The 55,427-nt window shown below is 58.9% G+C and carries 55 protein-coding genes (2 of these 55 cut by a window edge); 25 read left to right on the forward strand and 30 right to left on the reverse strand.

The annotated features are described in order from the left end of the window. The 4 genes from ACYQ6M_RS27215 to ACYQ6M_RS27230 all read right to left on the reverse strand — a co-directional run. Nucleotides 1–239: the start of a cytochrome D1 domain-containing protein gene (locus ACYQ6M_RS27215; RefSeq protein ID WP_460076745.1), read on the reverse strand. Its footprint begins 910 nt before the window's first position; the window shows 239 of its 1,149 coding nt (coding positions 1–239); the start codon lies at nucleotides 237–239; its stop codon lies off the left edge, out of view. Next, on the reverse strand, nucleotides 236–553 hold the full coding sequence (locus ACYQ6M_RS27220) for a c-type cytochrome (RefSeq protein WP_023001474.1): 318 nt from the start codon (nucleotides 551–553) through the stop codon (nucleotides 236–238). The genes ACYQ6M_RS27215 and ACYQ6M_RS27220 overlap by 4 nt, the downstream gene beginning before the upstream one ends. Beyond that, complete coding sequence (gene cobA / locus ACYQ6M_RS27225) at nucleotides 546–1,349, reverse strand: uroporphyrinogen-III C-methyltransferase (protein ID WP_460076747.1); 804 nt, start codon at nucleotides 1,347–1,349, stop codon at nucleotides 546–548. Before cobA ends, ACYQ6M_RS27220 begins: the two co-directional genes overlap by 8 nt. 70 nt (nucleotides 1,350–1,419) lie before the next feature. Continuing rightward, complete coding sequence (locus ACYQ6M_RS27230; RefSeq protein WP_055660798.1) at nucleotides 1,420–3,174, reverse strand: nitrite reductase; 1,755 nt, start codon at nucleotides 3,172–3,174, stop codon at nucleotides 1,420–1,422. Nucleotides 3,175–3,544: 370 nt separating this feature from the next. On the opposite strand from ACYQ6M_RS27230, the gene ACYQ6M_RS27235 reads away from it, so the two are divergent. The 6 genes from ACYQ6M_RS27235 to ACYQ6M_RS27260 are packed head-to-tail and all read left to right on the forward strand — an operon-like array spanning nucleotide 3,545 to nucleotide 9,021. Then, nucleotides 3,545–3,997 carry a c-type cytochrome gene (locus ACYQ6M_RS27235; RefSeq protein ID WP_023001477.1) on the forward strand — a complete coding sequence of 151 codons (453 nt, stop codon included), beginning with the start codon at nucleotides 3,545–3,547 and terminating at the stop codon, nucleotides 3,995–3,997. 24 nt (nucleotides 3,998–4,021) lie between these two features. Further along, nucleotides 4,022–5,392 carry a cbb3-type cytochrome c oxidase subunit I gene (locus ACYQ6M_RS27240; RefSeq protein WP_023001478.1) on the forward strand — a complete coding sequence of 457 codons (1,371 nt, stop codon included), beginning with the start codon at nucleotides 4,022–4,024 and terminating at the stop codon, nucleotides 5,390–5,392. A gap of 5 nt (nucleotides 5,393–5,397) precedes the next feature. Next, entirely contained in the window at nucleotides 5,398–6,207 is an 810-nt protein-coding gene (locus tag ACYQ6M_RS27245) for an AAA family ATPase (protein ID WP_460076749.1), read from the forward strand. A 10-nt stretch (nucleotides 6,208–6,217) separates the two neighbouring features. After that, complete coding sequence (locus ACYQ6M_RS27250) at nucleotides 6,218–8,155, forward strand: VWA domain-containing protein (RefSeq protein WP_460076752.1); 1,938 nt, start codon at nucleotides 6,218–6,220, stop codon at nucleotides 8,153–8,155. A gap of 8 nt (nucleotides 8,156–8,163) precedes the next feature. Further along, nucleotides 8,164–8,742, forward strand: coding sequence for a cytochrome c oxidase subunit 3 family protein (locus ACYQ6M_RS27255; protein WP_228866720.1), 579 nt, complete (start codon nucleotides 8,164–8,166; stop codon nucleotides 8,740–8,742). Nucleotides 8,743–8,748: 6 nt separating this feature from the next. Next, nucleotides 8,749–9,021, forward strand: coding sequence for a cytochrome C oxidase subunit IV family protein (locus ACYQ6M_RS27260; RefSeq protein WP_460076754.1), 273 nt, complete (start codon nucleotides 8,749–8,751; stop codon nucleotides 9,019–9,021). On the opposite strand, the gene ACYQ6M_RS27265 is transcribed toward ACYQ6M_RS27260, so the two are convergent. Then, nucleotides 9,011–9,571, reverse strand: coding sequence for a DUF4202 domain-containing protein (locus ACYQ6M_RS27265; RefSeq protein ID WP_460076756.1), 561 nt, complete (start codon nucleotides 9,569–9,571; stop codon nucleotides 9,011–9,013). The genes ACYQ6M_RS27260 and ACYQ6M_RS27265 overlap by 11 nt on opposite strands. A 2-nt stretch (nucleotides 9,572–9,573) precedes the next feature. After that, complete coding sequence (locus tag ACYQ6M_RS27270; RefSeq protein ID WP_023001484.1) at nucleotides 9,574–10,278, reverse strand: Crp/Fnr family transcriptional regulator; 705 nt, start codon at nucleotides 10,276–10,278, stop codon at nucleotides 9,574–9,576. A gap of 171 nt (nucleotides 10,279–10,449) precedes the next feature. On the opposite strand from ACYQ6M_RS27270, the gene hemA reads away from it, so the two are divergent. Continuing rightward, nucleotides 10,450–11,673: a 5-aminolevulinate synthase gene (hemA, locus tag ACYQ6M_RS27275; RefSeq protein ID WP_460076758.1), complete on the forward strand. Its 1,224-nt coding sequence runs from the start codon at nucleotides 10,450–10,452 to the stop codon at nucleotides 11,671–11,673. 216 nt (nucleotides 11,674–11,889) lie between these two features. After that, nucleotides 11,890–12,273, forward strand: coding sequence for a c-type cytochrome (locus ACYQ6M_RS27280; RefSeq protein ID WP_023001486.1), 384 nt, complete (start codon nucleotides 11,890–11,892; stop codon nucleotides 12,271–12,273). Nucleotides 12,274–12,356: 83 nt separating this feature from the next. Here the strand turns inward: ACYQ6M_RS27280 and ACYQ6M_RS27285 are convergent, their stop codons facing one another. Continuing rightward, nucleotides 12,357–12,977: a gamma carbonic anhydrase family protein gene (locus ACYQ6M_RS27285; protein ID WP_460076760.1), complete on the reverse strand. Its 621-nt coding sequence runs from the start codon at nucleotides 12,975–12,977 to the stop codon at nucleotides 12,357–12,359. Next, nucleotides 12,974–13,492, reverse strand: coding sequence for a MarR family winged helix-turn-helix transcriptional regulator (locus tag ACYQ6M_RS27290; RefSeq protein ID WP_460076762.1), 519 nt, complete (start codon nucleotides 13,490–13,492; stop codon nucleotides 12,974–12,976). Before ACYQ6M_RS27290 ends, ACYQ6M_RS27285 begins: the two co-directional genes overlap by 4 nt. Before the next feature lie 1,609 nt (nucleotides 13,493–15,101). Between ACYQ6M_RS27290 and ACYQ6M_RS27295 the strand changes: the two genes are divergently transcribed. Then, the gene (locus tag ACYQ6M_RS27295; RefSeq protein ID WP_460076765.1) at nucleotides 15,102–16,208 is read left to right on the forward strand and encodes a glycosyltransferase family 4 protein; all 1,107 of its coding nucleotides are present in this window, start codon (nucleotides 15,102–15,104) and stop codon (nucleotides 16,206–16,208) included. Nucleotides 16,209–16,343: 135 nt separating this feature from the next. On the opposite strand, the gene ACYQ6M_RS27300 is transcribed toward ACYQ6M_RS27295, so the two are convergent. Continuing rightward, nucleotides 16,344–16,916: a TetR/AcrR family transcriptional regulator gene (locus ACYQ6M_RS27300; RefSeq protein WP_460076767.1), complete on the reverse strand. Its 573-nt coding sequence runs from the start codon at nucleotides 16,914–16,916 to the stop codon at nucleotides 16,344–16,346. Between the two features lie 111 nt (nucleotides 16,917–17,027). Between ACYQ6M_RS27300 and ACYQ6M_RS27305 the strand changes: the two genes are divergently transcribed. After that, entirely contained in the window at nucleotides 17,028–18,218 is a 1,191-nt protein-coding gene (locus tag ACYQ6M_RS27305) for an acetyl-CoA C-acyltransferase (protein ID WP_460076769.1), read from the forward strand. Nucleotides 18,219–18,287: 69 nt separating this feature from the next. After that, on the forward strand, nucleotides 18,288–18,860 hold the full coding sequence (locus ACYQ6M_RS27310) for a carboxymuconolactone decarboxylase family protein (protein WP_460076771.1): 573 nt from the start codon (nucleotides 18,288–18,290) through the stop codon (nucleotides 18,858–18,860). A gap of 73 nt (nucleotides 18,861–18,933) precedes the next feature. On the opposite strand, the gene ACYQ6M_RS27315 is transcribed toward ACYQ6M_RS27310, so the two are convergent. The 7 genes from ACYQ6M_RS27315 to ACYQ6M_RS27345 form a co-directional block, all read right to left on the reverse strand. Further along, nucleotides 18,934–19,452 (reverse strand): nucleoside-diphosphate kinase, encoded by a 519-nt coding sequence (locus ACYQ6M_RS27315; RefSeq protein ID WP_460076773.1) that lies wholly within the window; start codon nucleotides 19,450–19,452, stop codon nucleotides 18,934–18,936. A 183-nt stretch (nucleotides 19,453–19,635) separates the two neighbouring features. Next, on the reverse strand, nucleotides 19,636–20,082 hold the full coding sequence (gene rnk / locus ACYQ6M_RS27320) for a nucleoside diphosphate kinase regulator (RefSeq protein ID WP_460076775.1): 447 nt from the start codon (nucleotides 20,080–20,082) through the stop codon (nucleotides 19,636–19,638). Nucleotides 20,083–20,434: 352 nt separating this feature from the next. Continuing rightward, nucleotides 20,435–21,115, reverse strand: a complete 681-nt coding sequence (locus tag ACYQ6M_RS27325; protein WP_055660766.1) for an SGNH/GDSL hydrolase family protein — start codon at nucleotides 21,113–21,115, stop codon at nucleotides 20,435–20,437. Between the two features lie 29 nt (nucleotides 21,116–21,144). After that, complete coding sequence (locus tag ACYQ6M_RS27330) at nucleotides 21,145–22,101, reverse strand: ABC transporter permease (RefSeq protein ID WP_023001496.1); 957 nt, start codon at nucleotides 22,099–22,101, stop codon at nucleotides 21,145–21,147. A gap of 2 nt (nucleotides 22,102–22,103) precedes the next feature. After that, entirely contained in the window at nucleotides 22,104–23,066 is a 963-nt protein-coding gene (locus tag ACYQ6M_RS27335) for an ABC transporter permease (protein WP_152512205.1), read from the reverse strand. A gap of 25 nt (nucleotides 23,067–23,091) precedes the next feature. Next, a complete protein-coding gene (locus ACYQ6M_RS27340) occupies nucleotides 23,092–24,585 on the reverse strand; it encodes a sugar ABC transporter ATP-binding protein (RefSeq protein ID WP_168687722.1) in 1,494 nt (497 codons plus the stop codon). Between the two features lie 98 nt (nucleotides 24,586–24,683). Beyond that, nucleotides 24,684–25,757: a substrate-binding domain-containing protein gene (locus tag ACYQ6M_RS27345; RefSeq protein ID WP_075281816.1), complete on the reverse strand. Its 1,074-nt coding sequence runs from the start codon at nucleotides 25,755–25,757 to the stop codon at nucleotides 24,684–24,686. Nucleotides 25,758–26,134: 377 nt separating this feature from the next. Between ACYQ6M_RS27345 and ACYQ6M_RS27350 the strand changes: the two genes are divergently transcribed. The 4 genes from ACYQ6M_RS27350 (at nucleotide 26,135) to ACYQ6M_RS27365 (ending at nucleotide 30,167) form a co-directional block, all read left to right on the forward strand. Continuing rightward, nucleotides 26,135–26,776: an SGNH/GDSL hydrolase family protein gene (locus ACYQ6M_RS27350; RefSeq protein ID WP_023001501.1), complete on the forward strand. Its 642-nt coding sequence runs from the start codon at nucleotides 26,135–26,137 to the stop codon at nucleotides 26,774–26,776. A gap of 69 nt (nucleotides 26,777–26,845) precedes the next feature. Continuing rightward, nucleotides 26,846–27,934, forward strand: a complete 1,089-nt coding sequence (locus ACYQ6M_RS27355) for an ROK family transcriptional regulator (RefSeq protein ID WP_055661089.1) — start codon at nucleotides 26,846–26,848, stop codon at nucleotides 27,932–27,934. Nucleotides 27,935–28,047: 113 nt separating this feature from the next. Continuing rightward, nucleotides 28,048–29,169: a mannitol dehydrogenase family protein gene (locus tag ACYQ6M_RS27360; RefSeq protein ID WP_460076779.1), complete on the forward strand. Its 1,122-nt coding sequence runs from the start codon at nucleotides 28,048–28,050 to the stop codon at nucleotides 29,167–29,169. After that, complete coding sequence (locus ACYQ6M_RS27365; RefSeq protein ID WP_460076782.1) at nucleotides 29,166–30,167, forward strand: aldo/keto reductase; 1,002 nt, start codon at nucleotides 29,166–29,168, stop codon at nucleotides 30,165–30,167. Before ACYQ6M_RS27360 ends, ACYQ6M_RS27365 begins: the two co-directional genes overlap by 4 nt. On the opposite strand, the gene ACYQ6M_RS27370 is transcribed toward ACYQ6M_RS27365, so the two are convergent. After that, on the reverse strand, nucleotides 30,152–31,054 hold the full coding sequence (locus tag ACYQ6M_RS27370; RefSeq protein WP_023001505.1) for a GntR family transcriptional regulator: 903 nt from the start codon (nucleotides 31,052–31,054) through the stop codon (nucleotides 30,152–30,154). The genes ACYQ6M_RS27365 and ACYQ6M_RS27370 overlap by 16 nt on opposite strands. Nucleotides 31,055–31,192: 138 nt before the next feature. On the opposite strand from ACYQ6M_RS27370, the gene ACYQ6M_RS27375 reads away from it, so the two are divergent. The 4 genes from ACYQ6M_RS27375 to ACYQ6M_RS27390 all read left to right on the forward strand — a co-directional run bounded on the left by ACYQ6M_RS27375 (nucleotide 31,193) and on the right by ACYQ6M_RS27390 (nucleotide 35,104). Continuing rightward, nucleotides 31,193–32,215 (forward strand): ABC transporter permease, encoded by a 1,023-nt coding sequence (locus tag ACYQ6M_RS27375; RefSeq protein WP_152507791.1) that lies wholly within the window; start codon nucleotides 31,193–31,195, stop codon nucleotides 32,213–32,215. 46 nt (nucleotides 32,216–32,261) lie between these two features. Then, nucleotides 32,262–33,203, forward strand: a complete 942-nt coding sequence (locus tag ACYQ6M_RS27380; protein ID WP_460076786.1) for a substrate-binding domain-containing protein — start codon at nucleotides 32,262–32,264, stop codon at nucleotides 33,201–33,203. Nucleotides 33,204–33,278: 75 nt separating this feature from the next. Further along, the gene (locus ACYQ6M_RS27385) at nucleotides 33,279–34,070 is read left to right on the forward strand and encodes an ATP-binding cassette domain-containing protein (RefSeq protein ID WP_023001508.1); all 792 of its coding nucleotides are present in this window, start codon (nucleotides 33,279–33,281) and stop codon (nucleotides 34,068–34,070) included. Nucleotides 34,071–34,108: 38 nt separating this feature from the next. After that, nucleotides 34,109–35,104 (forward strand): zinc-binding alcohol dehydrogenase family protein, encoded by a 996-nt coding sequence (locus tag ACYQ6M_RS27390; protein ID WP_286202474.1) that lies wholly within the window; start codon nucleotides 34,109–34,111, stop codon nucleotides 35,102–35,104. 73 nt (nucleotides 35,105–35,177) lie between these two features. Here the strand turns inward: ACYQ6M_RS27390 and ACYQ6M_RS27395 are convergent, their stop codons facing one another. From ACYQ6M_RS27395 to ACYQ6M_RS27415, 5 genes are all read right to left on the reverse strand, one after another. After that, nucleotides 35,178–36,188 (reverse strand): ABC transporter permease, encoded by a 1,011-nt coding sequence (locus ACYQ6M_RS27395; protein WP_075281821.1) that lies wholly within the window; start codon nucleotides 36,186–36,188, stop codon nucleotides 35,178–35,180. A gap of 18 nt (nucleotides 36,189–36,206) precedes the next feature. Then, nucleotides 36,207–37,709 carry a sugar ABC transporter ATP-binding protein gene (locus tag ACYQ6M_RS27400; RefSeq protein WP_077294584.1) on the reverse strand — a complete coding sequence of 501 codons (1,503 nt, stop codon included), beginning with the start codon at nucleotides 37,707–37,709 and terminating at the stop codon, nucleotides 36,207–36,209. A 93-nt stretch (nucleotides 37,710–37,802) separates the two neighbouring features. Next, nucleotides 37,803–38,750, reverse strand: a complete 948-nt coding sequence (locus tag ACYQ6M_RS27405; protein ID WP_077294132.1) for a sugar-binding protein — start codon at nucleotides 38,748–38,750, stop codon at nucleotides 37,803–37,805. Nucleotides 38,751–39,019: 269 nt separating this feature from the next. Further along, nucleotides 39,020–40,012 carry a substrate-binding domain-containing protein gene (locus tag ACYQ6M_RS27410; RefSeq protein WP_077294129.1) on the reverse strand — a complete coding sequence of 331 codons (993 nt, stop codon included), beginning with the start codon at nucleotides 40,010–40,012 and terminating at the stop codon, nucleotides 39,020–39,022. Nucleotides 40,013–40,051: 39 nt separating this feature from the next. Then, a complete protein-coding gene (locus ACYQ6M_RS27415) occupies nucleotides 40,052–41,032 on the reverse strand; it encodes an NAD-dependent epimerase/dehydratase family protein (RefSeq protein ID WP_460076791.1) in 981 nt (326 codons plus the stop codon). 180 nt (nucleotides 41,033–41,212) lie between these two features. Here ACYQ6M_RS27415 and ACYQ6M_RS27420 point away from each other — a divergent pair, with 180 nt between their 5' ends. From ACYQ6M_RS27420 to ACYQ6M_RS27430, 3 genes are all read left to right on the forward strand, one after another. Further along, nucleotides 41,213–41,953 carry an ATP-binding cassette domain-containing protein gene (locus ACYQ6M_RS27420; RefSeq protein ID WP_168687729.1) on the forward strand — a complete coding sequence of 247 codons (741 nt, stop codon included), beginning with the start codon at nucleotides 41,213–41,215 and terminating at the stop codon, nucleotides 41,951–41,953. 13 nt (nucleotides 41,954–41,966) lie between these two features. After that, the gene (locus ACYQ6M_RS27425) at nucleotides 41,967–42,962 is read left to right on the forward strand and encodes an ABC transporter permease (RefSeq protein WP_055660744.1); all 996 of its coding nucleotides are present in this window, start codon (nucleotides 41,967–41,969) and stop codon (nucleotides 42,960–42,962) included. Nucleotides 42,963–43,133: 171 nt separating this feature from the next. Continuing rightward, on the forward strand, nucleotides 43,134–44,162 hold the full coding sequence (locus tag ACYQ6M_RS27430) for a LacI family DNA-binding transcriptional regulator (RefSeq protein WP_460076795.1): 1,029 nt from the start codon (nucleotides 43,134–43,136) through the stop codon (nucleotides 44,160–44,162). 101 nt (nucleotides 44,163–44,263) lie between these two features. On the opposite strand, the gene ACYQ6M_RS27435 is transcribed toward ACYQ6M_RS27430, so the two are convergent. The 5 genes from ACYQ6M_RS27435 to ACYQ6M_RS27455 are packed head-to-tail and all read right to left on the reverse strand — an operon-like array spanning nucleotide 44,264 to nucleotide 49,576. Continuing rightward, nucleotides 44,264–45,175, reverse strand: a complete 912-nt coding sequence (locus ACYQ6M_RS27435) for an SMP-30/gluconolactonase/LRE family protein (protein ID WP_460076798.1) — start codon at nucleotides 45,173–45,175, stop codon at nucleotides 44,264–44,266. After that, nucleotides 45,172–46,134: an ABC transporter permease gene (locus ACYQ6M_RS27440; protein ID WP_055660740.1), complete on the reverse strand. Its 963-nt coding sequence runs from the start codon at nucleotides 46,132–46,134 to the stop codon at nucleotides 45,172–45,174. The genes ACYQ6M_RS27435 and ACYQ6M_RS27440 overlap by 4 nt, the downstream gene beginning before the upstream one ends. Beyond that, complete coding sequence (locus ACYQ6M_RS27445) at nucleotides 46,127–47,068, reverse strand: ABC transporter permease (RefSeq protein ID WP_460076801.1); 942 nt, start codon at nucleotides 47,066–47,068, stop codon at nucleotides 46,127–46,129. The genes ACYQ6M_RS27440 and ACYQ6M_RS27445 overlap by 8 nt, the downstream gene beginning before the upstream one ends. Next, complete coding sequence (locus tag ACYQ6M_RS27450) at nucleotides 47,065–48,546, reverse strand: sugar ABC transporter ATP-binding protein (protein ID WP_460076804.1); 1,482 nt, start codon at nucleotides 48,544–48,546, stop codon at nucleotides 47,065–47,067. Before ACYQ6M_RS27450 ends, ACYQ6M_RS27445 begins: the two co-directional genes overlap by 4 nt. A gap of 13 nt (nucleotides 48,547–48,559) precedes the next feature. Continuing rightward, nucleotides 48,560–49,576 (reverse strand): ABC transporter substrate-binding protein, encoded by a 1,017-nt coding sequence (locus tag ACYQ6M_RS27455; RefSeq protein WP_228866735.1) that lies wholly within the window; start codon nucleotides 49,574–49,576, stop codon nucleotides 48,560–48,562. A 227-nt stretch (nucleotides 49,577–49,803) separates the two neighbouring features. Here ACYQ6M_RS27455 and ACYQ6M_RS27460 point away from each other — a divergent pair, with 227 nt between their 5' ends. Both ACYQ6M_RS27460 and ACYQ6M_RS27465 read left to right on the forward strand, forming a co-directional pair. Continuing rightward, on the forward strand, nucleotides 49,804–51,072 hold the full coding sequence (locus ACYQ6M_RS27460; RefSeq protein WP_297836068.1) for a sensor histidine kinase: 1,269 nt from the start codon (nucleotides 49,804–49,806) through the stop codon (nucleotides 51,070–51,072). Continuing rightward, complete coding sequence (locus tag ACYQ6M_RS27465) at nucleotides 51,069–51,812, forward strand: response regulator transcription factor (protein ID WP_055660733.1); 744 nt, start codon at nucleotides 51,069–51,071, stop codon at nucleotides 51,810–51,812. The genes ACYQ6M_RS27460 and ACYQ6M_RS27465 overlap by 4 nt, the downstream gene beginning before the upstream one ends. Nucleotides 51,813–51,855: 43 nt before the next feature. On the opposite strand, the gene ACYQ6M_RS27470 is transcribed toward ACYQ6M_RS27465, so the two are convergent. Further along, nucleotides 51,856–52,338, reverse strand: coding sequence for an N-acetyltransferase family protein (locus tag ACYQ6M_RS27470; protein ID WP_460076807.1), 483 nt, complete (start codon nucleotides 52,336–52,338; stop codon nucleotides 51,856–51,858). A gap of 290 nt (nucleotides 52,339–52,628) precedes the next feature. Then, nucleotides 52,629–53,558: a LysR family transcriptional regulator gene (locus ACYQ6M_RS27475; RefSeq protein ID WP_460076809.1), complete on the reverse strand. Its 930-nt coding sequence runs from the start codon at nucleotides 53,556–53,558 to the stop codon at nucleotides 52,629–52,631. An 85-nt stretch (nucleotides 53,559–53,643) separates the two neighbouring features. Here ACYQ6M_RS27475 and ACYQ6M_RS27480 point away from each other — a divergent pair, with 85 nt between their 5' ends. Then, complete coding sequence (locus ACYQ6M_RS27480; RefSeq protein ID WP_460076811.1) at nucleotides 53,644–54,558, forward strand: PhzF family phenazine biosynthesis protein; 915 nt, start codon at nucleotides 53,644–53,646, stop codon at nucleotides 54,556–54,558. A 68-nt stretch (nucleotides 54,559–54,626) separates the two neighbouring features. On the opposite strand, the gene ACYQ6M_RS27485 is transcribed toward ACYQ6M_RS27480, so the two are convergent. After that, nucleotides 54,627–55,427, reverse strand: the 3' portion of a protein-coding gene (locus ACYQ6M_RS27485; RefSeq protein WP_081713180.1) for a PAS domain-containing protein. Its footprint extends 378 nt past the window's final position; only the last 801 of its 1,179 coding nucleotides appear in the window; the start codon falls outside the window, past its right edge; the stop codon is at nucleotides 54,627–54,629.

The raw sequence follows: 55,427 nt of genomic DNA on the forward strand, positions 1-55,427 counted from the left end.
CCATCGCGGCCGAAGACATAGGCGAAACGTTCGTCCGGTGAATAGACCAGGCTTGCATGGGAAAGGTCGCCAAGCCCTTCTATCCGTGCCAGGGAGGCACGGTCGGACTGATCGACCAGCAACAGAGACCCGCTCGCCCGTTCAACCACAAGACCGAGATCGCCGGTGGCAACGACCGACTGCGCCTGGACAGTGCCGGTCAACATGGCTGCCAGAACGGCTCCACATAGCCACTTCATTTCGTGTCTCCCTTCAAAAGATATTCGGCAATTTTTCTCGCGTCGGCCTCGCTCAGGATCGGACGCCAGGGAGGCATTGCCGTTTTCGGGATGCCGTCCAGAACCACCGTGGACAGGGTGTCGATGTCGTAATGGCCAAGTGCATCCGGCCGGATGTCCGGTCCAAGGCCACCTTTCAGTGTCATGCCGTGACACGAGCCGCAGTCCTGTCGCACCAGGTTGACCAATGCCGCAGGCGTTTCCTGTTCCTCGGCAAGCGCGAGGCTTGTGATGGCCAGAAGACAGAAGGCAATGGTGAGCAGCGTCTTAAGCATGGACCAGCCTTCCGGCTGCGCCGCTGTCCACGGTACTGAGCATGGCGTCAAAGGTTGTTGCCGGCCATTCGGCACTCAGGGTCACGACCTTGCCGACAACAAACAGCACCGGCGCCTTGAACCTGGCGTCGCGGATATCGATCGCGATCCTGTCGAGTTCGGAATAGAGCCTGGTTTCACGCGGTGTCGTCGCGTTTGCGATGGCAAGTACAGGGGTTGTCCCGCTCAGTCCTTCGGCAATCAGGCGCAGGGCAATCTGCCCGATGTTGGCAACCCCCATGTAGACGACCAGCGTGGTGTCCTCGCAGGCGAGACTTTTCCAATCGAGGTCGAGAACGCCGTTTGCCTGCCGGTGTCCGGTCACATAGCGGACGCCAGTTGCCAGACCACGATGGGTGAGCGGCACACCTGTTACGCAGGCAGCCCCCTGGGCAGCGGTAATGCCGGGCGCATATTCGACCGAGATGCCGCGTGACAAAAGATGTTCGGCTTCTTCCGAACCGCGACCGAAGATCAGCGGATCGCCGCCTTTCAGGCGGGCGACGGTCAAGCCTTCCAGCGCCAGTTCTTCAAGGATCTCGTTGATCCTCTCCTGAGGAACGGGATGATTGTCGGGCGATTTTCCAACAGGCACCTGCAGGGCACCGGACGGAGCCAACGACAGGATTTCAGGTGAAACCAGACGATCGAAAACGACCGCATCCGCTTCCTGGAGCATTCGCAGGGCCTTGAGCGTCAGAAGCTCCGGGTCTCCGGGTCCCGCACCGATCAGATAGACCTTCCCTGGCTGTTTCATCGTTTGCTCCTGCAGGCGGCATGGAAGAAAGAAACGGGAGAGGCGGAATTCCGCCTCTCCCGGCGGGACGTCAGTAGACGTCGGCGCGCGTGTTGAAGACGTTGAACTTGCCGGTCGGAGTGATCAGCCGTTCGTCCTTGATGACGTGCTTCAGCTCGAGCGTCTTGTCGTCAACGACGACGATCGCGCTTTCCTTGTCCTTGGCGTTCCAGACGGAGAACCAGATTTCCTCGCCCGCCTGGTCGAATTCGCCCTGAACGACACGCGGCTGGCCCTCGCCGACATCCGCCCATTCGACAATCGGCAGAACCTTGTATTCAGGTTCTTCCTGGGTCAGGTCGTCGACGTTGAACACAGCGATCGCGCCCGAGACTTCCGCGTCCGGGTTCAAGGGTGCATCCACGTAGAGATGGTTCGACTTCGGATGGGACTTGACGAAGAGCGAGCCCCCACCGAGACCATAGAGAGTCTGCACGACCTTCCAGGCACTGTCCGGATGGCCTTCCGGATCCGTCCCGATCAGGGCGACGGTTTCATCACCGAGGTGCGAAGTGACCCAGACAGGACCGTAGGTCGGGTGGATCAGGTTGGCACCACGCCCCGGATGAGGTGTCTGACCGCCCGTTTCAAGTAGGGCCGTCAGCTTGCCTTCCTTGGTGTCGACGACCGCGACCTTGCCGCGGGCATTGGCAGCCACGAGGAAGTAACGCTTGGTGCTGTCGAACCCGCCGTCGTGGAGGAAGCGTTCGGCTTCGATCTCGGTCGTCTTCAGGTTCTTGATGTCCGAGTAGTCGACCAGCAGGATCTTGCCGGTTTCCTTCACGTTGACGATGAATTCCGGGTTGTAGTGCGATGCCACGATGGAGGCGACGCGCGGCTCGGGATGATAGGTCTGGTCGTCGTAGACCATGCCACGGGTCGACTTGATCTTGAGCGGCTCCAGCGTGTCGCCGTCCATGATCACATATTGCGGCGGCCAGTAGGAGCCGGCGATCGCATACTTGTCTTCCCAACCCTTCATCTTCGATGTTTCGATGGAGCGGGCTTCGGTGCCGACCTTGATCTGCGCCACTGTTGCCGGTTCTTCCATCCAAAGGTCGATCATGTTCACAAGCGCATCGCGCCCGATCACGTAAAGATAGCGGCCTGAGGCGGAAATACGCGAAATGTGAACCGCGTAACCGGTGTTGATCACCGCATGGATGGCATAGGTTTCACCGTCGATAAGGGCGACCTGGCCGCTGTCGCGCAGGGTGACCGAGAAGAGGTTGTCGATGTCGATATCGTTCAACTTTTCTTTCGGACGGTCTTCCGGTGCAACCAGCACCTTCCAGCTCTTGCGCATTTCGTCCATGCCGAACTCTGGCGGTGACGCCGGTTCCAGCAGGATGTAGCGCGCCATCATGTCGACCTGTTCCTCGGTCAATTCACCCGAGGTCCCCCAGTTCGGCATGCCGGCGGGCGATCCGTAGGTGATGAAGTCGCGCAGATATTCGTAGCCGTTTTCCCGGGTGATATCCGTGGTCAGCGGCTTGCCGGTCGCGCCCTTGCGCAGCACGCCGTGGCAACCGGCGCAGCGTTCGAAATAGATCTGGTTTGCATTTTGATATTCTTCAGGCGTCATCACGGGATCGCCTTCCTTGCGCCCCGGAATCTCGACCTTCAGCTGGCCGAGAGTTGACATGCTAGGCTCATAGGCAGCTGAAGGACCACTGCCGTGGTCCGCCGGCTTGTCTTGGGCAGAAACGCCAACTGCCGACAATCCGAGTGTGAAAGCCACACTCATCAGCAGCGCATTTCTCCGAATGGCTCGTGTCGAGATCATGATTAGTCTCCGTTCGACTGGTGAGGCAATCGGACGGTGCGCGCAGGCAGGGTCTGCTTCCTTGACTTTCGTTAACTTGAAATTTTCAGGCAGGTTTGTTCAGCCATGTCCGTCGGGAAAACCGGCAAGACACGAGTTTCCTAGGCGTTTGTTTTTATTGATACAATTACGAGTTCACCGCCTGCAAAACGACACAATTGTCGCAGGGGAGCATGCACTTCACGGCACCATCGGCGAACGCGTCGATCCCATTGCAACGAATTTCACTGTCTTCGGCACCGCTTTCCGGTCCACTTGACTTTGGTTAAGGAAATGCGGCTGCGCGCTGGCACCCTCCCGGCAGGATCAACTCCGGGGAAAGGAGCGCGCTATGCGCGAAGTCATGACCAAAAGCATGGCCCGAAACATATTCTATGGCGGGTCGCTTTTTTTCATCATCATCTTTGTGGGGCTGTCGGCGCACAGCCACCTTTACATCACCAGCACATCGACGAATGCGGAAACGCTGACCGAAAGCGTTGCCGCAGGCAAACGGGTCTGGGAGGACAAGGCCTGCATCAACTGTCACACGATCCTCGGCGAGGGTGCGTATTTCGCCCCCGAAGTCGGCAACGTGATGACCCGTTGGGGCGTGCTGGACGATCCTGACCTGGCATTCGAGACCCTCAAGGGCTGGATGGAATCCCAGCCTTCCGGCATCGAAGGCCGCCGACAGATGCCGCAGTTCCACCTGACGGACGAAGAGATCCGCGATCTCTCGAACTTCCTGATCTGGACAGACAAGATCGACGCCCAGGACTGGCCGCCGAACGACGCCGGCTGATTTTGAACGCTGAGGAAACCCAAGATGAAATACCAATCTCAAAAGGTTGCGCTGGCGTATTTCGCCGTGGCGCTCGGCCTGTTCGCCGTCCAGGTTCTGGGCGGGTTGCTCGCGGGCTACATCTATGTGGCGCCGAACTTTCTGTCGGAGCTGCTTCCCTTCAACATCGTGCGGATGCTGCACACAAACAGCCTGATCGTCTGGCTGCTGCTCGGCTTCATGGGCTCCGCCTACTTCCTGATCCCGGAAGAAGCGGAACGGGAAATCCATTCCACCAAGCTCGCCTATCTGCAGCTCATCATTCTGGTGGTCGGCACATTAGGTGTGGTTCTCACCTATGTCTTCAACCTGTTTGAAGGCAACTGGCTGCTGGGCAAGGAAGGCCGCGAGTTCATCGAACAGCCCAAATGGGTCAAGGTGGGCATCGTTGTTGCCGCCCTCATCTTCCTGTTCAACATCACCATGACAGTGCTGAAGGGCAAGAAAACCGCGATCACCAACATCCTGCTTCTGGGCCTGTGGGGCTTGGCGCTCCTGTTCCTGTTCAGCTTCTACAATCCAAGCAACCTCTCGCTCGACAAGCAGTACTGGTGGAACGTCGTACACCTGTGGGTCGAAGGTGTCTGGGAACTGATCATGGCCTCGGTCCTCGCCTACCTGATGCTGAAGCTGACCGGCGTCGACCGCGAAGTCATCGAAAAATGGCTCTACGTCATCGTTGCCGCCGCACTGTTCTCCGGCATCCTGGGCACCGGCCACCATTACTACTGGATCGGGACACCCGGATACTGGCAGTGGATCGGCTCGATCTTCTCCTCGCTGGAGGTGATCCCCTTCTTTGCCATGATGGCCTTTGCCTTCGTGATGGTGTGGAAAGGCCGGCGGGACCACCCCAACAAGGCCGCGCTGCTGTGGTCGCTCGGTTGCGCAACGCTCGCCTTCTTCGGTGCCGGTGTCTGGGGCTTCCTGCATACCCTGCATGGCGTGAACTACTACACCCACGGCACGCAGATCACCGCTGCCCACGGACACCTGGCCTTCTTCGGTGCCTATGTTTCCCTGAACCTGGCGATCATCACCTACGCCATGCCGCTTCTGCGCGGCCGGGATCCCTACAACCAGGTGCTCAACATGGCATCCTTCTGGCTGATGGCCGGTGGCATGTCCTTCATGACCTTCGTGCTGACGTTCGCCGGAACGGTGCAAACTCACCTGCAGCGTGTCATGGGCGAATACTACATGGACGTTCAGGACCAGCTGGCCGTGTTCTACTGGATGCGCTTCGGGGCCGGTGCTGCCTTCGTCCTCGGCGCCATCCTGTTCATCTACGCAGTTGCTGTGCCACGCCGCGAAGTCATCCAGCCGGGTGAAGCAGCCGGCGCCCCGGCGGAGTGACGGATATGGACGCAACAGTCTCCATGGAAAGGGGGGCGGCACCTGCCCCCTTCTACCTCTCGCAAGGCGACGAATGCGATGTCTTCGAAGCCGCGCACCGGAACGGCCTGCCGGTTCTGCTGAAAGGACCGACCGGCTGCGGCAAGACCCGGTTCGTCGCCCATATGGCGGCAAGGCTCGGCCGCAAGCTTTATACGGTCGCCTGTCATGACGACCTTGCCGCCGCCGATCTGATCGGCCGGTATCTTCTCAAGGGTGGCGAGACCGTCTGGGTGGACGGACCGCTGACACGGGCCGTCAGGGAAGGCGCTATCTGCTATCTCGACGAGGTTGTGGAGGCGCGCAAGGATGTGACGGTCGTGCTGCATCCCCTCACGGATGATCGCAGGACCCTGCCGATCGACAGAACCGGCGAAGAGCTGATGGCCTCACCCGGCTTCATGCTCGTCGCCTCCTACAACCCCGGTTACCAGAACATCCTGAAAACCCTGAAACCATCCACCCGCCAGCGTTTCCTGTCGCTTGAATTCGATTTCCCGCCGGCGGATCTGGAAACCGAAGTGGTTTGCGAGGAAAGCGGCCTCGATCGCGACCAGACCGCCTCGCTGGTGCGCCTGGCCGGGAAACTCAGGGCGCTGAAAGGCCAGGATCTCGAAGAAGGCGTGTCGACCCGTCTGGTCGTCTATGCGGCAACGCTGATTGCCCAGGGCATGCCTGTCGGACGGGCGATCGAAGCTGCAATGATCGAACCGCTGACCGACGATGAAGACGTGAAACGCGGGCTCCTTGATCTTGTCACGGCCGTGTTTGGGTGAGGCCAGACCGATGGGCAAGATCGACATCGAGCCATGGGAACCCGAGGAAACTGTCGGGAAACTGTGGCACGCGTTTGCAAGCCGCCTGGATGCACCCGAGGTGCATCATGGAGCCGCGGTCGGCCTCGATGAGGTCGGCGGGCGGCTTGCTGTCCTTTTCCGGGGATTGGGCGGAGCTCACAGTGTCGAGCTCCGCCCGGTCGCCCAGGAAGTTTCCCGCCATCGCCTCGGATTTCTGAGGCGGCTCGGCACGGAAGCCGAAACCGTGACACGGACCAGCTTCGACGGCGAAATCCTGAGATTGCCGGCCAGCCTTGCGGTGTTCCCGCTGCGGGAGGCAAATGCAGCACTCTATGTCTGGCTGACGGCCCTTGCGGCCCATGCACCAACCCATATCGCCGAAACGGATCCGCTCCGCGCCGATCTTCAAGCGCTCAGGGCGATTTCCGCGATGGTGCGGGACACGCTCGAACACGCTCCCGGCTTGCGGGATCTTTACAGCGCACTCTGCCAGCAGGTGCTGGCAGCAAGACCTCAGGCCCCGCTGCCGGACATGGAAGCAAGGGTCGACAGGCTTGTGCGTCAAATGCTGGGAGACCCCGCACTTCCTCCCCGCGATGTCCTGGTACTTCAGGAGCGGGTTGACCGGAATTCGTTCGAGGAAATAACTGCCCCGCGCGGGTACCGCCCTTTCCGGCCTGTGCCGCTTTGGCCGGATCTCAGAGAGGTCGTGTTTTCAGCGGGAGACGAAGTCGACAGCCGCGAGACAGACGGCCCACCCGAGGAAGCGACCGGCAAGACCGTGCGCGCCCGCAGACGCAAGGCAGATCAGGCGGAACGCAAGGACAGCCTGATCCTCCACAAGTTTGAAGCCATTCTGAGTTGGGCGGAGTTTCTCAATCTCAATCGGCGTGTCGATGACGACGACCACGACAGCGCCAAGAAAGCGGCAGACGATCAGGACGAGATCGGCCTTGGGCAAATCTCCAAGGCACCGGCAACACGTCTGAAGCTGCATCTTGATCTCGCCCCGGAGGATGTCGACCGCGAAAGACTGTCCGGACGGCATCTCTACCCGGAATGGGACACGCGCAGCGGCCGCTATCTGGCAGACCACGTCTGCGTTCTGACCAGCACCGCGGAAGCGGATCCTGAAAAGGGATCTGCCGGTATGGATGAGAAGGCCAAACGGCGCATCCGCTCGGTGAAGAAGCAGTTCGAGGCCCTCCGCCCGGGCCGGGTGACAACACGTGGACACCTGGAAGGCGACGGACTGGATCTTGATGCAGCCGTGCGCTCTGAAGCCGAACGGATTGCAGGCGGCACCGGCTCGGAACGAATCTGGCTGCAGACCCGTCCGGAAGCGCGTGATCTCGCGGTTTCCATCCTGCTCGACGTTTCCCGCTCGACCGAGAGCGCCGTCACCGGACGCGCCGTGATCGATATCGAACGGGAAGCCCTGACAGCTTTGGCCTTGGGTCTGAACGCCTGCGGCGATGATTTCGCCATCACTGCGTTTTCATCCCTGAAACGGCAGCGGGTGTACCTGCAGTCCTGCAAGGGGTTCCATGAACCGATGAGTGCCCTTGTCGAACAGAGGATCGGAACGCTGCGTCCCGGCTTCTACACCCGTCTCGGGGCAGCCATTCGTCATGTATCCGCCGATCTGGCAGCGCAGTCGCGCAAGCGCAAGCTTCTTCTGGTGATCACGGACGGCAAGCCGAACGATCTCGATCACTACGAGGGGCGGCACGGCATCGAAGACACCAGGATGGCAGTTCGGGAAGCCCGGCGGGCAGGCCAATCCGTCTTTGGCGTCACCATCGACAAGTCGGCCAAGTCCTGGTTTCCGCGGTTGTTTGGTCAAGGCGGCTTTGCCGTTATCCCGCATCCCGATCGGCTGACACAGGCCTTGCCGCAGATCTACCGCCAGATTGTCGGAGGCTAGAGCCGCTGATGCACGCTCCGTCACCGAAGCCGGATCAAGACGGCGACGCCGGCATCCTCGACGAGTTGCCCGGGGAACTGATGATGTGGGTGCTCATCGTCAGTGAACTGCTGGTGTTCGGTGCCGGTCTTGCCGCCTTCATGAGCGTGCGAATATCCGATCCGGCAGGATTTGCTGCCGCAAGAGCTCATCTCGACCCGGCGCTTGCGGGCATCAATACGATCGTTCTGATCACCAGTGGTTTTCTGGCGGCCAGAAGCCTGGAGCTTCGGCTTGCGATGAAACGCACCGCGGCGCGTTTGCACCTGATTGGTGCCATGGCCCTCGGCGGCTTGTTCCTCGCCATCAAGATACAGGAATATGCGGTCAAGATAGAACAAGGGATCTCCACAGAGACCCACCCCTTCTTCACCTTCTACTACCTGCTCACCGGATTTCACGCGGCTCATGTGCTTGCCGGTATCGTTGTGCTGGGTCTGGTTGCCTGGAAAGACGAACCACGTACCATCGAAACAGGCACCGCCTTCTGGCATATGGTCGATCTCATCTGGGTTCTGCTGTTTCCGGTGATCTATGTCCTGGGATAGCGAACGATGACCCTTCCCTCCGTCACGCTGGCGTGGATTGCGCTATTGGGCCTGTCGGCCGCTACCGTTCTGGTGACTACAGGCGGAACCGGTCGTTTCAGTCCGGCTCTTTTCGGCGGACTGCTGTTGCTGCTGGCCTTCATCAAGGCACGGATCATCCTGTCCCGATATCTCGGGTTGTGGCAGGCGCCTGCCTGGCTGTCAGGCTTCAGCTGGGTGATCGGGTTCTTTTGCCTGCTGTTGCTGGTGCTTTACGTGGCACCGGGGCTCAGTCCCTGAACGCTTCGGCAAGCTGCTTTGGAAGATCGAATTCGGCAAGCACCCGGGCCCGTCCGTCCTCCGACATCTTCCGTGCCGTTTTCTGCACGATATCGAGCACCTTGCCGTCCTCGTGCTTGGCGGCAAATGGCGCGAAATACCATTTCAGGAACACAAAACAGATCACGTTTTCCAGCGCCTGCACGTCCGCGTCCCGCTTGAGACCTTCCTTGCGCAGCATCTTCGCCGCCGCCTCGATCTCCTCCGGTGAATAGCCCGCGCCTGCCATGATTTCACCGACCCGGTCCGCGTGATGACGGGCCTGATCCCGGCGCCAGGCGTGGTAACCGGCCTTGCCTTCGGGGTAGGACTGGCGCGGAGTGATCCAGCGTTCGATATGCTGCCCCCTGGCCGCGACCTTCAACGGATCGGCCGCATCCGGGTAGAGCCGGTCCAGCTCTTCGCTCATCCGTTGCCCATATAGAAGAGCCGCGGGCTTGCCGTCTTCCTGGTTGGGGTCGGCAGCGTTCGCGGTGTCGATGGCCGTCAGGGCAATGTCCAGTTTCATCATGGTCACCCCTTGGTCCAGGCATCCACCGGATCTTCTTCGGAGAAGGCCCGAAGCCGTTCGATATCCTTGATTTCCGCATGATTTCGATTGATGCGGACCCCCGCAGATTTCAACCGCGCAAAAGACCGCGACAGGCTTTCCGGCTTCATGCCGAGACGGCCGGCGATCAGGAACTTGTCGTAAGGCAGGGTTACCTCGCAGCTGCCGCTTTCCTGCTCGCACAATTCCAGCAAGAACTCGGCAACCCGTTGCGGTCCGGTTTGCGCCTTCAACTGCTCCAGCTGCGAAACGAGGGAATGCAGGTGAATGAAGGTCGACGCCACAACGGACACGGCAATGTCCGGGTCCTTGCGCATGGCTTCCAGGATGGCCGTGCTGGGTATGCGCATCACTTCGCAGGCCGTTACCGCTTCCGCCGAAACCGGATAGGCAAGCCCGCGGAAAGCAACCGCTTCACCGAAGCTTTCGCCCTTGGCAAAGACATTCACCACCGCTTCGCCCCCATTGGGTGCGATCCGGTAAAGCTTGACCCAGCCGTCCATGACGATGTGGATTGCCTGGGCTGTCTCGCCATGCAGGAACAACGTCTCACCGCGGTCATATGTCCGCCAGCTCGACATGCCGAGCACCATGTCTCGGATCTCCTGCGGGAAGCTTTTCAGAAGCAGGGAGTTCTGGGCAATTTTCCGCTGGCGGTCGGTTGGCATCGATGAAGGTCCTGGGCAAGTGATATGCAAGAACGTCTAGCCCGACCTGGTGACTTTGCACAATAGCAAGCGCGGACCATCGAGGGATTCTTGCCTTTCTTGACTATTGTCATTCAGCCTGCCCCGCCCCGCAACTAGCGTCTACCGGACACTTGAGAAAGCGGGGACGTCATGGACTATCAAGCCTTTTTCAAAAGCCGTCTTGCAGATCTGAAGCATGACGGAAACTACCGCGTCTTCATCGACCTTCAGCGTAAACGCGGCAATTTTCCGGAAGCGAAGTGGACCAGCGGAGAGAGCACCAAAGATGTCGCCATCTGGTGCTCGAACGATTACCTCGGCATGGGGCAGCACCCGAAGGTTCTGGCAGCCCTGCACGAGGCAGTCGACCGCTGCGGAGCCGGGGCAGGCGGAACCAGAAACATTTCCGGCACGACACACGATCACGTGCTGCTGGAAGCCGAACTCGCCGATCTGCATGGCAAGGAAGCCGCCCTGGTGTTTACATCCGGTTACGTCTCCAACTGGGCGGCGCTCGGTACGCTCGCCTCGCAGATCCCCGACTGCATCGTTTTTTCCGACAGTCTGAACCACGCCTCGATGATCGAGGGAATACGCCACTCGCGCGCCGAAAAGGTGATCTGGAAACACAACGACCTGGAAGACCTGGAAGCCAAATTGCGGGCTGCCGACCCGGCAAAGCCGAAGCTGATCGCCTTTGAGAGCGTCTACTCCATGGATGGGGATATCGCGCCGATTTCACAGATCTGCGATCTTGCAGACCGATTTGGCGCCATGACCTACCTGGACGAGGTCCATGCCGTCGGCCTTTATGGGCCGCGCGGTGGCGGTATCGCAGAGCAGGAAGGCGTGATGGACCGCCTGACCGTCATCGAAGGCACCCTTGGCAAGGCCTTCGGCGTTGTCGGAGGATATATCGCAGCTTCTGCCGAACTTTGCGATTTCGTGCGCAGTTTTGCCAGCGGCTTCATCTTCACCACAGCCCTTCCCCCCGCGATCGCGGCAGCGGCAGCGGCGTCCATCAGGCATTTGAAGGAAAGTTCGGTGGAACGGGAGGCCCACAAGGCCATCGTCGCGAAGGTTCGGCGGCGTCTCGATACGCTCGGCATTCCACATGTCGACAATCCCAGCCACATCATACCGGTAATCGTCGGCAATCCGGCCAAGTGCAAATTCCTGTCGGACACGCTCCTGGAGGATTTCGGCATCTACATCCAGCCGATCAACTACCCGACCGTTCCAAAGGGAACCGAGAGGCTTCGGATTACCCCGTCGCCGGTTCATACATCCGGGGATGTCGACCGGCTGGTCTGCGCACTTCACTCGCTTTGGTCGCAATGCCAGCTGGCAAGACAGCCCGTTGCCGCCGAATAGCCGGGGGCTCGCTTGACGGATGTCAAGGATGTGAAAGGCAATCACCGGCTTTCTGGCGTCGCACCCTCACCATGACCTCGTCCGTCCGACAATGAGGCCTGGGGACGGACCGGTCAGGCCGGGCAAACATGGTTTGCCCGGCCACCACGAAAACCCACCGCGGCCGTCCGCCGGCCGTATCGTCGGCAATGTGCCGGCAACAGGAAAGGAAACATCATGAGAAAGACACTCACCTGCCTTGTCACGCTAGCGGGTCTCTTCGCGGCGGCTCCTGCCTGGGCTGACGGCGACGCTGCTGCCGGCGAAAAGATCTTCAAGAAATGCCAGGCCTGCCATGCTGTCGGCGACGGTGCCAAGAACAAGGTTGGCCCGGCGCTGAACGGGATTGTCGGCGCGCCTGCAGGCCAGGTCGAAGGCTATAAATATTCCGCCAGCATGACCGAAAAGGCTGACGGCGGACTGGTCTGGGACGAAGAAACCCTGACGGCCTATCTGCACAAGCCAAAGGAAGTCGTCCCCAAGACAAAGATGTCCTTCGCCGGGCTGCGCAAGGACGAGGAAATTGAGAACGTCATCGCCTACCTGAAGACGTTTCAATAAGCGGATTGCAACGGGCACACCGGGCTCGCGCCGTTAACTCAGGCGCGGTCCGGTCGTGGCCTACCCATCAGTAATTCCTGGGCTCAAAAGCCCGGCACACTTGGTGCACCGGCCGCGGTTACCTGACGTTCCCCCAGGCTTTCCGAAAGCCGTTGGGTGATGGTTTTCATCACGTCGGGAGCGTTTCTGTCGACGCCATAGACAAACCCCGGAAAGTCGAGCGGCTTCTGGATCGTCCAGATGGCTTCATGCTGGTCTGCCGACAGGATCCGGGCCGGTTCACCGACAGCGACCCATCCAATCGGAACGGTCGATCCGGGTTCCAGCCGCGTGCGAAGGTGAACCGTGCCGTTGACGCGAACCTCCGACCCGTGCCCCACCTGCGCGCCATGGAAAACGGCAGCTCCGGTTGCGATGAAGACTTCATCCTCGATTTCCGCGCCGACAACATGAGTGTTCGGGCCGATCAGACAATGATCTCCGATTTTGCAATCGTGACGGGACGTTGCGCGGATCACGGCGTTTTCGAGCACGATACAGTTTCGGCCGATACGGATTGTGCCGCCGCCTTCCGCCACCAGCCGGGCACCATTCATGATCCTGCTGCCCGCACAGATTCTGACATCGCCCGCAACCGTTGCGTCGGGCGCAACCCATGCATCCGGATCGATGAAAGGTGAGACGTTTCCTTCAGACGTGCTCATAGCCGCTCCTGCGCTTTCTCGATTTCGCTTGCCTTGCAGCCAATCGGGCAAACATCGGCGCTGCACAGGTTATGCTCGCACAGCCGGCAAGTTGTTCTGGCAAAGGATCGCGATGTCGTCGCCTCTTCAAGAACCTTGTCCAGCAGCAAAACGAACCGGTTCCGGTCTGTCTCGGGCAAGGCGCCAAGCAAACCGTCCAAAGCGGCCAGCCGGCGCAACTGCAACGCTTCGGCCTCATCGTGCCCCGCCTTTGTCAGGCTGAGCGGGGTGACGCGCCCTACCTGCTCGCCGCGCTTGATCAACGCCTGTCGTTCCAGCCCGTCTATCAACCTGACGGCAGTCGGTTGACTGACGCCGACGACCGTTGCGATTTCACTCGTCGTCAACCCGGGCTTGAAGTGAAGCATCGACAGAACGGCCGCGGCGCTTGGCGACAATGGTCCCAGCGCCGCATCTGTCCGGTCGCGGATCAAAGTGCCGAGGGCACCCAGTTTGTTGGCGTCCAATAATTGCATAGCCTATGCATATATTAATTTCTCTCCTTGTCAACGTCCATGTCCGCCTCCGCCAATACAAACTCTTCGCGCTCATAACGCCACGCAAGATCCGATGCGCTGGAACAAGAAACGCCTGAAGGGTGCCCCCAAGAGGTCTTCTCATTTCGAAGAATTCAAAAAGGCAATACCTCGGAGGCTTCTTCTTGTGTCCACTCTGAAGGCATGTCCGACAGCTTGAAACGCAAACCTTGGATGCAATTTCGTGCCGAACGGAGTGTCAGCTGGCTGCTGTGACGTTTCGATAAAAACAGGGCCTTCCCACTTTGTCTGTATTCGACGAACGAGTTGCGAATACATTTTCCGGAACACTCTGAAACCTGACTATTCAGTACGTGTCTTGTTTCACAAACCTGACAAAGTCTAGCGTCTCGATAAATTGACCTAGGTATTGCGATATCTAATGTAAATTATTTTCTTCACCCAATTCACATCAAGAATTATTCTTGAATTACTGCAAGCTTCGCATTGTCAAACTAAAGATTATTGCCTTCTTGAAGATTAATCGCGTTGACGAACTTTGCGATTAAAAGGTCTCAGGCCTCTCGGAAAAACTTTCGACATTCAAAGCTTTCCCTGCGTAGCGTTAATGGTGTATTATTTGTTAATATAGGGCGGATGGTTAATTATCATTTTTTTCTTCGCTCCAGTGCGGCAAGTTCAGGTAGTGGGTTGGGCAACCTGACAGCACGGTGAGGGAAGTGGCATCGTCCGATCTGCGAGCATGGAGAGTGCTCGTAGAAAAATGCGCAAGACCACGTTTGGAATGGCAGCTATTGCAATTTGATTTTGGAAAGTTTCCTAAAGGAAAACGACATTAACACGGAAGGTTCTATTTCAATTTAGAAAACAACAAAGCTTAGGCAACACAAGAAGATCCCAAAAGTAGTTGCTTCCTGATTGATAAGGAATGCCAACCATACGGTTGGTGGCAACGCTATATTTTTTACAGTGTATTTCTCGGTGGATATTCTTTTTACAGCTCATCACGGGCAAGCGAAATCCACCTTCAGCGTAATACGTCCTGTAAATCCATAGCTATAGATAATTCATACAAGAATAAAATTCGCTTCCAATTGAATATGGTGGGGTGACATGGGCAAGGTACATAGTAAATCTATCGGTCAATTATCCGCTGAAGCGTTCCCTTTAAGACGTCAAGCCAGAATTACGCGGACGAATGGAAGGGGACACAACAAAACTGCAGCGGAAGTAACGCTTGATACGGCCCGGCTTGATGGCTCTGCGTCGGCACTGACCCTCGGCAACGGCATTCACTGGGGTTTCGCCGCCCCGCATGAGTGCGCGCGGAGACATGGTGCGACCTCCGGACACCAAAGTCCCGTCAAGCAAAACAGGACCTGCACTACGGTCTTCCTTTCTTCAAATCATCACTAAAAGCCGATCTGAAGGGAAGCGTTACAATGACGCCAAAGCTTACCCGTATGGTCATCGTCGACGAGCATCAAGTGATGGTTGCTGGAGGCCGGGGCCACATCGCACATTCAGAGACTAATAGGCATCCGACATCGAAAGGCTTCACCAGCCCCGCAGCGAGAAAGGATCCGTAATGCGTGTTGTGTTTGTTCTTGCGGGCCTCGGAGCAGGCGGTGCTGAAAAAGTCGTCAACCTGCTGGCGCACCACCGCCTTGCCGCTGGCGACGATGTACATGTGATCGCCCTGAATGCGACCGATGCCACCTCTTATTTTTCCTATGACCCCAGGATTCAGGTCGAAGGGCTAACCCGCACCGGCAAAAATTCTCGGCATTTTGTCACCATGCAACGGGTAAAGGATCTGCGCAGGCGCTTTGCAAGGATCAGACCGGATATGGTCGTCTCCTTCCTGACCAAGATCAACGTCATCACCGTTCTTGCGACCGCAGGTACCGGCACGCCGACGATCATATCCGAACGCAACAATTTTGATGTTCAGCAAATGAGCCGCTTCTGGCGCTGGTCTCGGCCGATGGCGGCCTTTGCAGCGACCAGTATCGTCGTCATGACGGAGCGCGCGCGTGCAAGACAACCCGCCCGCGTTCGCAAAAAAACCATCGTTATTCCAAATCCGGTCACACCGCTGCCGCGCGCCATGCCGCTGCCCGATGCAGGTCGCAGGGTGGTCGCGGTAGGACGGCTGGACCGACAGAAAGGCTTTGATATCCTCATCGCCAGCTTTGCCCAGGTAGTGGAACGCGTCCCTGATGCGGTGTTGACGATCTATGGCGAAGGGCCGGAGCGGTCCGCACTCGAAAAGCAGATTTCCGACCTTGGGCTGCAGGAAGTCGTCCGTCTTGCGGGTGTCACGCAAGTTCCTGGCGAATGGGTATCACCCGGCGACGTATTTGCCCTGAGTTCGCGCTTCGAAGGTTTCGCGAATGTCGTCCTCGAGGCAATGTCGAGCGGGATGGCCGTTGTGTCCGTCGACTGCCCGTGGGGTCCCAGCGAAATCGTGCAGGACGGAACCACCGGTCTACTCGTGCCGATGGGTAGCAAGGAGGCACTTGCTACGGCGATCACTCGGGTCCTTACCGACCCTGAGCTGCGCGGATCTTTTTGCGAGGCCGGCCCACCTTCGCTGGACCGCTTTTCCACGGCAACCGTCCTGGCCAAATGGGACGAGACAATTTCTCAAGCCGCAGGCCGTCCTCCATTGACGGTTTTTGCCGATGCTTGACATGGGGTTCATTGGCACCAAAACGACCATGTATGCCAATTTCCGGTTTCACCTAATGGCCGTGCCGCCCTTGAGCGCAAAACAGGTCTCGCACACCACAACGGTGAAAAGGCGCATGAGACGCCGGGGCATTGCCTATTTGGCGCGCCCTGGCGCTGGTTCCAGAATCGCACAATCGAGAACTTCCTGGCTTAACGCCCCCTCCCCGACAGCCCGTGACAGGACAAGCGCTCCGACCATGCCAGTGATCAGCCGAATTGCCTCACAGCGGGACTGGGCACTTTCGGCGCGGGTGTCGGTCAGCAGGGTGATGGATTTCTCAACGGCTTCACAAAACGCATCCTGAAGATCCTTGCCGTGACGCGGGGCTTCGGCCGCCAACGCGGCATAAGCGCAACCTGCGTCACGCCTGTCGACATGTTCCCGGGATAGATACCAGCGTCGTAGAGCGTTCAAAGGGTCGTCCTGGTGACCTTCAACAACGGATTGCCAGGCGACGAGATTTTCGTCCAGCGCCTGCTGTGTTGCTTCGGTGATGATGGCGTCCTTGTCGGCAAATTGCTTGTAGAAGCCACCCTGCGTCAGCCCGGCAGCTTTCATCAGTCCTGCGATACCGATCCCGTCGTAGCCGTGTTCCCGAAACTGTCTGCTCGCGGTTTTCACGACGTTCTCGCGGTTTCTGGCTGCCGTTTCCCTGCTGACACGCATTTCCACCTCCGTTGGCTGTTGGAATCGTAATTCGGATTACGATCCAAATCTATTCTTGATTTTATAAATTATGATCATAATCTAATTCTGGACGCCAACCAGGAGATACCCATGAGCGAACCCGATCCGATCGTTATCTGCGCCGCCAGACGCACACCGCTAGGTGCTTTCATGGGGGCCTTGAGCCCCGTAGCAGCTCCAAAGCTCGCCGCGGCAGCGATTGAAGCAGCACTTGAGGATGCGGGAGCTGGGCGAGACTCGATCAGTGAAGTTCTGATGGGCTGCGTTCTTCCTGCCGGTCAGGGACAGGCTCCGGCCCGGCAGGCGGCCCGTGCAGCCGGTCTTTCCGACCACACGGGCGCAACCACACTCAACAAGGTTTGCGGTTCCGGCATGAAGGCCATCATGCTCGCACACGATCTCCTGATTTCCCGATCAGCAGACATCGTCGTTGCAGGCGGCATGGAATCGATGTCGAACGCACCCTTCCTGTTGCCGCAAATGCGCGCGGGTCGAAAGTTCGGCAGCAGCGAGGTACTTGACCACATGATGCGCGACGGCCTGGAGGATGCCTATGAGGCCGGCCGGCCGATGGGGTCTTTCGGAGAAGCGGCCGCTGAAAAATACGGTTTCACTCGCGCCGACCAGGACGCCTTTGCCCAGGAAACGCTCGTCCGTGCGCAAAAGGCGGTGACCGGCGGTGCCTTCCGGGATGAAATCGTCCCTCTTGAGGTCGCAGGCCGCAAAAGCACGGTCACTATCGAGGACGATGAAATCCCGGGACGGGTCGATCCGGAAAAAATCCCTAGGCTTCGCCCGGCCTTTTCTGAAAACGGCACCATCACAGCTGCCAGTGCCTCGGCCAATGCGGACGGTGCCGCGGCACTGGTTCTGACCCGCAAGAGCTATGCGCAAGCCAACGGACTGCCGGTATTAGCAATCGTGCGTGGCCACGCGACCCATTCGCAGGACCCGGCCTGGTACACGACCGCGCCGATCCCGGCGATCCTCAAACTTCTGGATCGCACCGGCTGGTCTGCCGATGACGTCGACCTCTGGGAGATCAACGAAGCCTTCGCGGTGGTCGCAATGGCTGCCGCACATGACATCGGCATTCCGCGCGAGAAGCTGAACGTCAACGGCGGCGCCTGCGCACTCGGCCACCCGATCGGCGCGACCGGTGCCCGGCTGGTTGTCACGCTTATTCATGCCTTGAAAGCTCGTGGAGCTCAGCGCGGCGTTGCAGCGCTCTGCATCGGCGGCGGCGAAGCCACCGCGCTGGCCATCGAACTCTCCGCCTGAACACTTTTGAACGCGCAGGACTAACGGCAGCGCATTCCCCCGATTTCAAACTGACAAGAGACAATCTTCATGACCGAATTTGAAATCCACACGGCACAAACGGCGCCGGATCGCAGCAAACCCTTGCTCGAACAAACAAAGGCTGCCTTCGGGGTCGTGCCCAACCTCCATGCGGTCATGGCGGAAGCTCCGGGCCTGATGGAAGGGTATCTGGTTCTTCACCGGCTTTTTCTGGAAAGTAGCTTCACGGACGAGGAAAAGACTGTTGTCTGGCAGTCGATAAACGTCGAGCACGATTGTCACTACTGCGTCCCCTCCCACACCGGCATCGCAAAGCGAATGGGCGTTGATGATGCGGTCTCGGACGCCTTGCGCAACGAAACGTCATTGCCAACACCCAGGCTTGAAGCGCTTCGCCGGTTCACGCTGCAGATGGTTCGCGAGCGCGGATCGGCCGGCGACCAGCAGGTGGAGGCGTTTCTGGCTGCCGGTTTCACCAGCCGGCAGGTTCTCGAAGTCGTGCTTGCCATCTCCCAGAAGGTGATGAGCAATTACACCAACAAGCTGGCCGATACGCCGGTCGAGCCGTATTTCGAGCAATTCGCCTGGCAACGCACGCCGGCAGCAGAGCTCGTCAGCTGAGAGGGTGACGGGCAAAACCAATTCCTCACAGTCGCCCGGCATATGGCGCCGGGCGACAGTAGATCGTGCATTTTTACCGGTGCAAGTGAACGAGATTGCCCTCTGCGTCGTCATCCGAGCTGTGAACAAGATGCAGAAATGACCTGCCTTGCCGTCTGCCGGATATCGGACGTTGCGGCACATCCAAGCAAACACCACCCATCGCTTCTGGTTGGTAGGCAACCCCGATCACCGTGAGTGTCCTGCTCTGACGAACAAGGCCCGTTAGCTCAATGCTCTGCTTTTCCGACATGCCAAGCAGGGCCATTCCCGTTGTCGTCGTGATCGGCAAGGTGAGGCCGACAAGACTGTCGGCTTCATCGGGAATGACCACCCTTGTGTCGGGTGCATGATCGTCCACTTGGAAGGTCACGCGGCTGTTCATGGTGACGACGTTCACCGGGATCTCCGATGAGGGCACTACGTGGGCTTGCGCCAATTTCCGGCGCAGCAGGGAAACAAACGGCGTATTGGTTCGCGGGCATTGCGACACCATTCTGGTCAAAGTCGCGTAGTCCTTGTTGGTGAAGATAAACTGCTTTGGTTCGCGCATGCGGTGTCTCCTTCGGCCCCGCTTTGGCAAAGGCCGGTGTTGGAACTGATTTCAGCTTCAAGACTGTTCCCCCTGTCCGGCCATCTCGGGTGCGAGAGACCGGCAGGGGCTAAGTTCCTGCGAGAAGACTGCCTGCATGATCCAGGAAACGGGGTTTGTGAAACGGCGAGCCGGAATTCATGACTAGCCGCGATCCGGGCTCTGCAACTCCGGACCTCCACCGACGAGCGGCGGCTGGCTGACCGACACGACGGTTAGGCGATGCCGACGTCCGTCGTTTGCACACCAGGTGATCGACTGGCCCGCGGAAAGGCCAATGAGGGCGGTGCCGATGGGTGTCAGGATGGAAATCCTGCCGTTTGCGATATCCGCGTCACCCGGAAAGACCAGCTGCACGATCTTTTCGTCCGTATCGTCGGTTCTGAACCGGACGACGGAACCCATTCTCACACTATCGGCAGGCAACGCCCCATCAGGGACGAGTCTGGCCCGGCTCAATTCGGCCAGGAGATCCTCCGTGACACTTGGCAATCGAGTTTCAAACGAGGAAGCGAGGCCTTCCAGCCGTTCATAGTCGGTTGTGCCGATGACGATGTCAGGCTTCGAAGCAAAATCAGTCAGTTCGCGCATAAAGTCCCCCTTGCCGGGTACCTTCAGGCACCAATGGACGGAACACGTCCGGACGGCGGAGTTAAGTCTCAAGATGTGGTGATTTGTGCGCTTCGATGATTTCGACCGGCAGGACCGGTTCCTGTTGCATCATCTCAAGTGTTTACCCCGAGGCTCGGGGCGCATGACAGCCGAGCCGGGGGCTACTCTCCCGCTTTGGGGATAGCTCTGAAATCTCGTTTGTAGCTGGTCGCGGCGGCTTTGTTCATGACGGGATAGTTGCGAAGAATTTCATGCAAAGTCAAGCCGCCCGCACATGCTTTGGCTAGACTGGCGGGCGGCAAGGAGAGTTGTCAGGTCTGAACCAGGAGTATCAAGCCGCTTCGGCCTGCTGCCGGTCCAGGATCTCCCGAACCTTTCCGGCAATGGCCTTGCCCAGGTCGATGTTGTTCTGGGCCGTGAAATGAATGCCGTCGCAGCCGTCAGTGGTGATGTGGTCAGCCGCGCTGAGGAAATCGACCTTCATGAAATCGGCCATGTTCCGGTATTGCTCTGCCAGCGCCGCCGACTTTTCGTGGGCCCCGCCAAACATGCCCTGGAAATAGGGATGCGGCATAGGCGTCAGGGGCGGCGGTGCAACGACAAGGCACTTTGGCGCCGGATAAGGCGTGCCGATGCCGCCACCACATGTCAGCACCTGCCCGACCAGCTTCGACATGCCATAGGCAATGTCATAGGGCGTGCGATTGAAGAACGGCTTGGTGTCGTTGGTTCCCAGAAGAATGATCGCCAGATCCAGCGGCAGGTGGCTGGCCAGGGCCGACGGCAGGTACTGGCTGCCGTTCAGACGGGGATCGTTGGGATCATCGGCGCTCGTCGTGCGGGCACTGAGGCCTTCTTCGATAATCCGGTACCCTTCGCCCAGCTCGGCGGCCATTGCCCCCGTCCAGCGCTGTTCATAAGGGTAGCGCATTGTCGGGGCGCCTTCGACGACGGGGATCCAGCCCCAGGTCAGCGAATCCCCAAAGCAAAGTATCGACTTTTCGTTTGCCATTGTTTCCTCCTCAAATTTTACGGAAAGGCTCAATTGGATCTGGACGTTCTGATGCCGTAGAAGATGGCGGCGAGCAGGATGATCAGCCCCTGGGCAATGAGCTTGCCCGGGTCATCGATGCCGAAGGTGGTCATCACCACGAACAGGAGGGCGAAGGACAGGACCCCGAAGAACGGGCCCCAGACCCCGCCTTCGCCCCGGCCAAAAACGACCCCGCCGAGAATGGTTGCAGCCACCGCCAGGATAGGCAGATCGAGCCCAACCCGGACACTGCCGACCGCGATGGAGGCGGTTTGCACCAGGGCTGCAACCGCTGCGATGAAACCGGCCAACGTGTGGGCAAGAATGACGGTCCGCTCGACCGGTACCCCTGAAAAATGTGCGGCTTCCGGGTTCTCGCCGACCGAAGTGACATATCTGCCGAACACCGTCTTTGAGAGAAACAGCGCCATCACCACGGTCAGGGCGAACCAGAACAGCACCGGAACCGGGGCCGGGCCCCATTTGATGTTGTAGATGTCGTTCAGGTAGGACGGCACGTCGCCGGGTGGTTTGCCGCTTGAAAGATACTGCACGAACCCGACCAGGATGATGCTGACCGCCAGTGTGACGATAACCGCAGAAACCCGGCGCTTGCCGATCATCCAGCCGTTGAAGAGGCCGATCGCGGTACCGGTTGCCAGACTAAGCCCGATGAAGAACGGCATCGACGCCCCGGGAAAGATCCCCGAGGAAATGAAATAGTTGACCAACAGGATGATGCCACCGCCGGAAAGGTCGATGCTCTTCACGCGCATCACCAGCAACTGAGCCAGTACCAGCACGCCGAGCGGCGCCACCTGGCGAATGAAGATGCCCATGATATTGGCGTTGAGCATGTGCGGCCTGGCAATCCAGAGCGTGATCAGCAGGATGGCGAACACGTAGTACGCCGGCGGAACACGCAGCAGGCGCTGCAGGAAAGGATGCTTCACGATCGCAGACATGATCAAAGCCCTATCTTCTTGCGGGTCTGTAGCCCCACGACCAGGAGCAGGAGACCGCCCTTGATCGCGGTCTGGATGAAGGGCGACACGTTGGTGAGGTTCATGCCGTTGGACAGGAGCGCCAGGACCAGTGCCCCGATCACCGTGCCCTGCAGGCTGCCGATACCGCCGGAGAGCTGTGTTCCGCCGACGGCGACGGCGGTAATCGCATCCAGTTCGAACAAGAGACCGACATTGGGATCGCCCGAAACAATCCGGCCGGCCAGGAAGACACCGGCAAGGGCCGCAAAACACGAACAGGCGACATAGGCGAGCAGGATGTTGCGACGATCCGGCACGCCGAAATTGCGAGCAGCATCCGGCGTGCCGTTTGCAACTCCGCCGCCGATCGCAAACAGATGCAGGCCGAAGCGCGATCCATGCAGCAGTTTCCAGGCCACCAGAACCACCGCGACACCCCAGAACACCGGCATCGGCACTCCGAGAAACGTGCCGCCGACCGACTGGATGACGATATCCGGCACGGTGCCTCCGGAAACCGGACGCAGGATGCGCGTGATGCCCAGAATGACATATTGCATTGCCAGCGTTGCGATGATCGGGTGGACATTCAGCCGGGTGATCACAAGGCCGTTGCTGAGGCCGACCAATACGGCGAACAGGAAAACCGCCGGTATCGTCACGTAGCCGGGCGCATCAAGCGCCAGAATGGCCGTCGTGAAGCTGATGAGGGAGCCCACCGACAGATCGAGGCCGCCCACCACAACCACAAACATCTGGCCAATGGCCGTGATGACCAACGGCATCGCCTGGGCAATCAGGTTGAAGAGGTTTTCAGAACCGAGAAACTGGTCGGTGCGAAGACCGAGATAAACGCTGATGGCAATGGCGATCAGCAAGGGCAGCATCCACAAACCCTGCCGGCCTTTCGGCTGCGTCAATCTCGCGAGAAATGCTTGTGTCATGATCACTTCAATCTTGTGGGCAGGGTCAGGCGCTCAAGGCAGCGTTCAGGATCTGGTGCTCCGTTGCGGTCTCGGCGGGCAGCTCCGCGACAATGGCCTTGCCATGGACGACATAAATGCGGTCGCACAGGCCGATGAGCTCAATTGTCTCGCGGGAAAGAACCAGAACTGCGCCCCCCTCGTCCGCAAAGCTGCGCAACAGCTTGTAGATTTCCGCCTTCGCCCCGATGTCGACGCCCCGGGTCGGTTCTTCGATGAGCAGCAGATCAAGACCGGCCGCAAGGTAGCGCCCCAGGAGCACCTTCTGCTGGTTGCCACCCGAAAGCGTGCCGACCTGCGCGGATGGGCCGGACGCCTTGATGTTCATGCTCGCCATCGTCTCGGCAATCGCCTTGCGATAATCGTGCGCGATGGAGAGTTCGCCATGCACGGAAGACAGACCGACGGCAATGTTGTGTGCGATGGAAAGCCCCAGGAAGAGCCCCTCTTCCTTCCGGTCTTCGGGAACGAAGCCAACTTTTCTTGCCTGGAGCTGCCGGATGCCGGATGCTTTCGGCGCGGGGAGCGGCAAGATCTTGCCCTTGATGGAGGCGGTGCCTGTCGAAGCCGGGTAAAGCCCGGCGAGCGATCTCAGCAATTGCTGTTGTCCCTGCCCTTCCAGTCCAGCAAGGGCGACGATCTCGCCCTTGTTGACATGAAGGGACAGCGGTGTGCTGCCCGGATCGATCCTGAAGTCTTCGAGGTCGAGGACGGTTTCTGTTGACGCTTTTCCGCGTGCGGGAAAGAGGTCCTGCAGTTCGCGGCCGACCATCAGGGCAATGAGGCTGTCCGGCGTCATGCCGCTCAGGGGCCGCGTTGCAACCAGCTTGCCGTCCTTGAGAACCGTCACCGTGTCGCAGATGCCGAATATCTCGTCCATGCGGTGCGAAATATAGACAATCGCCTTGCCTTCATCGCGCAAGCGCCTGATCTGCGCATTCATCACCTCGACATCGGCCGCATTCAGCGCGGCTGTCGGTTCGTCCAGAATGAACACCGAGGCATCCGCCTTGATGCCATGGGCGATTTCAACAAACTGGCGCTCCGCAATCGACAGCTCGGAAACCAGAATATCGGGGTTCAACTCCAGCCCCAACGCGGCAAGGGCCTTGCGGGTTTCGCGCCGCATCCTTGCCCTGTCGACCATTCCGAACGCTGTAACCGGTTCCCTGCCGAGGAACATGTTTTCCGCAATCGTCAGGTTGGCAAGCAGAGACAGCTCTTGAAACACGGTCGATATGCCTGCTTCAAGAGCTTCCCTCGGCGTCTCGAAACCAGCTTTCCGCCCCTCGCGGAAGATCTCCCCGCTGTCCGGCTGGTGGACACCGGCCAGGATCTTCATCAGCGTCGACTTGCCGGCACCGTTCTCACCCATCAGGGCATGGACCGTGCCGGGCATGAGCTTGAGTGACACACCGTCGACTGCTTTGCTTCCGCCGAACGATTTGGAAATGTTCGACATTTCAACGAGGCAAGTCATTGCCTTCTCCCCCGGATCATACTCTGGATCTTTGCTGTCGGTGACCAGCCGGTGCGCGGAACTGCAGCACCGGCTGGCCGTCCGGCCTCGGGAGGAGGCTATTTCTTGCCGTAAAGCTCCTGCAGCTTTTCCTCCGGCAGCTCGGTTGGCCACCAGACGTTGGCGGACAGGTCCTCGCGGTAATATTGCTTGGCCTTGTCGACGTCCCAGCCTGCCGGGTTGTAGTCGTAGTGCTTCTTCAGCTCCTTGCCTTCCAGCAGGGCGACAGCGGCACGCACACCGGCAGCCCCCTGGGCAGGCGCGTATTCCGCAGACACGGATTTAAATCCGTCCCGGATCCACTGACCGAAAAAGCCGTTGTTGCCTTCGCCGGAAATCGGCGGAATTTCAGCGCCGAACTGCTTGAACACGTCAACACAAGCACGGGTCATGTCGGCACCGGAAGACCAGATTCCGTCGACAGACGGGTTGTTCAGATAAAGCGTCTCACACAGGTTCTTGGCCTTGTCGTACTGCCAGTCGCCATGTTCCTCGGCGATGACTTCGACATTCGTGCCTTCAAGAGACTGCAGCAAGCCGTTGTAACGGTTGGTGTCTTCCGGGTGTCCGGCGAGACCGCGCAGAACCCAGATCTTGCCGTCGGCGCCAACCTCGTTGACGAGCCAGTCGCCCATCACCTTGCCGAAGTGTTCGGCGCCGCCCTGGATCTCGGTCGTATAGGCATCGCTCTCGATACGGCCGGTGTGCAGGACAACCGGAATGCCGGCCGCCACGGCCTTGGCGATCGACGCATCTGCAGACGTTGACGTCACGGGCTGGACAATGATCGCATCGACGTTCTGTGCAACCAGATCCTCGATATCGGCCACCTGCTTTTTCTGGTCGAAACCGGCGTCGAGCAGGATGAATTTGGTGATGCAGTCGTTCTTGGCAGCAGCCGCTTCGGACTCATGTGCCACCTGAACGGTCCAGGTATTGGCGTTCACCCCAAAGTGGCTCATGCCGATGGTCCAGGGGCAATCCTTCTTGTATTTGTCCGCTTCGACAACCGGATTGTCGCCTTCCCTGGCCGTAACACCATCCATCAGAAACGTGTCTTGCGCGAATGCAGGGTATGACGAGATGGCGACCGCCAGACAGCCCGCCAGAGTGGCAGGTTTGAAATATGTCATCGAAATTCCTCCTCCAGGGTCAGGCTTTTGATCTGCTTGCAGGAAGACTGCCGAGCGCCTGACCTCGGCGAACAGCCTTCCTCTACGCACAGGTCAGCCGTTCCGGCAGCGACAACGGGTGCCGGCCGGCAGACAAGGCGATGCCGTTCGCCGAAACGCATTCCGGCGGCGGGTGAACGCAACTGCGATGGGTGGGACCTCCTCCCAGGTCCGTTAAAAATCACGGCAGGACTTGCCTGTCAATAGTTATTCATATTGAATGATTAATTGGAAAGCTTGTCAGATCCCGCGAGCGATGCAATGTATGGCAACAGAGGTTTCGGCCAACCTTCGGGACAACCGACTGTTTTCAATAACTAAATCAGGACGCTGCCAGCATGCGCACGATCTTGTGTTACGGCGACTCGAACACGCACGGACAAATTCCAGGCGGGACACCACTGGATCGCTACACTCTGCTGCAGCGGTGGCCGGGTGTGCTTGCGCGTGAACTCGGCAAGGGCTGGCACATCATCGAGGAAGGCCTCAGCGGTCGGACAACGGTGCATGACGACCCTATCGAAGGCGCGCTGAAGAATGGCCGCACCTATCTGCGACCGTGCCTCATGAGCCATGCTCCTCTGGACCTTGTCATCATAATGCTGGGCACGAACGACCTGAAGGCCCGGTTTGGCCAGCCGGCGTCGGAAGTGGCAATGGGCATCGGCTGCCTGATCCACGACATCAAGGAACTCTCGCCCGGCCCTGACGGAACGGTGCCCGAGATCATGGTGGTCTCGCCGCCGCCGATGCTGGACGACATCAAGGAATGGGAGAACATCTTCAAGGCCGCCCAGCAGAAGTCCCATGAACTTGCCCTTCAGTTCGAGATCATGTCGGATTCGCTTGAGGTGCATTTCTTTGACGCGGGGTCCGTCTCGACCTGTGATCCGCTGGACGGATTCCACATCAATGCTCAGGCACATGAGAACCTCGGTGTCGCCCTGGCGCGGGAAGTGGAGGCGATCGGGTGGAAATGAGTTCGCTGCGTGCACAGCTGCCGGCAGGAATTTATCCGGCACGGCAACGGAGGGCCTTCCATGCCTGACATGAGATTTGCTCCACCCAATCCGCTGCGCATAGCCGACCGTGCGTCAGGCCTGAATGCCGTCAGTGTGCGAAGCTACAACGAGCGCCTGGTGCTTTCGCTGCTTCTGCAGAACTCCTCGACGACACGGCTGGAGATCGGCGAACAGACGGGCCTTTCGGCGCAGACCGTGTCCGTACTCGTCAGGTCGCTGGAGCAGGAAGGACTGGTGGCGAAGGGGGAAGCGCAAAAGGGCCGTGTCGGCCCGCCAACCGTGCCGCTGACCCTCAACCCCGAAGGGGCCTATTCCATCGGGATCAGCGTCGGCAACCGGCACACCGATATCGTTCTCATCGATTTTGTCGGCAAGATCCGCTTTCACAAGACTTTGCCCAATCCACAGCTTGCCCATGGCAGCAACCATTCGGAATTTCTGGAGACGATTGCGAGCGCGGTGAAGCTGCTGCCGGATGCGGAACGCGAACGCCTGGCTGGCGTCGGTCTTGCCCTGCCCCGCCGACTGTCGGGCGGCATGGACGAAGAAGCCTATTTCAAGGCCTTGCAGGCGGAGATCGAGGAACAGCTCGGCATTGCCGTTTTTGTCCAGAACGACATCACCGCAGCGGCCAGCGGTGAGAGCATGTTCGGCGCTGCCAAGACACTTTCGGACTATATGTTCTTCTACCTCGGCGCCGACCTGCACGGCCGCCTTGTCCTCAATCACCAGATCTACAACGGCAATTCCGAAGTCAGCTTCGATGTCGGCATTGCGGCGCTGGAGAGAGATCTGTCGGCACAAGGCAAGGAAGTCGACCCGCTCTGGGACCGTTCAGGATCCTGGCCAGACTACGGTGCTCTGGTGAGTGATTGGGAAGAACGGCTGATTGCCCAGATGCGCGCCTCCCTGCATGGGGTCGGTCAATTCGTGGAAATCGAAACAGTCATCCTGTCGTCTTATGCGCCTGAAAGCATTTGCCAGGACATCTGCCGGAAACTGGAAGCAGCAGCCCCGCAGATCAAGGCAATCGCAGGCAACATCGTGCCGGCACCGAAGGCGATCGGCGCTGCCAGTCTGCCGTTCAGTTCCAGGTTCATGGTCAGCGGAAACTGACCCGCTGAGGTCAGTACTCCCCGACAACCCGCCTGATCTTTTCCGCGGTCGGAAATTGCTTGATTTAAAATGTTCATAATTATAATAAACATAAAATCATTCGGGAGAGAGCCATGTCGACGTCAGCGATCGTTCAATTCGGGACCAGCCGCTTCCTGCAAGCGCATGCGGATCTATTCGTTTCCGAAGCCATTGCCGAGGGGCAGGACGCCGGTCCGATCACGGTGGTTCAAACCAGTGGCGACGCGTCCCGGGCACATCGCCTGAAGGCGCTTGCAGACCCTTCCGGCTACGAAGTCCGGATCAAGGGCATCGACAACGGCACCCTGGTGGACACAAGCAAGACCGTCAGCAGCATCAAACGTGCCTTGTCCTTGCCGGAAGACCTTGCCGAGGTTGCGAAAGCCGTGGCCGGCGAAGCAAGGATTATCCTCTCAAACACCGCAGATGCGGGCTATCGGCCAAGTGAGGCAGACAAGAGCACCGACTTTTCCATCGACATGTCCTATCCGGCCAAGCTGACGTGGTTCCTGTTCCAAAGGTTCGGCATGGGCGGCGCTCCGGTGCAGGTCATGCCGGCCGAACTCATTCCCGAAAACGGCAATGTTCTGAGAGATCTTGTCCTTTCCATTGCAGCTCTTTACCCGCCTGAATTTGCAGACTGGCTCCGCTCAAACGTGACCTGGGTGAATTCCCTGGTCGACAGGATCGTCTCCGAACCGCTGGAACCCGCCGGAGCAGTGGCCGAACCCTATGCGCTTTGGGCAATAGAGAAACAACCCGGCCTCATTCTACCCTGCGTGCACCCATGCGTTCAGGTGGTCGGGGACCTGGAACAGGTCGAGACCCTGAAGCTTTTCATCTTGAACCTTGGACACACTTATCTGGTGTCACGATGGCTGGCTGCAGGCGGCTCGTCCCTGCAGTTTGTCCGGGAACTGATTGACAGTCCCGACTATGGCCCCGACCTTACAGATCTCTATCGACGCGAAGTCATCCCTGCCTTCGAGGCTCATGGCCGCAAGAACGAAGCGGAAGCCTATGCCGCCACGACAATCGACAGGTTCAAGAACCCGTTTCTGGACCACAAGCTTGCCGACATCGCACAGAACCACGGGGAAAAGATAGACCGACGTATTTCATCTTTCCTGTCCTGGGCACGGAAAGCCGACGCGTCACTTCAGATGCCCCGGCTGGATGCAGTGGCGGCTGGTGCCGAGGCAGCACGCGCATGAGGGCACGCAGACAGATCGGCAACACAGGTGTTCTGGTAACGGATATCTCCTTCGGAGCCTCCGCCATCGGAAACATGGGTCGGGTAGTGCCGGAACCAGAGGCAAACGAGGTTCTCCAGTCTGCCTGGGACGCCGGGATCCGGTACTTCGACACCGCACCTCATTATGGCCGTGGCCGGTCGGAAGAGCGGCTAGGCCGGTTCCTGAAATCCAGGCGGCGTGAAGACTACGTCCTGTCCACCAAGGTTGGGCGCGTTCTGTCGCCTGGAACTCCCCTGAAGGAGGCCGACGGTTTTTTCGACCCGCTTCCGAACGCTGTTCACTACGACTATTCCGGCGACGGCATTGAAGCGTCACTGGAAGGCAGTTTCGAGCGGCTGCAGACGCGCCATGTCGATATCGTCTACATCCACGACATCGGCACCTACACCCATGGCGCTTCAAACGAAACACATATGCGGGACTTGCTGGCGACCGGGCTCGACCGGTTGCAAAGATTGAAAGACAGGGGAAAAATCCGCGCCTTCGGCCTCGGCGTGAATGAAACCCGGGTTTGTCTCGACCTCCTGAATGAGACCGACCTGGACGCCATCCTGCTTGCAGGACGCCTGACCCTGCTCGACCGGGAAGCCGAAGACCAACTCGTCGGGCGGTGCCGGGAAAAAGGCACAAGCCTGGTTCTCGGCGGGATCTTCAATTCCGGAATTCTGGCAACGGGACCGGTTGAGGGCGCCTGGTTCGATTACGCACCTGCGCCAGCGGAAATCCTGGCAAAGGTGACCGCGCTCAAGGAACAGGCCACGACACTGGGACTTCCGCTTGCCAGCGCGGCCCTTCACTTCGCCCACAGCTATCCCGGTGTCGCCTCTGTTCTGCTCGGCACATCGAAGGCCTCATCCCTGAAGCGCAATCTCGACTGCTTCGCCGAAGCACCGCCCGCCAGCTTTTCAAGAGTGTTTGGCACCCCTGCGCAAGAGGGCCTTCAGGCGAACTTGTGAACCCGCAGCGACTGCAGAAGCGTTTCCTTCGATCTCCGCAGATGCTTTAGCGCTGCGGCTTCCGACCTTGCGCCGTCCTTGTCGAGCATCGCGTCGATCCATTCCAGATGCTCCTCGATCGCGGCCGCATTGCGTTCCAGTTCGTCGCGTTTGTCCCACATATAGTGGTAGTTGAAGATCAGCTTGATGAGCTTCTGTGCCTCGAGAACAAACCGGTTTTTGACCACGCTGTTGACGGCTGAATGAAACTTTTCGTCCAGCAGGGAAAAGTCGTGATACCGCTCCTCAAGGACCGATTTCAGGTCCTCATGTTCGCGCTTCAAGGCCTTGAGCTTTTTCCAGATCTCGTGCTCGGGCGGAAGGGTCAGCAGCTGCCGGACCGCATTCAGCTCGAGAACCATTCGAAATTCTGACAGTTCAACCGCAAATTCCGACGTGAACCCAAGGAGCGACCACCCTCCTCTTGGACGGCGCTCCACAAGACCGAGACGGCTCAGTCCGGCCAGAAATTCCTGAAGGTTGTGGACGGGAACACCGAATTGCCGCGACAGTTGCGCCACATTGAGCGACGTCCCCGCCGGAACGTCGAAACGCAGGATCCATTCAAAGAACCTGTGCTCCAGTTCCTCCGTGGACAGAGAACTTTCGGCAGGAACCAGGCGGTGCTCCGCCTGCGGTTTCCGGATCAGCGTCTTGGTACGGCCTTCCCAGCGAATGAGATTGTCGCTGTCCAGCTTTTGCAATGCGGTGCGTACGATGGTTCTGCTGACTTCCATCTTGTCCGCAAGCGCGGTCTCGGCGGGCAACTCGTCGCCAATCGCCATGGTGCTGCAGATGTCCAGCAACCTGTTGTATGCGCGCCTGAATCGTTCGTCCGTTCTTGCCATGGCAGCAACCTAACATATCCAAAACGCTGAACAATTCCGATTGTTTGTATTAAAAAATAAAAAACTGTTGACGCGCCACATTACCTGACCTCATATTGTTTTTAATAATTTTATTCAATATCCGGACCGGGAGGATTTATGGCGGATCTTGATCGAGGCGCAGAGCCTGCTTCCTGGACCTTCAAACTGTCTGCCGGTTCCTTTCACAAGTTATCGGCGCTCCTGACCCTTGCCCTGCTGATCTTCGCGTTCTCCTTCGGAAACGCGGCCTTTTTCTCCATCAACAACGGCCTGACTGTGCTGCTGCAGACGTCCGTCATCGGCTTGCTGGGCATCGGGATGACGATGGTGATCATTACCGGCGGCATCGACCTGAGCGTCGGCTCCGTACTTGCCCTTTCGGGAACCATCACCGGATTGAGTATCAAGGCAGGCGTGCCGGTCGGCCCCGCCATGGCGATCGGCGTGATGGCCGGCGCCGCTTGCGGTTTCGTCAACGGCTTCGTCATTACCAAAATGCGGATCACCCCGTTCGTGGCAACGCTCGGCATGATGCTGATCGCCCGCGGCGTTGCCCTCCAGCTGACGGGCGCAGCGCCCATTTCGCGCCTGGGCGAAAGTTTCGGTCTTCTGGGCAATGGCTCCTTGTTCCGCATCGTGGAGAAAACCGGCGGCATCTTCCCGAAAGTCGTCTTCCCCGGAATTCCCTATCCGGTCATTCTGCTCGCGGTTGTCGCGCTTGCCGCAGCCTATCTTCTCAGGCGCCGCCAGATCGGCCGGCATATCTATGCCACAGGTTCGAACGAGGAAGCCGCGCGCCTCTCCGGTGTCCTGGTCGATCGCACCAAGATCTTTGCCTACGTCCTTTCAGGAGCTCTTGCAGGGCTCGCGGGCAACGTCCTGATGTCCCGTCTCGTGACGGTTCAGCCGAACGAAGGCGTCATGTACGAGCTCGACGCGATCGCCGCGGCCGTCATCGGCGGGGCTTCGCTCATGGGCGGCGTCGGCAATATTTCCGGAACGATGATCGGCGCCGCCATCATCGGCGTTCTGCGGAACGGCCTCAACATGGCCGGCGTGTCCGCATTCATCCAGCAAATCGTGATCGGCGTCATCGTCATTCTGGCGGTCTACGTCGATCAGATCAGAAACCGGCGCTGAGAAAGCCGGACGATTTCCAGAGCAACTTCAGACGGAGGAGAATGAAATGAAGAAGCTTTTGACAACAGCGATGATGGCGAGTGCCCTTGCGATGTCCGCAGCAGCCGCGCAGGCAGGAGAAATTGCGGTCATCGTCAAGACGACGAATTCCAACTTCTGGCAGAACGTGAACAAGGGCGCCAGCGCAGCCATCGAAGGCCAGTCGGACCACACGATGACCTTCAACGGTCCGGCGTCGGAATCGGCCGTTGCCGATCAGGTCAGCCTTGTCGAGAACGCCATCAACCGCGGCGTATCCGGAATTGTCCTGGCACCATCCGATCCGGAAGCCCTGATCCCGGCAGTGAAGAAAGCGTATGAATCCGAAATTCCCGTCGTCATCATCGACTCCGGCCTCGCCGACAACGGCAAGGAATTTTACCAGTCATTCCTGTCGACCGATAACTGCGCTGCCGGTCAACTGGTTGCCGACAAGATGATTTCGGAAGTCGGGACAGAGGGCAAGGTTGCCGTGATGTCCTATGTCGCGGGTGTCGGCTCCGAACTTGGCCGCGTCGGCTGCTTCGTCAAGCGGATCGAGGATCAGTCCAAGATCGAGATCGTCGGCCCCTATTACTCCCAGTCGCAGATGGCCACCGCCTTGAACCAGACCACCGACGTTCTGGCGGCAAACCCGGATCTCGTCGGCATTTTTGGCGCCAACGAACCGACAGCCATCGGCATGGGCCGGGCCCTGGCGCAAGCTGGCAAGGCCGGCAAAGTCACGGCAATCGGCTTTGACGGCAACACCGACCTTCAGGATTTCGTCCGTGATGGCACCCTGGCCGCGACTGCCGTTCAAGGCTCGTTCCAGATGGGCGAGATCGGCGTTCAGACCATTTTGAAGCTTTTGAACGGTGAACAGGTCCCGAACTTCATCGATACCGGCGTCGTCCTGGCGACCAAGGACAACATCGATCATCCGAGCGTTCAGAACGTCCTTTACTAACGCACCACAACGCGGCCGGAAGCCTTTCTGCTCAAAGGCTTCCGGTCTATTCAATCGTCGATCGGGACACGGAATATGAAACCAGATGCACAATCCGCGGCACCGCTGGTGCAGATGGAGGCAATCGAAAAGCACTTTGGCGGCATCAGGGCGGTGAATGGTGTTTCTCTGGAGCTTTATCCAGGTGAAGTCGTTGGCGTTCTCGGCCACAACGGCGCCGGCAAATCGTGTCTGATGCGCATCCTGTCCGGGGCCATGATCCCTAATGAGGGGACAATCCGCGTCAATGGCGAAATCGCCGACATTCAATCGCCCCACGACGCCCGCGATCTGGGCATCGAAACCATCTACCAGACGCTTGCCCTTGCTGATCATCTGAACGCTCCCGCCAACCTGTTTCTCGGCCGGGAACTGAAAACAAGGTTCGGAAATCTGGACGACAGCCGGATGATGGCCGAGGCGGTCCGCGTTCTGAAAAGGCTCAACCCGAACTTCAAGAACCTGAACGATCCGGTGTCGAGCCTCTCGGGCGGTCAGCGTCAGGTTGTTGCCATTGCCAGAGCGATCTATTTTGACGTCAAGATCCTGATCATGGACGAGCCGACAGCCGCTCTCGGCCCTTCGGAAACGGCCATGGTCGGTGCCTTGATCAGACAATTGCGCGAAGAAGGAATAGGCATCCTCCTGGTGAGCCACGACATGCATGACGTGTTCGAACTCTGCGATCGTGTCATAGTGATGAACAAGGGCCGTAAGGTCGGCTCGCACCGGATTGAAGACGTGACCAAGGATGATGTTCTCAGCCTTATCATCAAGGGCGACCTTCCTCACGACTGGGCTCCCAGGAGCCGGAAAGCCGTTCAATGAATATTGAAAAGACCAAATCACCCGCAGTGGCCCGATCAATGGAATGCGGAACCGTCATCGAACCGGGCGTCTTCAGGCTCGAAACGCGGGCCCTGCCCGAAGACGCGCCAGACGGCTGGGTGCTTGTGGACATCGAGGCCGTCGGCATTTGCGGCACCGACTACCACATTCTGGAAGGCAAGCACCCTTTCCTGGACTACCCGCGTGTCATCGGTCATGAGCTTAGCGGCAGGGTCGCGGAAAGTGTCGGCCCGTGGACTGCCGGGGAACTGGTGGTGGTCAACCCGTATCTTTCGTGCAACGCCTGCCGGGCCTGCATGAAGGGCAAACCGAACTGCTGCAGCAGCATCGAGGTTCTCGGTGTTCACCGGGATGGCGGAATGTGTTCCCGCATCGCCGTTCCCCAGCAAAATCTCTATCCGGCGACCGGCTTGACGGAACTTCAGGCGGCGATGGTGGAGTTTCTTGCAATCGGGGCCCATGCCGTTCGCCGGGCGGCGTTATCTGCCGACGACAGGGTTCTGGTCACCGGGGCCGGTCCCATCGGCATCGGCACAGCTCTCTTTGCCCGGCTTTCGGGAGCCGAAGTCCATCTTCTGGACATGAGCCAAACACGGCTGGCCCAGGCGACGGAAAAATTCGGCTTCAAGAACACGCATCTCGTCGGAACCGACATTCTGTCAGGTCCGCGGCAAGACGGCTTCGACGTGATTTTCGATGCAACAGGCAATGCGGCCGCCATCGAAGCGGGCTTTCCTCTTCTTGCGCATGGCAGCCGCTATGTGCTGGTGAGCGTCGTGAAGGAAACCATCAGCTTCAGCGACCCGGAGTTTCACAAGCGCGAAACCCAGATCATCGGCAGCAGAAACGCCACGAGAGAAGACTTCGAGACCGTCATGTCGGCAATTCGCTCAGACCGGATCGACACGGACGCGCTGTGCACGCTGACCGTGCGCCTCGAGGATCTTCCGGCGAAGATCAAGGAGCTGGCGACAGACAGGGAAGCCTTGATCAAGGCCATCGTCACTCTCTAAGCCCCCTTGTGGATCAGGCAGACCACCAGCAGGCCTGCCCGGTCCATGCTCGCTCAAGATTGAAAAAGCGACATCATACCGTTTCCGAACGCGGCTCCCGGTTGGCCGGTGCAATGGTCGCAAGGGCGCTTGCCTGGCGTCGGGAGTTCCTGTGTTTGGCGATCTGATTGTCTGCGATAACACCGATCAGGATTACGCTGCCCATAACCGCAAAGTTGAGTGATGAGGGAATGCCGAGCAGATTGACGAGATTCTGAAGCATCTGCAGCAGAACGACACCCAACACGACGCCGACAACGGAGCCCTCCCCTCCCCTTAGGGAAAATCCTCCCAGCACAGCGGCTGCAATTGCATAGAGTTCATAAAAATTGCCGTGGGATGCGGGGTGGATGGAGCGGGTATACATGGCAAAGAAGATGGCCGAGAGACCGGTTAGAACAGCGCAGATGACATAGGCCAGAACAATGACCCGTCTCGTGTTGATTCCGGTGTAGCGGGCTGCTTCCTCGTTCTTGCCCACAGCGAAAAGATGCCTGCCGAACACGGTGCGATGAAGCACGAACCAGGCGATCACCGCTATAATGGTGAAGGCGATGATCGAGTGGGGGACACCGCCGCTCCGCCCCGAAATCAGCCACTCCAGAACCGGAAAACTGTCTCCGAACGAAAAGCCTGCCGTCCCGTCCTTGGTGTAGAACCGTGCGACCCCGCGATAGATCAGGAGGCCGCACAAGGTGACGATGAAGGGCTGAAGCTTCAACCGGGTGATCAGCCAGCCGTGGATGAAACCGAAACAGGCTCCCAGCAGAAGCACGATCAGGCAGGCAACAGGCCAGGGAACGCCCTGCTGAACGATCAGATCGACGAAGATGACACCAAGGAGCGCGATAAGAGAACCGACGGACAACTCGATACCGGCCGTCACGATCACGAAAGCTTCCGCCAGGGAAAACAGCCCGAAAAGACCAATGAGATTGGCCGTGTTCGCCAGGTTGATCGGCGACAAGAACCGGGGATTGATCAGGGCGACAACTGTCCCGACCACCAGAACAAGTACCGCCAGTCCGATATCCTTCTTTTGCATTCTGTCTCCCCAACTCCCTTACCCGACCGCCAGCCGGAGTATGTTTTCTTCCGTCAGTTCGTCACGACCCAGGATCCCCGACACGTGCCCCCTGCGCATGACGGCCACACGATCCGACACCCCGATGACTTCCTCCATGTCGCTCGAGATCATCAGGATACCGACGCCTTCGTCCGCGAGCGCCTGCATGAGGTGATAGACTTCCGCCTTCGCGCCCACATCGATGCCTCTGGTCGGTTCGTCGAAAATGAGAACCTTCGGCTTCATCGCCAGCCACTTCGCCAGCACCACCTTCTGCTGGTTTCCGCCGGACAACTCAGCAGCGGCTCGTGTGATGGCGCTGGTCTTGATGGAAAGCCGGTCGCGCGAGCTTTCCGCCAGCGTTGCCTCGCGCGCCCGGTCAACGACACCTCGGCGGCTCAGCTTGTTGAGACAGGGCAAGGAAATGTTCGCGCAGATCGCAAAATCTAGAAGAAGGCCCTGCTCTTTTCTGTTTTCCGGCACCAACGACAGCCCTGCGGCAATCGCTTCTGGAACTGAATGAGTTTGCAATTCCCGGCCGTTGAGCCGGATGGTGCCATCAACCAGAGGCTCCACACCGAAGACGGCGCGTGCAAGTTCCGTTCGGCCCGCACCTACCAAACCGGCAACTCCGAGGATCTCACCGGCATGAAGTGTCAGGTCGACGTGTGAGCCGGGAAAGGTCGACGTGCGCACACCCTGCAGCTCAAGCACCGGCTCGCGCAACTGGTGGGGCTTTTTTTCATAGAACTGACCGACATCCCTGCCGATCATCATCCGCACCATTCTGTCCTTGCGGATGCCGGCACCGACCAGTGCGCCCGCGTTTCTGCCATCGCGCAGGCACACAACCCTGTCTGCAACGTCTTCCACTTCACTCAGACGATGGCTGATAAACAGGATTGCAACGCCCTGATCCTTCAGCTGCCGCATGACCTGAAGCAGCCTGTCGGTTTCCGACAAGGTGAGACTTGACGTCGGCTCATCGAGAATGACCAGGCGTGCATTCATCGACAATGCGCGGGCAATTTCGAGCAATTGCTGATCTGCGAGCGAAAGGTCTGCAACGGAATCGCTGGCACCGAAACGCGTACCGAGCATCTCCAGAATAGGCTCCACCTTGGCCACCATGGCGCGCCGGTCGAGCAATCGCAGCGGACCGGATGTGATTTCGCGGCCCAGAAGAACGTTTGCGGTCACGTCAAGATTTGAAAACGGATTGAGCTCCTGATGGACGAAGGCAATGCCGAGCGCAGAAGCTTCGGCCGGGGTCAGTCCACCGGTCCGGACGCCGTCTATGATGATATCGCCCCCGTCGGGGGAGATCGCGCCACCCAGCACTTTCATCAAGGTGGACTTACCGGCGCCGTTTTCGCCGATCAGGCCAACGATTTCTCCGCCCTTGATGCTCAAATCGACATCCTGAAGGGCAACGACACCCGGATAGACTTTCGTTACCCGTGTGAGTTCGAGGGAAATCTTCTCAAATCCGGGGATCAAGGTTTTGGCTCCGCCATAATGATCAGCTTCGGCTGCACGGGCCGGCAATAATCCGGTCCGCGCAGCCTCAGGGTCCGCCTGGGAGGGCCCGACCTAGCCTTTGATGCGCTCTTTCAGCTGCTGTTCGAACGGATCGACATTTTCCGCATCGATGATCTTCGTCGGTACGATGATCAGACCATCAGCCGGAATTCCGGATTTGTCGCCTTCCAGAAAGTCGGCCATCAGGTGCATGCCCTGGTAGCCCCACTGATAAGGATCCTGCACCACCGTTCCGGCGAAGCTGCCTTCACGGATAGCACCGAGAGTGATCGGGTCCTCGTCGAAGGCAATGACGGTGATTTCACGCAGTTTGCCAGCCGCCTGAAGCGCTTCGTAGATCTTCGGGGGATTGTATGAGTAGAAGCCGACCATGCAGTCGATTTCCGGATTGGCAGCGAGAACGTCATCGACGTTCGACCGGGCCTTGGCGAAGTCGACGTCGTCACCTCGGACGTCGACCAGCTCGATGCCCTTGTCTTTCACGGTTTCGCGGAAACCGGCGATGCGTTCCTTGGCGTTATCGGCACCGAGAAAGCCGACAAAACCCATGCAGGTTCCCCCGTCCGGCAAGGCCTTGATTGCAATTTCGCCAGCCTGATTTCCAGCAAGCGTGTTCGATGACCCCAGATAGGCAATCCGGTCGCTTTCCGGCGCATCGCTGTCGGTCGTGAACAGCGGCACCTGTGCGGCAACACGATTGAAGGCGTCGGTCGATGTCTTGGGATCCACAGACGAAATCATGATGGCGTCAGTCCCGGCAGCCACCAGGTCGTCCATGAGGGCATTCTGAAGCGCTGCCGTTCCTTGGGCGGGATACCGGAACTGCAGCTCGTAGCCGGGCAGTTCCGCCTGCGCGGCGTTCACGCCGGCTTCAGCCAGTTTCCAGAAGTCGGAGGCCGCGTTCACAACGAATGCCAGTTGCGGCTTTTCCTGCGAATGCGCCGCCGTGGCGGCGAGTGTGGCAATGGCTGCCACGCAAAGGGTTTTCCGAAGTTTCAATTTTTCCTCCCTGTCTCTGGGCAACGATACATCGCCCGCAACAAATTATTACTAATATTAATTAATTGAAGTTTTCAAGTATTAATTACTAAGCCATCCTTTGCAGCTAATCGTGGGTAATATTTCGAACCTTTGCACCCTTCGCGAAAAAGATCTGATGGGCGCACGCACGCGCACCGGCAGGAAAGCACCATGTGAAAGCCATGGCCCCACCAGGAAAAAGCGCCGCCGAACCAATGCGCCAGTTCGGCGGCCAGTGGAGAAGTTGTCTAGTTGTCTGCGCAGAAACCAGGGTCTTCCTGGTTACAGACATCCAGCCCCGTATAGAGCGGATCGTCTACGCTATCTCCGTTGATGAGCTGCATCATCACATCCGGTGCGCGATAGCCCATTTCAAACGGCCTCTGGCCGACCTGAGCATGGCTCCTGCCATCGCGGAAGGCTTTCGTCTGAGGTGGCAAGGTATCGCCGGCGATGATGATCAGATCCTTGGACTTCAGCTTGTCCATCACCTGATCCGTCACCTGCGTATAGGCCTGCGGCGCGAACTGAGCCCACCCGCCGATCAGGATGAACGCATCAAGATCGGGATTGGCGATGAACGTGTCAGCCATCTGCTGGTTTGCAAGATCAGCCTGGTCATTGGTGAAAACGGGACATCCATCGATCTCGGTCCAGCCGTTCTGGCCAGTCAGGCGATCGACACCTTTTTCTCCAGCGGCCGTATCACGGAACCCCTGAGCCCGGGCATTGATATTGTCGGCAGCGACGTTTCCAAGTTGCAGGCACACCGTTCCGCCATCCGCCTTGAGCTTCGCGGCCTCCTCGGCCATCTTGACGCCCATCAGATAATTGTCGGTACCAAGATAGGTCTTGCGAAGGTCGCGGTCGTCGGCCAGGAAATCCGCATCAATGGTCATGACCGGCACGCTTGGCGCGATCTGACGGATGCGGTTTGCCATGGCAGGTGCGTTGGACGGCGAAATGGCGATTGCGGCAACACCGCGGGTAAGCAGATCATCCACGATCTGGACCTCGCCAGCCTCATCGGCGGATGATGCGGGGCCGGTATAAAGACATTCATATTCGCTGTCCGCGTTTTCGGACATCCACTTCTGGCAACCCAGATTGATCTGTTCGAAGAAAGGGTTATCAAGCCCCTTCACCACGATTGCGAGGGTTTTCTTGTCTTGTGCAAGGCTCGATCCGACTGAAATTGCCAAAACGGCAGCGGCGCCAAGCAACAGTAAATTCCGTCTCATGCGTGTCACTCCCTTCTGTCCAGCAGGTCCCGGAGCGATTTACCCCGGGTACCAGATTTTACGGGGATCTTTGATGTCCCTTCTGTAGTTCCAGGCCCCTTCAACAAGGGCCTCCAGGTCTACCGACGGTTCCCAGCCCAGCCTCTGGCGCGCCTTGGAATTGTCGAGCCAGTTACTGTGGAGAGAGGTCGGAATTTCCGCGATTTCGTAGGATCTTGTGGCCGCGAGATGGTTGGCGACGCACCGGTAGTCGACCGGTTCGTTCATGGAGATATTGAAAAGCTGGCCAGCCGCCTTCGGACTGTCCAATGCCGCAAGGATCGCGGAAACCAGATCATCCACGTGCACGAAATTGCGCTTGAGCGGCGCACCTTCCCGATCCAGCAGCAACGGGGCAAATCGGCCGCCGGCAAGGCGCTGGATTTCATCGGCGGCAAGAAAGTCCGACCACAAGGGGCCGCCGAACTGGTCCGGACCAAAGCTCAGCGCAAACTTGAAGTCGTCCTTTTCCATGATCCAGGGCGCGCGCAATATGCAGCCGTTCAGACCATATTGATGCCGGTATTGCTCCAGCATTACCTCTTCCAGAACCTTGGTCAGGGCATAACAACCCGGATAAGCCTTGCGCTCCGAAGTTTCCGTGACCGGCTCCGAATATGGCTGGAAGGCATGACCAACGGCACAGTCCCCGCTGATCAGAATGAATTGCCTTGCATTTGCCAGTTTCCGGAACTCTTCGAGAAGGACAAACATTCCCTTCACAGAAACGTCGATTGCAAGTTCGGGAGATTCCTTGACGGCCGCCATGTGAAGCACATGCGTAACACCGGCCATCGCTTTCGACACACAAGCGGGATCGGCAATTGAGCCGCGGATGACCTCCACGCGGTCCCCGGAATCGATCGTCCGGTTGTTGCACAGAGCCACAACGCCCCACCCGCTGAACATGTCCTCAGACAGAAAGCGCGACAGGAAGTTTTGCCCGACCTTGCCCGTGGCACCTGTAAGCAGAAGCTTCATTTATCTCCCCTTGCCTTTATTAGATAATATTTACTAATATTAATTAGTCAAGAATTGAAAAACGACACCAAAACGTGTGTCATGCGGTAAGCTGAAACCGGCCTGTCACGGGGACATGACCGGGAGGACTTCCCAAGTGGCGACGTCCATCTGGCCGGGTGTTTGGGGAGGAAAATCAGAATGTCGAGGCTGAGGCTGAGCGGAATCTCAAAAAGCTTTGGAGCCATTCAGGCTTTGAACGACGTATCCCTGGAAGTGGCTCCGGGCGAGGTTCTGGGACTGATGGGGGACAACGGAGCGGGTAAATCAACCCTGGTAAAGATCGTTGCGGGCAACTTCAGGCCCACCCACGGTTCGATTTCCATTGATGACACCAGCGTGGATTTTCATCGTCCGCTCGACGCGCAGGTAGAAGGTATTGAAGTCGTTTATCAGGACCTGGCGCTTTGCGATAACCTGTCGGCGGCGTCCAATGTCTTTCTTGGCAGAGAGCCGCGACGGTCCTTCGGCGGGATCAAGCTGCTGGACTACGCCACCATGTACAAGCGCTCAGCGGAGCTTTTCGCGGCCCTCAAATCCGAGACCCGCCCTCGAGACCTTGTCAGGCGTATGTCCGGCGGGCAGCGGCAGGCTGTGGCCATTGCAAGAACGCTTCTTTCCAACGCCAAAATCGTCCTCATGGATGAGCCGACCGCCGCCATTTCGGTACGCCAGGTTGCCGAGGTCCTGGACCTGATCCATCGGCTGAGTGACCAGGGTATCAGCGTTGTCCTGATCAGCCACAGAATGCCGGATGTGTTTGCGGTCTGCAGCCGCATCGCCGTGCTGCGAAGAGGACAACTCGTGGCTTGCAAGCCGGCAAACGAAAGTTCTCCGGAAGAGGTGACCGGTTTGATTACCGGCGCCATTGAAACGGCTTGAGGGGGATCACACCATGACAACTCTTGAGCAAGCCATTGGGCACAGCCAGCACGGATCGCCCTTCTCCAGGATATTCAACTCCCAGATTTTCTGGGTCTTTCTGGCAGCCCTTCTTGCCTGTGTCGCCTTGTCTTTGCTGACGGATTCCTTCGCAACCCAGCGGAATCTGTTCAATGTGACACGCAACTTTGCATTTGTCGGCCTGATCGCGATCGGCATGACGACCGTAATTGCGTCGGGAGGGATTGATCTGTCCGTCGGATCGACAGTCGTCCTGTCCGCGATGGTCATCAGTGTCCTGATGTCGTCGGGAAACCCGTTCTGGATATCAGCGATCGCGGCACTTGTCGCAGCGGGTATTGTCGGAGCGATCAACGGTACATTGATTGCTTACGTGGGCATGCCGGCGTTTGTGGTGACGCTCGGGATGCTGTCGGCCGCCAGATCTCTGGCAATGGTCCTGTCCAACAACAAGATGATCTGGGAATTCGGCCCCGATCACGACCTGTTGTTATGGGTCGGTGGTGGCTCGACACTGGGTTTGCCGCATCCGATCTACGTCCTCGGTCTTCTGGCCGTCGTGATGAGCGTGGTGTTTCGGTGGACGAGATGGGGGCAATACGTGTTTGCCATTGGCGGAAACGAGCAGGCAGCGACGCTGACAGGCATTCCGGTGAAGCGAATCAAGGTCTCGATCTATGTGTTTTCGGCCATGACCGCGGGGGTCGCCGGCATCCTGATGGCCGGCTGGCTCGGCAGCGTGACGACAAATCTGGGACAGGCGATGGAACTGACGGTGATTGCCGCGGCGGTGATTGGAGGTGCCAATCTTGCCGGAGGCCAGGGAACGGCCCTTGGAGCGGTCATCGGGGCTCTCTTGATCGAAGTGATCAGGAACTCTCTGATTCTTCTTGGCATCTCGACGTTCTGGCAAGGCATGTTCATCGGCTGCTTCATTGTCATTGCAGTTGCATTCGACCGCGTCCGCAATTTGCGTTCACTCGACTAAAGCGTGAGGAGAAACAGACACCTGTGCAGATATCGACGGTGCAGAAACGTTGCGTTTGACCGTCTTTCCCGATAGTCATTCGCCGGTTCAGACACCTAATCCGTCCATTGCGAGGAGACCGGAACGAATATGGCGAAAAAAGCCCGGCTTGGCAAAGATAGACGTCCTACAATGATGGATGTTGCGGCAATGGCCGGAGTTTCGCAGGCAACGGTATCGCTCGTCCTGAACGGAAGTCGCGGCGCGAAGTTGAGCGACGCGACGCGCAAGCGCGTGCACGAAGCCGCCAGAGAACTTGGGTACAATCTGATACGCCGGGGTGCGCGGACCGTGCCCGATGACCGGTCGAACATTGTTTTCATTGCGGACGAAATCACAACCGATCCGTGGATGGCGCTGGCTTTCGAAGGTGTTCGGGACAAGGCGTACGAATACGGCATCAACGTCAGCCTGGCAGTCAGCCACGGAGACGAAGAAACCGAGCAGATGATCGTCAACCAGATGAGCCGCCTGCCTCTTCTGGGCATGATCTACGGCACGATCCTGACCCGGCGCGTCGAACTGTCTTCCGCCTTTGACGGCCAGCACACCGTGCTCCTGAACTGTTACAACGCCGATCGCTCCCTTCCCTCAGTCGTACCTGGCGACGTTCTGGGAGGGCGGACGGCAACCGATCATCTGATCAAGGCCGGCTACAAACGCATTGCCCTGATCAATGGCCAGTCGGGCGTGGAAGCGACGCGGGACAGGCTCAAAGGCTACCGGCAAGCCCTCTCGAGCCACGACATTCCGTTCGACGGCGACCTCGTCAAACCGGGCAACTGGGAGCCGCTGTCCGGTTACGAGCACACCCATGCGCTCATGGATCTCGACCTGCCACCGGACGCAATTTTCTGCGCGAACGATCTCATGGCCCTTGGGTGTTTCGACGCCCTGAAGGAACGCGGCCTGCGGATACCGGAAGACATTGCGGTGATCGGATTTGACAATCGGGAAATTTCCGAAAGCACGCATCCGCCGCTTTCAACGCTCGTACTGCCACAATACGAGATGGGAGAAATCGCCTTCGAACTGCTGCTCGACAACGCGAATGGCCGCCAGTCCGGACCGGCCCAGATCAAGGTCGAATGCCCGCTCATCGAGCGGGCGTCCGTAAGGGCTGCAAAACCGGTTCTCGGACAGGAAGCCGAAATGTTGTAGTGGGCCCAGGCGGCGCTCCAGGATTAACCAACGAACCGCCCCTCAGGGGCTTTTAAAGGACTTTCTCATCGCCGAGAATGCTTCCTCACAAGCCAGATTTGTCAGATCGCCGATCTTGCGTTGACCGCAATCTCATAAACCGACGTGGTTGCGGTGATCAGCAACCGGTTGCCGCGCACGCCACCGAAACACAGGTTGGAGACCACTTCCGGCACCAGGATCTTCCCGAGACGGGTCCCGTCGGGGTGGAAACAGTGAATGCCGTCGGACGCCGAACTCCAAAGATTGCCGGCGGTATCAACCCGCATTCCATCGGGAAGGCCCCGGTCAATCGTGGCAAAAACATCGTCCGACAGGATCCTGCCGGTGTCGTCCAGTTTGAAGGAGCGGATGACGGAGGGAACCCCGGCATCATGACTGGAGCCGGATTCCGCCACGTAGAGAACGCTCTCGTCCGCTGAAAAGGCCAGACCGTTCGGCTGGGTGAAGTCGGTGATGATTGCCTCGACCTCCCCCGTCGCCGGATCAACGCGGAAGACATTGCGGGCCGCCTGCTCCGGCTCTGCCGTGTAGCCTTCATAATCGCTCAGGATGCCGTAGGTCGGATCGGAGAACCAGATCGCACCGGCCGACTGGACGATCACGTCATTCGGTGAATTGAGACGTTTTCCCTGGTAGCTGTCTGCAATCACGGTGCGGGTGCCGTCCAGCTCGGTCCGGGTAACAGAGCGGGTTCCATGCTGACAGGACACCAGCCTGCCCTGACGATCCCGGGTGTTGCCGTTGGAATAGTCCGAAGGCTGGCGGTAGGTGCTGACCTGGCCATCGAGCGTCAGCCGCATCATCCGGTTTGCGGGAATATCGGAAAAAAACAGGTGCTGGTGATCGGCAAACCAGACGGGCCCTTCGGTCCATTCAAAGCCGGTCGCAAGTTGGCGCAACCTGGCATTCTTCTGGATCAGGTTCCTGAACCGGGGATCGTCGATCTGATAGGGAGAAGAGAAACTGTTCATGTGGGTCTGCCCTTTCCGGATGCGGCAGCGACGATGCCAATGATGATGGCGCCGGTCATGATCAGGCGCACGCCTGCGCCGAAGCCGTAGGAATTCAACATCGAGACGACCAGGAACATCAGCAGCGCCCCACCCCAGATGCCCGGGACATTCGAATTGCCGCCTGCGATCGAGCAGCCTCCGATCACGACGACGGCGATGGAAATCAGGAGATATTCCGTGCCCATGTTCAGCGCGGCACCTCCTGAAAAGCTCGCCAGAAGGTATCCGGTGAACGCGGCCAGGACGGCGGACGCGATATAGGTGACCGCGCGGACCGTCTCCACCGGGATCCCGCTCAGCCGGGCCGCGCGCGTGTTCTGCCCGAAGGCGGACACCCAGCGTCCGAAGATCGAGCGTTCCAGAACCACCCAGCTCAACAGCGCAATCAGCACGCCAATGATCGTCAGGTTTGGCAGGCCGGCGATGGCACCGGTCGAAAAATCCGCGAGCGCCTCGGGCGGTTTGATCCTGAGGCCGCGGTTCCACCAGATCGCCAGCGACTGATAAAGGAACGACGCTGAAAGGGTCGCAATGATTGGCGGGATCCGCAAAAGCCGGATCAGCAGGTAATTGAATGTGCCCGCGCCGATACCGACGGCAAGCGCGACGGCGAGCCCCGGCAAGATGAGATTTGCCGCGCCGTCCATGAACTTGAGCGACAGCGTGCCGGCCAGGGTCATGGTCGCAGGGATAGACAGATCGACATTGCCCGGCCCCAGCGTAATGACGAACATCTGGCCAAGCCCGACAATGGCCGAGAAGGAGGCAAAGGTCAGCGCTGCGGAAAGAAGCTCCCCTCCGCCGCGCCCTTCCGTCAGCGAAAGGGTTGCGAAATAGGCGATAGCACTGGCCGCGAATGCCCAGAACCAGGGTCTTCTGGGGATTGCGAGAACTGTCGAAAGACGGGAATTATCCATTTTCGGCCCCCTTCCATTTCCGGCTGCGGCGCGAAAAGATCAGCCGCACCGCCAGCACAAGGATGAGGATCGCGCCCTGGGCGCCTATCTGCCAGTCCGGCGACAGGCGCATGAACGAGAGGAAGCTTCCGGCGAGCGCGAGTGTCAACGCACCGAGGACCGCACCGACAGGCGAGACCCGGCCGCCGGTGAACTCTCCTCCCCCCAGGATCACTCCGGCGATGGAGAGCAACGTGTAGCGCAGCGCGATATTGGCATCGGCCGACGTTGTCAGTCCGACGAGGCAGATACCGGCCAGGACCCCGAAGAAGCCGGCAAGCGCATAGGCGCCCGCCTTCAGTTTCGTGACCGACCAGCCGGAGCGGGCGACCGCCTGGGCGTTGCCGCCGACTGCGCGCAACAGCGTGCCCGTCGAAGACCGCATGATCAAAAGGTGCGTCAGACCGGCGATGAGGATGCAGGCCACCACCGCCATCGGCACCAGTGGGGGTTTGACGGTCATCACCGTCCGGATCCATGTCGGTGCCGCACCACCCGGCGATGGCAGCAGCAGAATCGCCAGGCCTCCCCAGACGAATGACATGCCGAGCGTAACCACAATCGCCGGAAGCTGGCGAATGTGAATGAGCGCGCCGATGGCCGCATAGGCGAGGATCGATGCCAGCAGGATAGCCGCACCGACGAGCGGCGCATCGTTCAGGAAGGTTGCCGTTACACAGGCGACGAAGCTGACGAACGTCCCGACCGACAGGTCGATGTCGTTGACCATGATGATCATCATCTGCGCGATGGTTGCCAATGCGATCGGCACCGCGAGATTGAAGAGCAGGTTCAGGCCGAAGTAGCTCATTGCCCGGGGTTGAAGGTAAAAGACGGCCGCCAGCAGCACAGTCAGGGACAGGACCGGAAGCAGAATGCGGTACTTTCCGTTCATGCGCCGGCCCCCTGCATCTGGAAGGATGCGGCCAGAATGTTTTCTTCCGTGATGCCGTCCCCGGTCAACTCCACAGAGATCTGCCCGTTCCGGAACACAAACACCCGGTCACACTGGCAGACTTCATCCGTTTCCGTCGAGTACCACAGGAAGGTGCGCCCGTTGGCGGCTTCCGTTCGGATCATGTCGTAAGCTTCCTGTTTGGTGCCGACATCGACACCGCGCATCGGGTCGTCCATCACCACGATCGGGGCGGATGAGGCCAGTGCGCGGGCGAAAAGAACTTTCTGCTGATTGCCACCGGACAGGGACAAGATGAGATTTCCCAGATTGTCGGTCCGAATACCGATGCGTTTCTTCCAGTCTGCGCCCAGCGCCTGTTCAGCAATCCTGTCGACCAACCCTCGCCGGGTCAGGCTTGGCAGGTGTGTCAGCGTGAGATTTCGAAGGATCGACCAGAGCGGCATGACCCCGTCCCGGCCGCGGTCACCGGCAACGAAGGCCGCTTCAGGATCCTTCACCCGCGTAAGTTTCCCCGACCGGGACATGAAGAACCGGGCCAAAGCTTCTGCCTGCCCATGCCCGGCAAGACCCGCCAGGCCAACGATTTCCCCTTTGCGGGCACTGAGCCCTTCCGGCGTCTTCAGCACTTCTTCGCCGATGCGTTGACTGCTTTCGACCGCCGCCCGGGCGGCGGCCTTCTCGTTTGCCACATGTCCCATGGCATCGATCAGGCCCTGCTGGGTAAATTCAGACGCCGGTCTGCTGGCGATGATCTTGCCGTCCTTCATCACGTCGATCCGTGAAGCGACTTCGAAAACCTCTCCCAGCATGTGCGAAATGAAAATGACCGCACCGCCCTTGGCGCAGAAGCGACGGACATGTTCGAGCAGTTGCCGGGCAATCGAGGCATCAAGGGACGATGTCGGCTCGTCGAGGATGACGAGACGTGGTGGTGTAGGGCCACCTGCAAATCCGGCAGCGATCTCGACCATCTGCCGTTCCGCCAGGGTCAGGTCGCCGACGATCATGCCCGGTTCGATCCTGTGTCCGGGAAAGATTTCGTCGAGAGCACCGGCAATCCGCCCGGCAGCCGTTTTGCGCCAGCCAAACCCTGTCAGATCACGATGTGGAACCCTCAGATTTTCCAGTACGGACAGGTTTGGGCATAAGGAGAGTTCCTGAAAAACACTGCGGATACCGCAGGCACGCGCACGTGCTGCCCCCGTTCCTTTTCTGCCGTCCTCATGCCCGTAACGGACTTGTCCGTCCGTTGGCGTCAGTCCGCCATTGATCACGTTGACGGCTGTCGATTTGCCCGCACCGTTGTGACCCATCAGACCGACACATTCGCCGGGACTGACGGTCAGACTGACCCCGTCGAGCGCGCGCACTGCACCGAAGTGAACACACGCGCCCGAAAGGGCAACCAACGGGACATCCGGCTTCGGCCTGCCGGCGCCAGTTGCCACTTCCAATTCCGTCTCTCCCTCAGTTGGCAGCTGCAATGACGGACTTGGCGTCTTCCTGACTGTATTCGACGTTCGCCACCGAACCGGCAGGTGTTGCGGCAAGCGTCTCGTCAAGCGTTTCCTGGGTGACTTTCAGGAAAGGTACCGTGAGATCCTTGGGCACTTCTGCACCGTCGAGCACTTGCTGGGCGACCCAGAAGGCAAGCGTGCCAACACCCGGGGCAATGGAAAGAGACAGGGTCTCGTAGCCGTTTTCGTCACGCGCTTCGGCCCACCATTTCATTTCGTCCTGGCGGTTGCCCATCACGATGATCGGCATGTCGCGGCCGGCCGCCTTGATCGCCTGGGCTGCCCCGTAGCCATCGCCGCCCTGGGTCACGACCCCGACGATCTCCGGCAAGCTCGGCAAGACGCCTGCAACTGCCTTCTGGGCAACATCCTGCGCCCAGTCGCCGTGGACCGACCCGACTATCTTGAATTTCGGAAATTCCGTCACGCCCTGCTCGATACCTGCGTGGATTTCATCGTCCACGAAAACCCCGGCCAGACCGCGGATTTCAAGAAGGTTGCCGCCATCCGGCAGGCGCCCGGCGAGATATTCGACCTGCTGACGGCCCATTTCCTTGAAATCGACCGCAATGCGCCATGCGCAGGGCTCGGTGACGATACCGTCGAACGAGACGACCGTGATGCCGGCGTCACAGGCTTCCTTGATCGCGCCGTTGAGGGCCGTTGGCGAAGCTGCGTTGACCACGATCGCATCGTAACCCTGCAGGATCATGTTCTGAATCTGTGCGGCCTGTTCGGTTGCCTGGTTTTCGGACGTGGTGAATGCGTCGGCCGAGGCGACCACGCCGTCTTCAACAGCCTTGTCGCCGACCTTGGCCCAGCTTTCCAGCATGGCCTGTCGCCAGGAATTGCCGGCGTAATTGTTGGAAAGGGCAATACGTTTATCCGCGGTGTCCGCTACAGCGTGACCCGGCAGGGTGACCGCAACAAGCGCGACCGCCCCCAAGAGCTTGGCTTTGGTGTTCATGTTTCCTCCCTGACGCCAGCAGGCGTCTTTGATAACGGGACACGGTTCTCCCAATGCATCCCGCGCTCAGATTGATGACGTTAAGGAAATGCGTAAAGCGGAAGAAACGCATCACGGTTGCGGGAACCCGCAACCGTGATGCACTGAAGCGCGCAACAGATGGGTTGCCGACGCAAGCCCTGTACCGCACACTGGCATGCAATAAACGGGAGGAGCTTGTTGTTGCCATGCGACAGGAAGCCAATGAAAACCAGGAGGTGTCAGAGCCGACGGCTCTCGTCTCCCTCTTGCGCATTTCCAGTCATCTTGCGGGCCAGGTCGAAATCCGGGCTGCCCTGAGATCGGTGAAGGCCGAGATCGAGAACCTGCTTCCGATCGATCACCTGGACGTCTGCCTGGTGGACGACAAGAACACCTGGAACACCAGTTACGAAGTCGGCATGAAGACGCGCTGGAGCCTGTCACGCACGCCTGTCGCCATCTCGCCCGTTCGCAGCATCCTGCTCGGGGAGACGGATTACATGCTCACCGGCAACGCCATGGAAGACAAGCGCTACACCTATGAGGGTGCGCTGGCCCAACCGATCATCAAGCACAAGCTGCGCAGCCGGGTGAATGTCGCCATGAAGGTGCTTGGCCGCACCATCGGCGCGCTGAACTGTTCCTCCTGCACAGCGGACATCTACGACGAGGCAACAGTTGTGCGCGTCAGGCAGATTGCCGATGTGCTTGCCCCCTATTTCTATTCCCTTCGCGCGAACGAAAAGGCCAAGCGCGCAGCCGTCGTCCGCGCGGAAGCCCAGGCTCGCGAAGAAGGCCTGCGGCAAGGCGCACTGGAACTGACGCGGGTTCTGGAACAGGAACGCCAGCGCATCGGCATGGATCTGCATGACCAGACCCTTGCCGATCTGACCCGGATCATGCGGGACGTTGAAAAAATGGATACGGCCTCCGACAAGGCCCGGGTGATCGGCAGCATACAGCACTGCATCGGTGACCTTCGCCGGATCATCGATACTGCCGTACCAACGATCCTGGACCTATTCGGCTTTGCACACGCCTTGCGAATACATCTGGAGCGCGCGGTGGAGGACGTTTCGTCCACCTTCCTTGAAGCTGCGGACGAGACGGACGGATTGATCGATACCCTGGATCCCACCATCCGGATTGCCCTGTTTCGCATTGCCCAGGAAGCCATCAACAATGCCGCTCGCCACTCCGGAGCCGACCAGATAAGTGTCTCCGTGAAGCGTGTGAAATCCGGCCTGCAAATGACAATCAGGGACAATGGCAAGGGGCTTCCCGGTTCCCGTCTCGGCCGGCACACCAGCAAGGCAACAGGAGGCATTGCCCATATGCGCACACGGGCAAGGTTGATTGCCGCGGACTTCGGGATGTCGAGCAAGGAAGGCACGACCATCACGGTGAAATTGCCGATGACCTGCGCCCCGTGCCAGGAAACCGCACCACACACGGGTGAGGAAGAGCTGGCATGAAGGTGCTTCTGGTAGAAGACGATCAATTCCATGCCGGGTATCTGAGCGAGGCCCTTCAGCTGGCCTTGCCGGATGTCGAGGATATCCTCCACGCGACCAACGGCCTGGAGGGCGAGCAGTTGGCACGCAGGCATTCCATCCAGTCGGTGGTGATGGATCTTCAGATGAAGGAACGCAACGGCATCGACGCCGCCCGGACGATCTGGCGCGAACGCCCCCAGACCCGCATCCTGTTCTGGTCAAACTATTCGGACGAGGCGTACCTGCGCGGCATTGCCCGGATCGTGCCCCAGGAAACCTCCTATGGATATGTTCTGAAGACGGCAACACAGGAGCGGCTCCACCTGGCGCTGCGCGGTGTTTTTCTGGAGTCCCAGATCGTGGTGGACCAGGAAATTCACCGGGTTCAGCAGCGCCACATCCGGACACACGACACACTTACGGACAGCGAATATGCCGTTCTCCTGGACATGGCTCTCGGCCTGTCGGACAAGGTCATTGCCGTTCGGCAGGGACTGTCGCTTCGCACCGTCCAGAACCGCCTGCTCTCGCTTTATGACAAGCTGGGCGTCGACAATCTCGAAACGGTACCTGCCGATTTTGCGATCAACAAACGGACACGTGCCATTACACGCGCCCTGAACCTGCGTGCCATAAACGCCGAAAGCCTGGAAAGCGCCGAGCGCGACTTGCAGAAGTGGCTTGACAGCCATACCGAGCAGATCGAAAAGGCGCGTTGACGCTTCGGCCCGATTGCCACAAACCACCCGGCATCCAGATCTGTCAAAGACGCTTCTCGACGCTGTAATTATGTATGTCGACATCGCCGATCTTCAGGTCGCGACGATGCAGACGTTCAAAGCCCTGCTTCAAAAATACCGGCAGTGCCGTCTCGCTTGCCTCGGAATAAAGGCAGCCCAGACCCCGTTGCCTTGCCGCGCCTTCAAGCGCCCCGATCAGGCTTGAACCAACACCACGGCCAGCCGCAGCTGGATCAACGTAGAGGAACTGGATATGACCATCCTCTTCGAGGTCGGAAAATCCGATAACCCGCGCTTCGTGATCTACCGCCACAAGCGCGAGCCTTCCATCCCCATAGGCCGTTTCCATGATTTCACCCGTCGGTGCAATGGAGAGCCAGGCAGCCCGCTGGACTTCTGAGTAGTCGGCCCTGGCAATCTGATCGACCGCGCCTTGATAGATGGCGGCAAGGGCATCACCGTCGCCTGGCTCAAATACCCTGATCTGGTAGGTCTTGTCAGTCATGGGTCCAGTGGATCTTTCGAGGTTGGCGGAGGGCGTGAACCAGCGTACCGGTAACGTGATGGCCTCTGCGTGAAGCAGCAGGCCATCCGTTTGATCCATCAGCCGCGAGCAGTCAACAAAGCGGCCTTCGGCACTGCAATCATGTTCTGGATAATTTAGCCCTGCATTTCCTGACCTGGTCGAACCTCGAGTACCTCGGTTTTTCCGACCAGGACAAACTTGACCTTGCGATGCAATGGCTCAAGGCGTCTGGTGACGCTTGAAAGGCCACGTACGGAACCAAATACCGTTCAAGCCTGGGAAATCAGCCTTCGGTTCTGGTCGCGTGCGATCTCGATTTCAGTGCCGATCCAGGCCCGCAGATCGCTATATCCCTCCGTGTCTGCATAGGCAGCCGTCGTCACCAGCCAGTATTTTGCCTTCGAGGCGACCGGTTTGCCGACGACTTCCAGAAACCCTGCCTCGATGTCGTTTTCGATCAGTAGTGTCCTGCCGAGCGCTACACCCATGCCACTGATGGCGGCCTGGATCGCGAGGTCGGCTCTGGCAAAGGAAGCCGCAGGTTTTGGAGGTGATTCCGGCCAGTTGTGGCCCTTGAAATAGTCGGTCCAGCTGAAGCCCGTTCCGTCTGTCCCGCCGGACCTGTCTGCAAGCAAGGCCGGTGCTCCCTTGCCGGGAACCATTTGCCCCTTCAACAAGCCGGGCCGCGCAACGGGCACAAGTTGCGCAGTCATGAGTGCTTCGGCGTGGAACCCCGGATAAGGGCCGGTCCCGTAGCGGATCGCCGCCTGGGCTTCACCGGTGTGAAGGTCGACAAGCCTGTCTTCCACATCGACCACAAGGTCAAGACCGGCCTCCTGCGCGCGCTGCAGCGCCGGAACGATCCATTTCATGGCAACCGAGGACGACACGGACAAACGTATGGTCCTGGACGTCTTCACATCCGCTATCCGCGACAGCGCACTGCCCCAGATCTCCTGACAACGCTGCGCGGCATCACAAACGATCCGTCCCGCTTCCGTCGGGACGATGCGCCGGGTCGTTCGCTCGAAAAGCCGAATGCCGAGCGCAGCCTCCAGAGACTTGATGCGATGGCTGACCGCCGACTGCTCCAGACCGACCGCGACGGCTGCCCGGGAGAAGTTCCCTTCTTCTGCAATAGCGTGCAGCAGCTGTGCGTTCAGCAAAAGACGGTTTTGCAGTTCGTCTCGCTCATTCATGAAATTCACTCATGTATTCAGGCGTTGAATGAGCAATAAGACGACATCATTCTTGTGTCCAGTCAATGATTGAGAGGTGCATGGAATGAATGAAACGAGAGAAATTGTCGCCCGCATCGTGAACGGGTTCGTTACGCGCCGGAACGGTTCGGAAGCCTTTGGCGGAAATCCGGCCGGCGTCATCCTCGATGCCGATGGCTTGTCGGAAGCAGACATGTTGACCGTTGCGGGAAAGATCGGACTCTCAGAGACAGCCTTCGTGTCTAAATCAGCGAAAGAAGGGTTCAAGCTGGACTTCTTCACGCCAAACAGGCGGATAGCCCATTGTGGCCATGCAACGATAGCGACCTTCAGCTACATGGCAGAACTGGGCCGGGTTCGGGAGGGTGTCACCTCAAAGGAAACCGTCGATGGTCCGCGCAAGATCGTCATCAAGAACGGCGCGGCATACATGGAACAGCTTGCCCCGACTTATGAACGGAGCCCAGCCTGGGCCGAGCGCGGTGTCAGCGAAGCCGACGTGCTGGCTTCGCTCGGTCTGAAGGCAGACCAGCTGGATGAGCGCCTGCGCCCTGTCCTCGTGAACACAGGCAACAGTTTCGTCGTCGTCGCTGTACGCGATGCAGAAGTCTTGAAGCAGATCGTACCGGACCAGTCGAGGATCAATGACATCAGCAACAAGCTGGACCTGATCGGCTACTACGTTTTCACGACCGATCGAAACGCCACGCAGGCCGACGCCACCACCCGCATGTTCGCACCGCGCTATGCAATTGACGAGGAATCCGCCACTGGCATGGCCGCGGGCCCCCTCGCCTGTGTGCTGCACGACCTGCTTCACGAAAGGAAATCACGGTTCGTCATTCAACAGGGCCACTTCATGACCCCGGCTTCCCCTAGCGTCATTACCGTGGATCTTGACCTTGAAGATGGCAGGATTACCGGCCTGATGGCGGGTGGTTATGGATCCGTCATGGAGGAAATGACCGTCACGATCTGACGGCATGACACTCAAATGCCTGGAGGTCTGCGTTGGCGGGCCTCCAGAGACGTACGGTGATGGCAGGATCAGTTGAAGCTCATGTCCAGCAGGCGCGAGAAGAAATTCTGGGCTTTTTCGTTGCCGGGTTTGTCCTTTTCAAGCCGGACAGGCAGAAACTCGAGCACGATCTGCCGCGAGGACTGTTTGCCGATGAAGCAGGTGCGAATGCGGTAGTGCCTCTTGAGTCCGATGTGACTTTGAACCTGCCACACACGGCCAGCGTCCCAACCGACCTTGTCGAGAACAAGGGTCAGATCACGAACGTCATTCGCGCTCATGAGCGTGTCGGATAGCCGTTCGGTTCCTATTTGTTTTGCGGACAAGCCCAACTCGCCGCGCCCGGCCTTGTTGGCGTATTTGATGCGGCGAGTATCCAGATCGGCAACCAGAATTGGGGTTGGAACCGCATCCAGAACTTCATTGGCAGATATTTCCACTGAATTGGCAGCAAGTTCCCCTGCAAAGATGATACCCCCGTTCGGATCATCGAGCGCCATCGGATGCAGATCGTAAAGAACTTCAACAGGATCGCCTACTGTCTGAGGCAGCTTGAGTGTTCCCTTGGACGCAAGGCGGCTTCGCAACATCTCGGCAAATGAGCCGGCGAGCTTCTTGCCTATGTAATTGGGGATCGTTCTTGCATCTCGGCCGACAACCTGTTTGGCGTTACTTATGCCGAACAGCTTCAGAAACTGGCGATTGGCCGACTGAACCACCCCCTTGTTGTCCGTAATGAGGACAGCACTGGCGTTCGAGATAAAGACGTTGGACAGGTTTTGCAGAATGTCCGGCAATTCCGCGTTGACCGGCGCTTCCGGCGCACACTC

The organism is Roseibium sp. ROS1 (assembly GCF_054658215.1).

Excerpts from the sequence above, each read along its gene's own strand:
- ACYQ6M_RS27260 (WP_460076754.1), top strand. The coding sequence starts at position 8,749 with ATGACCCTTCCCTCCGTCACGCTGGCGTGGATTGCGCTATTGGGCCTG.
- ACYQ6M_RS27305 (WP_460076769.1), top strand. The coding sequence starts at position 17,028 with ATGAGCGAACCCGATCCGATCGTTATCTGCGCCGCCAGACGCACACCG.
- ACYQ6M_RS27435 (WP_460076798.1), bottom strand. The coding sequence starts at position 45,175 with ATGAACAGTTTCTCTTCTCCCTATCAGATCGACGATCCCCGGTTCAGG.
- ACYQ6M_RS27240 (WP_023001478.1), top strand. The coding sequence starts at position 4,022 with ATGAAATACCAATCTCAAAAGGTTGCGCTGGCGTATTTCGCCGTGGCG.
- ACYQ6M_RS27420 (WP_168687729.1), top strand. The coding sequence starts at position 41,213 with ATGTCGAGGCTGAGGCTGAGCGGAATCTCAAAAAGCTTTGGAGCCATT.
- ACYQ6M_RS27410 (WP_077294129.1), bottom strand. The coding sequence starts at position 40,012 with ATGAGACGGAATTTACTGTTGCTTGGCGCCGCTGCCGTTTTGGCAATT.
- ACYQ6M_RS27355 (WP_055661089.1), top strand. The coding sequence starts at position 26,846 with ATGAGATTTGCTCCACCCAATCCGCTGCGCATAGCCGACCGTGCGTCA.
- ACYQ6M_RS27350 (WP_023001501.1), top strand. The coding sequence starts at position 26,135 with ATGCGCACGATCTTGTGTTACGGCGACTCGAACACGCACGGACAAATT.
- ACYQ6M_RS27330 (WP_023001496.1), bottom strand. The coding sequence starts at position 22,101 with ATGTCTGCGATCGTGAAGCATCCTTTCCTGCAGCGCCTGCTGCGTGTT.
- ACYQ6M_RS27470 (WP_460076807.1), bottom strand. The coding sequence starts at position 52,338 with ATGACTGACAAGACCTACCAGATCAGGGTATTTGAGCCAGGCGACGGT.
- ACYQ6M_RS27415 (WP_460076791.1), bottom strand. The coding sequence starts at position 41,032 with ATGAAGCTTCTGCTTACAGGTGCCACGGGCAAGGTCGGGCAAAACTTC.
- ACYQ6M_RS27270 (WP_023001484.1), bottom strand. The coding sequence starts at position 10,278 with ATGCCAACCGACCGCCAGCGGAAAATTGCCCAGAACTCCCTGCTTCTG.
- ACYQ6M_RS27315 (WP_460076773.1), bottom strand. The coding sequence starts at position 19,452 with ATGCGCGAACCAAAGCAGTTTATCTTCACCAACAAGGACTACGCGACT.
- ACYQ6M_RS27385 (WP_023001508.1), top strand. The coding sequence starts at position 33,279 with ATGAAACCAGATGCACAATCCGCGGCACCGCTGGTGCAGATGGAGGCA.
- ACYQ6M_RS27335 (WP_152512205.1), bottom strand. The coding sequence starts at position 23,066 with ATGACACAAGCATTTCTCGCGAGATTGACGCAGCCGAAAGGCCGGCAG.
- ACYQ6M_RS27325 (WP_055660766.1), bottom strand. The coding sequence starts at position 21,115 with ATGGCAAACGAAAAGTCGATACTTTGCTTTGGGGATTCGCTGACCTGG.
- ACYQ6M_RS27370 (WP_023001505.1), bottom strand. The coding sequence starts at position 31,054 with ATGGCAAGAACGGACGAACGATTCAGGCGCGCATACAACAGGTTGCTG.
- ACYQ6M_RS27380 (WP_460076786.1), top strand. The coding sequence starts at position 32,262 with ATGAAGAAGCTTTTGACAACAGCGATGATGGCGAGTGCCCTTGCGATG.
- ACYQ6M_RS27475 (WP_460076809.1), bottom strand. The coding sequence starts at position 53,558 with ATGAATGAGCGAGACGAACTGCAAAACCGTCTTTTGCTGAACGCACAG.
- ACYQ6M_RS27255 (WP_228866720.1), top strand. The coding sequence starts at position 8,164 with ATGCACGCTCCGTCACCGAAGCCGGATCAAGACGGCGACGCCGGCATC.
- ACYQ6M_RS27245 (WP_460076749.1), top strand. The coding sequence starts at position 5,398 with ATGGACGCAACAGTCTCCATGGAAAGGGGGGCGGCACCTGCCCCCTTC.
- ACYQ6M_RS27345 (WP_075281816.1), bottom strand. The coding sequence starts at position 25,757 with ATGACATATTTCAAACCTGCCACTCTGGCGGGCTGTCTGGCGGTCGCC.
- ACYQ6M_RS27310 (WP_460076771.1), top strand. The coding sequence starts at position 18,288 with ATGACCGAATTTGAAATCCACACGGCACAAACGGCGCCGGATCGCAGC.
- hemA (WP_460076758.1), top strand. The coding sequence starts at position 10,450 with ATGGACTATCAAGCCTTTTTCAAAAGCCGTCTTGCAGATCTGAAGCAT.
- ACYQ6M_RS27365 (WP_460076782.1), top strand. The coding sequence starts at position 29,166 with ATGAGGGCACGCAGACAGATCGGCAACACAGGTGTTCTGGTAACGGAT.
- ACYQ6M_RS27250 (WP_460076752.1), top strand. The coding sequence starts at position 6,218 with ATGGGCAAGATCGACATCGAGCCATGGGAACCCGAGGAAACTGTCGGG.
- ACYQ6M_RS27390 (WP_286202474.1), top strand. The coding sequence starts at position 34,109 with ATGGAATGCGGAACCGTCATCGAACCGGGCGTCTTCAGGCTCGAAACG.
- ACYQ6M_RS27290 (WP_460076762.1), bottom strand. The coding sequence starts at position 13,492 with ATGCAATTATTGGACGCCAACAAACTGGGTGCCCTCGGCACTTTGATC.
- ACYQ6M_RS27375 (WP_152507791.1), top strand. The coding sequence starts at position 31,193 with ATGGCGGATCTTGATCGAGGCGCAGAGCCTGCTTCCTGGACCTTCAAA.
- ACYQ6M_RS27235 (WP_023001477.1), top strand. The coding sequence starts at position 3,545 with ATGCGCGAAGTCATGACCAAAAGCATGGCCCGAAACATATTCTATGGC.
- rnk (WP_460076775.1), bottom strand. The coding sequence starts at position 20,082 with ATGCGCGAACTGACTGATTTTGCTTCGAAGCCTGACATCGTCATCGGC.
- ACYQ6M_RS27285 (WP_460076760.1), bottom strand. The coding sequence starts at position 12,977 with ATGAGCACGTCTGAAGGAAACGTCTCACCTTTCATCGATCCGGATGCA.
- ACYQ6M_RS27300 (WP_460076767.1), bottom strand. The coding sequence starts at position 16,916 with ATGCGTGTCAGCAGGGAAACGGCAGCCAGAAACCGCGAGAACGTCGTG.
- ACYQ6M_RS27230 (WP_055660798.1), bottom strand. The coding sequence starts at position 3,174 with ATGATCTCGACACGAGCCATTCGGAGAAATGCGCTGCTGATGAGTGTG.
- ACYQ6M_RS27445 (WP_460076801.1), bottom strand. The coding sequence starts at position 47,068 with ATGAACGGAAAGTACCGCATTCTGCTTCCGGTCCTGTCCCTGACTGTG.
- ACYQ6M_RS27280 (WP_023001486.1), top strand. The coding sequence starts at position 11,890 with ATGAGAAAGACACTCACCTGCCTTGTCACGCTAGCGGGTCTCTTCGCG.
- ACYQ6M_RS27340 (WP_168687722.1), bottom strand. The coding sequence starts at position 24,585 with ATGACTTGCCTCGTTGAAATGTCGAACATTTCCAAATCGTTCGGCGGA.
- ACYQ6M_RS27360 (WP_460076779.1), top strand. The coding sequence starts at position 28,048 with ATGTCGACGTCAGCGATCGTTCAATTCGGGACCAGCCGCTTCCTGCAA.
- ACYQ6M_RS27465 (WP_055660733.1), top strand. The coding sequence starts at position 51,069 with ATGAAGGTGCTTCTGGTAGAAGACGATCAATTCCATGCCGGGTATCTG.
- ACYQ6M_RS27265 (WP_460076756.1), bottom strand. The coding sequence starts at position 9,571 with ATGATGAAACTGGACATTGCCCTGACGGCCATCGACACCGCGAACGCT.
- cobA (WP_460076747.1), bottom strand. The coding sequence starts at position 1,349 with ATGAAACAGCCAGGGAAGGTCTATCTGATCGGTGCGGGACCCGGAGAC.
- ACYQ6M_RS27440 (WP_055660740.1), bottom strand. The coding sequence starts at position 46,134 with ATGGATAATTCCCGTCTTTCGACAGTTCTCGCAATCCCCAGAAGACCC.
- ACYQ6M_RS27480 (WP_460076811.1), top strand. The coding sequence starts at position 53,644 with ATGAATGAAACGAGAGAAATTGTCGCCCGCATCGTGAACGGGTTCGTT.
- ACYQ6M_RS27425 (WP_055660744.1), top strand. The coding sequence starts at position 41,967 with ATGACAACTCTTGAGCAAGCCATTGGGCACAGCCAGCACGGATCGCCC.
- ACYQ6M_RS27430 (WP_460076795.1), top strand. The coding sequence starts at position 43,134 with ATGATGGATGTTGCGGCAATGGCCGGAGTTTCGCAGGCAACGGTATCG.
- ACYQ6M_RS27455 (WP_228866735.1), bottom strand. The coding sequence starts at position 49,576 with ATGAACACCAAAGCCAAGCTCTTGGGGGCGGTCGCGCTTGTTGCGGTC.
- ACYQ6M_RS27395 (WP_075281821.1), bottom strand. The coding sequence starts at position 36,188 with ATGCAAAAGAAGGATATCGGACTGGCGGTACTTGTTCTGGTGGTCGGG.
- ACYQ6M_RS27295 (WP_460076765.1), top strand. The coding sequence starts at position 15,102 with ATGCGTGTTGTGTTTGTTCTTGCGGGCCTCGGAGCAGGCGGTGCTGAA.
- ACYQ6M_RS27460 (WP_297836068.1), top strand. The coding sequence starts at position 49,804 with ATGCGACAGGAAGCCAATGAAAACCAGGAGGTGTCAGAGCCGACGGCT.
- ACYQ6M_RS27220 (WP_023001474.1), bottom strand. The coding sequence starts at position 553 with ATGCTTAAGACGCTGCTCACCATTGCCTTCTGTCTTCTGGCCATCACA.